The sequence below is a fragment of the Oceanobacillus manasiensis genome (assembly GCF_000724085.1).
Classification (GTDB): domain Bacteria; phylum Bacillota; class Bacilli; order Bacillales; family Amphibacillaceae; genus Oceanobacillus_B; species Oceanobacillus_B manasiensis.
Genome location: NZ_CCDL010000001.1, coordinates 113,978 through 171,648, shown reverse-complemented (window position 1 = coordinate 171,648; position 57,671 = coordinate 113,978). Strand labels below are relative to the sequence as shown.

56 protein-coding genes, 1 tRNA gene, 1 pseudogene and 2 other annotated features (2 of these 60 running past the window's edge) are annotated in these 57,671 nt (G+C 39.6%); of the genes and pseudogenes, 28 read left to right on the top strand and 30 right to left on the bottom strand.

Annotation, left to right across the window (positions count from 1 at the left end):
• Together BN985_RS00965 and BN985_RS00960 are read right to left on the bottom strand one after the other, a co-directional pair.
• Positions 1–351, bottom strand: partial view of a prolyl oligopeptidase family serine peptidase gene (locus tag BN985_RS00965; RefSeq protein WP_042220558.1) — the 5' portion only. Its footprint begins 1,671 nt before the window's first position; only the first 351 of its 2,022 coding nucleotides appear in the window; the start codon lies at positions 349–351; its stop codon lies off the left edge, out of view.
• A 169-nt stretch (positions 352–520) separates the two neighbouring features.
• Positions 521–593, bottom strand: a tRNA-Ala gene (locus BN985_RS00960).
• 235 nt (positions 594–828) lie between these two features.
• Here BN985_RS00960 and BN985_RS00955 point away from each other — a divergent pair.
• The 5 genes from BN985_RS00955 (at position 829) to BN985_RS00935 (ending at position 9,225) form a co-directional block, all read left to right on the top strand.
• Positions 829–4,509, top strand: a complete 3,681-nt coding sequence (locus BN985_RS00955) for a 5'-nucleotidase C-terminal domain-containing protein (protein ID WP_052360574.1) — start codon at positions 829–831, stop codon at positions 4,507–4,509.
• A 161-nt stretch (positions 4,510–4,670) separates the two neighbouring features.
• Positions 4,671–6,164 (top strand): peptide MFS transporter, encoded by a 1,494-nt coding sequence (locus tag BN985_RS00950; protein ID WP_042220556.1) that lies wholly within the window; start codon positions 4,671–4,673, stop codon positions 6,162–6,164.
• 206 nt (positions 6,165–6,370) lie between these two features.
• Positions 6,371–6,631, top strand: coding sequence for a YhdT family protein (locus BN985_RS00945; protein ID WP_042220555.1), 261 nt, complete (start codon positions 6,371–6,373; stop codon positions 6,629–6,631).
• Positions 6,628–8,055 carry a sodium/pantothenate symporter gene (gene panF / locus BN985_RS00940; protein WP_042220553.1) on the top strand — a complete coding sequence of 476 codons (1,428 nt, stop codon included), beginning with the start codon at positions 6,628–6,630 and terminating at the stop codon, positions 8,053–8,055. The genes BN985_RS00945 and panF overlap by 4 nt, the downstream gene beginning before the upstream one ends.
• Before the next feature lie 108 nt (positions 8,056–8,163).
• Positions 8,164–9,225, top strand: coding sequence for a M42 family metallopeptidase (locus tag BN985_RS00935; protein WP_042220551.1), 1,062 nt, complete (start codon positions 8,164–8,166; stop codon positions 9,223–9,225).
• Positions 9,226–9,598: 373 nt separating this feature from the next.
• Here the strand turns inward: BN985_RS00935 and BN985_RS00930 are convergent, their stop codons facing one another.
• The 7 genes from BN985_RS00930 to BN985_RS00900 all read right to left on the bottom strand — a co-directional run bounded on the left by BN985_RS00930 (position 9,599) and on the right by BN985_RS00900 (position 15,256).
• Positions 9,599–11,593 (bottom strand): acetoacetate--CoA ligase, encoded by a 1,995-nt coding sequence (locus tag BN985_RS00930; protein WP_042220549.1) that lies wholly within the window; start codon positions 11,591–11,593, stop codon positions 9,599–9,601.
• Between the two features lie 121 nt (positions 11,594–11,714).
• Positions 11,715–12,239 (bottom strand): type 1 glutamine amidotransferase domain-containing protein, encoded by a 525-nt coding sequence (locus BN985_RS00925; RefSeq protein WP_042220547.1) that lies wholly within the window; start codon positions 12,237–12,239, stop codon positions 11,715–11,717.
• A gap of 63 nt (positions 12,240–12,302) precedes the next feature.
• Positions 12,303–12,713, bottom strand: a complete 411-nt coding sequence (locus BN985_RS00920) for a DUF3021 domain-containing protein (protein ID WP_042220546.1) — start codon at positions 12,711–12,713, stop codon at positions 12,303–12,305.
• A gap of 2 nt (positions 12,714–12,715) precedes the next feature.
• Complete coding sequence (locus tag BN985_RS00915) at positions 12,716–13,165, bottom strand: LytTR family DNA-binding domain-containing protein (RefSeq protein WP_042220545.1); 450 nt, start codon at positions 13,163–13,165, stop codon at positions 12,716–12,718.
• An 18-nt stretch (positions 13,166–13,183) separates the two neighbouring features.
• Positions 13,184–13,930, bottom strand: coding sequence for an ABC transporter permease (locus BN985_RS00910; protein WP_042220543.1), 747 nt, complete (start codon positions 13,928–13,930; stop codon positions 13,184–13,186).
• Between the two features lie 29 nt (positions 13,931–13,959).
• Positions 13,960–14,862, bottom strand: coding sequence for an ABC transporter ATP-binding protein (locus tag BN985_RS00905; RefSeq protein ID WP_332257404.1), 903 nt, complete (start codon positions 14,860–14,862; stop codon positions 13,960–13,962).
• 145 nt (positions 14,863–15,007) lie between these two features.
• Positions 15,008–15,256: a hypothetical protein gene (locus BN985_RS00900; RefSeq protein WP_042220540.1), complete on the bottom strand. Its 249-nt coding sequence runs from the start codon at positions 15,254–15,256 to the stop codon at positions 15,008–15,010.
• A 162-nt stretch (positions 15,257–15,418) separates the two neighbouring features.
• Between BN985_RS00900 and BN985_RS00895 the strand changes: the two are divergent.
• Positions 15,419–16,906, top strand: a pseudogene (locus tag BN985_RS00895) (BCCT family transporter).
• A 180-nt stretch (positions 16,907–17,086) separates the two neighbouring features.
• Here the strand turns inward: BN985_RS00895 and BN985_RS00890 are convergent.
• Positions 17,087–17,890: a DUF6574 domain-containing protein gene (locus BN985_RS00890; protein ID WP_042220538.1), complete on the bottom strand. Its 804-nt coding sequence runs from the start codon at positions 17,888–17,890 to the stop codon at positions 17,087–17,089.
• Positions 17,891–18,334: 444 nt separating this feature from the next.
• Here BN985_RS00890 and BN985_RS00885 point away from each other — a divergent pair, with 444 nt between their 5' ends.
• Positions 18,335–20,149, top strand: a complete 1,815-nt coding sequence (locus BN985_RS00885; protein ID WP_042220536.1) for a TcaA NTF2-like domain-containing protein — start codon at positions 18,335–18,337, stop codon at positions 20,147–20,149.
• Positions 20,150–20,374: 225 nt separating this feature from the next.
• Here BN985_RS00885 and BN985_RS00880 read toward each other — a convergent pair whose 3' ends face one another.
• Both BN985_RS00880 and BN985_RS00875 read right to left on the bottom strand, forming a co-directional pair.
• Positions 20,375–20,821 carry a YueI family protein gene (locus BN985_RS00880; protein WP_042220534.1) on the bottom strand — a complete coding sequence of 149 codons (447 nt, stop codon included), beginning with the start codon at positions 20,819–20,821 and terminating at the stop codon, positions 20,375–20,377.
• A gap of 126 nt (positions 20,822–20,947) precedes the next feature.
• Positions 20,948–21,121 (bottom strand): YfhD family protein, encoded by a 174-nt coding sequence (locus BN985_RS00875; RefSeq protein WP_084157424.1) that lies wholly within the window; start codon positions 21,119–21,121, stop codon positions 20,948–20,950.
• Positions 21,122–21,311: 190 nt separating this feature from the next.
• On the opposite strand from BN985_RS00875, the gene BN985_RS00870 reads away from it, so the two are divergent.
• From BN985_RS00870 to BN985_RS00855, 4 genes are all read left to right on the top strand, one after another.
• Positions 21,312–21,569 (top strand): hypothetical protein, encoded by a 258-nt coding sequence (locus tag BN985_RS00870; protein ID WP_042220533.1) that lies wholly within the window; start codon positions 21,312–21,314, stop codon positions 21,567–21,569.
• Positions 21,570–21,572: 3 nt separating this feature from the next.
• The gene (locus tag BN985_RS00865; protein ID WP_042220532.1) at positions 21,573–22,934 is read left to right on the top strand and encodes a tripartite tricarboxylate transporter permease; all 1,362 of its coding nucleotides are present in this window, start codon (positions 21,573–21,575) and stop codon (positions 22,932–22,934) included.
• Positions 22,935–23,088: 154 nt separating this feature from the next.
• Positions 23,089–24,387, top strand: a complete 1,299-nt coding sequence (locus tag BN985_RS00860; protein ID WP_052360573.1) for an alpha/beta hydrolase family protein — start codon at positions 23,089–23,091, stop codon at positions 24,385–24,387.
• Positions 24,388–24,416: 29 nt separating this feature from the next.
• The gene (locus BN985_RS00855; protein WP_042220530.1) at positions 24,417–25,364 is read left to right on the top strand and encodes an MBL fold metallo-hydrolase; all 948 of its coding nucleotides are present in this window, start codon (positions 24,417–24,419) and stop codon (positions 25,362–25,364) included.
• Between the two features lie 59 nt (positions 25,365–25,423).
• Here BN985_RS00855 and BN985_RS00850 read toward each other — a convergent pair whose 3' ends face one another.
• Positions 25,424–26,191, bottom strand: coding sequence for an exodeoxyribonuclease III (locus BN985_RS00850; RefSeq protein WP_042220529.1), 768 nt, complete (start codon positions 26,189–26,191; stop codon positions 25,424–25,426).
• A 392-nt stretch (positions 26,192–26,583) separates the two neighbouring features.
• On the opposite strand from BN985_RS00850, the gene BN985_RS00845 reads away from it, so the two are divergent.
• From BN985_RS00845 to BN985_RS00830, 4 genes are read left to right on the top strand one after another with little or no spacing between them, the layout of a single operon-like run.
• Entirely contained in the window at positions 26,584–26,979 is a 396-nt protein-coding gene (locus tag BN985_RS00845; RefSeq protein ID WP_042220527.1) for a GntR family transcriptional regulator, read from the top strand.
• Positions 26,972–27,661, top strand: a complete 690-nt coding sequence (locus BN985_RS00840; protein WP_042220526.1) for an ATP-binding cassette domain-containing protein — start codon at positions 26,972–26,974, stop codon at positions 27,659–27,661. Before BN985_RS00845 ends, BN985_RS00840 begins: the two co-directional genes overlap by 8 nt.
• Entirely contained in the window at positions 27,658–28,491 is an 834-nt protein-coding gene (locus tag BN985_RS00835; protein ID WP_042220525.1) for a hypothetical protein, read from the top strand. The genes BN985_RS00840 and BN985_RS00835 overlap by 4 nt, the downstream gene beginning before the upstream one ends.
• Positions 28,492–28,509: 18 nt before the next feature.
• The gene (locus tag BN985_RS00830; RefSeq protein ID WP_042220523.1) at positions 28,510–29,703 is read left to right on the top strand and encodes a hypothetical protein; all 1,194 of its coding nucleotides are present in this window, start codon (positions 28,510–28,512) and stop codon (positions 29,701–29,703) included.
• A gap of 33 nt (positions 29,704–29,736) precedes the next feature.
• Here BN985_RS00830 and BN985_RS00825 read toward each other — a convergent pair whose 3' ends face one another.
• Entirely contained in the window at positions 29,737–30,063 is a 327-nt protein-coding gene (locus BN985_RS00825; RefSeq protein ID WP_042220522.1) for a thioredoxin family protein, read from the bottom strand.
• A gap of 108 nt (positions 30,064–30,171) precedes the next feature.
• Between BN985_RS00825 and BN985_RS00820 the strand changes: the two genes are divergently transcribed.
• Positions 30,172–30,372 (top strand): hypothetical protein, encoded by a 201-nt coding sequence (locus BN985_RS00820; protein WP_042220520.1) that lies wholly within the window; start codon positions 30,172–30,174, stop codon positions 30,370–30,372.
• Between the two features lie 97 nt (positions 30,373–30,469).
• On the opposite strand, the gene BN985_RS00815 is transcribed toward BN985_RS00820, so the two are convergent.
• A complete protein-coding gene (locus BN985_RS00815; RefSeq protein ID WP_042220519.1) occupies positions 30,470–31,054 on the bottom strand; it encodes a CotY/CotZ family spore coat protein in 585 nt (194 codons plus the stop codon).
• A gap of 426 nt (positions 31,055–31,480) precedes the next feature.
• Between BN985_RS00815 and BN985_RS00810 the strand changes: the two genes are divergently transcribed.
• The 3 genes from BN985_RS00810 (at position 31,481) to BN985_RS00800 (ending at position 33,593) form a co-directional block, all read left to right on the top strand.
• A complete protein-coding gene (locus BN985_RS00810; protein WP_042220518.1) occupies positions 31,481–32,272 on the top strand; it encodes a hypothetical protein in 792 nt (263 codons plus the stop codon).
• Between the two features lie 196 nt (positions 32,273–32,468).
• The gene (locus BN985_RS00805; RefSeq protein WP_042220517.1) at positions 32,469–33,329 is read left to right on the top strand and encodes an AraC family transcriptional regulator; all 861 of its coding nucleotides are present in this window, start codon (positions 32,469–32,471) and stop codon (positions 33,327–33,329) included.
• A 69-nt stretch (positions 33,330–33,398) separates the two neighbouring features.
• A complete protein-coding gene (locus BN985_RS00800) occupies positions 33,399–33,593 on the top strand; it encodes an SHOCT domain-containing protein (protein ID WP_042220516.1) in 195 nt (64 codons plus the stop codon).
• 394 nt (positions 33,594–33,987) lie between these two features.
• On the opposite strand, the gene trpA is transcribed toward BN985_RS00800, so the two are convergent.
• From trpA to trpE, 7 genes are read right to left on the bottom strand one after another with little or no spacing between them, the layout of a single operon-like run.
• Positions 33,988–34,782, bottom strand: coding sequence for a tryptophan synthase subunit alpha (trpA, locus tag BN985_RS00795; protein ID WP_042220515.1), 795 nt, complete (start codon positions 34,780–34,782; stop codon positions 33,988–33,990).
• Complete coding sequence (gene trpB / locus BN985_RS00790; protein ID WP_042220514.1) at positions 34,783–35,979, bottom strand: tryptophan synthase subunit beta; 1,197 nt, start codon at positions 35,977–35,979, stop codon at positions 34,783–34,785.
• Complete coding sequence (locus BN985_RS00785) at positions 35,976–36,590, bottom strand: phosphoribosylanthranilate isomerase (protein WP_042220513.1); 615 nt, start codon at positions 36,588–36,590, stop codon at positions 35,976–35,978. Before BN985_RS00785 ends, trpB begins: the two co-directional genes overlap by 4 nt.
• Positions 36,580–37,377 carry an indole-3-glycerol phosphate synthase TrpC gene (trpC, locus tag BN985_RS00780; protein WP_042220512.1) on the bottom strand — a complete coding sequence of 266 codons (798 nt, stop codon included), beginning with the start codon at positions 37,375–37,377 and terminating at the stop codon, positions 36,580–36,582. Before trpC ends, BN985_RS00785 begins: the two co-directional genes overlap by 11 nt.
• Positions 37,374–38,402 carry an anthranilate phosphoribosyltransferase gene (gene trpD, locus BN985_RS00775; RefSeq protein ID WP_042220511.1) on the bottom strand — a complete coding sequence of 343 codons (1,029 nt, stop codon included), beginning with the start codon at positions 38,400–38,402 and terminating at the stop codon, positions 37,374–37,376. Before trpD ends, trpC begins: the two co-directional genes overlap by 4 nt.
• Positions 38,374–38,985, bottom strand: a complete 612-nt coding sequence (locus BN985_RS00770) for an anthranilate synthase component II (protein WP_042220509.1) — start codon at positions 38,983–38,985, stop codon at positions 38,374–38,376. The genes trpD and BN985_RS00770 overlap by 29 nt, the downstream gene beginning before the upstream one ends.
• Positions 38,966–40,372 (bottom strand): anthranilate synthase component I, encoded by a 1,407-nt coding sequence (gene trpE, locus BN985_RS00765; protein ID WP_042220508.1) that lies wholly within the window; start codon positions 40,370–40,372, stop codon positions 38,966–38,968. Before trpE ends, BN985_RS00770 begins: the two co-directional genes overlap by 20 nt.
• A 78-nt stretch (positions 40,373–40,450) precedes the next feature.
• Positions 40,451–40,717 (bottom strand) — a binding site (T-box leader).
• Between the two features lie 32 nt (positions 40,718–40,749).
• Positions 40,750–40,994 (bottom strand) — a binding site (T-box leader).
• 147 nt (positions 40,995–41,141) lie between these two features.
• Here trpE and ddlA point away from each other — a divergent pair.
• Positions 41,142–42,242, top strand: coding sequence for a D-alanine--D-alanine ligase (ddlA, locus tag BN985_RS00760; protein ID WP_042220506.1), 1,101 nt, complete (start codon positions 41,142–41,144; stop codon positions 42,240–42,242).
• A 32-nt stretch (positions 42,243–42,274) separates the two neighbouring features.
• On the opposite strand, the gene BN985_RS19545 is transcribed toward ddlA, so the two are convergent.
• Together BN985_RS19545 and BN985_RS00750 are read right to left on the bottom strand one after the other, a co-directional pair.
• Positions 42,275–42,601 (bottom strand): UPF0715 family protein, encoded by a 327-nt coding sequence (locus BN985_RS19545; RefSeq protein ID WP_408634670.1) that lies wholly within the window; start codon positions 42,599–42,601, stop codon positions 42,275–42,277.
• Positions 42,602–42,747: 146 nt separating this feature from the next.
• On the bottom strand, positions 42,748–43,302 hold the full coding sequence (locus BN985_RS00750) for a nitroreductase family protein (RefSeq protein ID WP_042220503.1): 555 nt from the start codon (positions 43,300–43,302) through the stop codon (positions 42,748–42,750).
• 210 nt (positions 43,303–43,512) lie between these two features.
• Between BN985_RS00750 and BN985_RS00745 the strand changes: the two genes are divergently transcribed.
• Entirely contained in the window at positions 43,513–44,550 is a 1,038-nt protein-coding gene (locus BN985_RS00745; RefSeq protein WP_042220501.1) for a PTS transporter subunit IIC, read from the top strand.
• 80 nt (positions 44,551–44,630) lie between these two features.
• Here the strand turns inward: BN985_RS00745 and BN985_RS00740 are convergent, their stop codons facing one another.
• Genes BN985_RS00740 through BN985_RS00730 form a run of 3 tightly spaced genes read right to left on the bottom strand, consistent with a single transcriptional unit; the run spans position 44,631 to position 48,204 of the window.
• The gene (locus BN985_RS00740) at positions 44,631–46,529 is read right to left on the bottom strand and encodes a PTS fructose transporter subunit IIABC (protein ID WP_042220500.1); all 1,899 of its coding nucleotides are present in this window, start codon (positions 46,527–46,529) and stop codon (positions 44,631–44,633) included.
• A gap of 5 nt (positions 46,530–46,534) precedes the next feature.
• Positions 46,535–47,455: a 1-phosphofructokinase gene (gene pfkB, locus BN985_RS00735; RefSeq protein WP_042220499.1), complete on the bottom strand. Its 921-nt coding sequence runs from the start codon at positions 47,453–47,455 to the stop codon at positions 46,535–46,537.
• On the bottom strand, positions 47,452–48,204 hold the full coding sequence (locus BN985_RS00730) for a DeoR/GlpR family DNA-binding transcription regulator (protein ID WP_042220498.1): 753 nt from the start codon (positions 48,202–48,204) through the stop codon (positions 47,452–47,454). The genes pfkB and BN985_RS00730 overlap by 4 nt, the downstream gene beginning before the upstream one ends.
• Before the next feature lie 370 nt (positions 48,205–48,574).
• Between BN985_RS00730 and BN985_RS00725 the strand changes: the two genes are divergently transcribed.
• Positions 48,575–49,108: an HD domain-containing protein gene (locus tag BN985_RS00725; protein ID WP_042220497.1), complete on the top strand. Its 534-nt coding sequence runs from the start codon at positions 48,575–48,577 to the stop codon at positions 49,106–49,108.
• A 97-nt stretch (positions 49,109–49,205) separates the two neighbouring features.
• Here the strand turns inward: BN985_RS00725 and BN985_RS00720 are convergent, their stop codons facing one another.
• Positions 49,206–50,225 carry a D-alanyl-D-alanine carboxypeptidase family protein gene (locus tag BN985_RS00720; RefSeq protein WP_042220496.1) on the bottom strand — a complete coding sequence of 340 codons (1,020 nt, stop codon included), beginning with the start codon at positions 50,223–50,225 and terminating at the stop codon, positions 49,206–49,208.
• Positions 50,226–50,427: 202 nt separating this feature from the next.
• On the opposite strand from BN985_RS00720, the gene BN985_RS00715 reads away from it, so the two are divergent.
• Positions 50,428–51,612 (top strand): MFS transporter, encoded by a 1,185-nt coding sequence (locus tag BN985_RS00715; RefSeq protein ID WP_042220495.1) that lies wholly within the window; start codon positions 50,428–50,430, stop codon positions 51,610–51,612.
• A gap of 31 nt (positions 51,613–51,643) precedes the next feature.
• On the opposite strand, the gene pepT is transcribed toward BN985_RS00715, so the two are convergent.
• Positions 51,644–52,873 (bottom strand): peptidase T, encoded by a 1,230-nt coding sequence (gene pepT, locus BN985_RS00710; protein ID WP_042220494.1) that lies wholly within the window; start codon positions 52,871–52,873, stop codon positions 51,644–51,646.
• Positions 52,874–53,078: 205 nt separating this feature from the next.
• Here pepT and BN985_RS00705 point away from each other — a divergent pair, with 205 nt between their 5' ends.
• On the top strand, positions 53,079–53,927 hold the full coding sequence (locus tag BN985_RS00705) for a sulfurtransferase (RefSeq protein WP_042220493.1): 849 nt from the start codon (positions 53,079–53,081) through the stop codon (positions 53,925–53,927).
• A 1-nt stretch (position 53,928) separates the two neighbouring features.
• Complete coding sequence (locus BN985_RS00700; protein ID WP_042220492.1) at positions 53,929–54,495, top strand: DNA-3-methyladenine glycosylase I; 567 nt, start codon at positions 53,929–53,931, stop codon at positions 54,493–54,495.
• A gap of 174 nt (positions 54,496–54,669) precedes the next feature.
• On the opposite strand, the gene BN985_RS00695 is transcribed toward BN985_RS00700, so the two are convergent.
• A complete protein-coding gene (locus BN985_RS00695; RefSeq protein WP_052360571.1) occupies positions 54,670–56,454 on the bottom strand; it encodes a methyl-accepting chemotaxis protein in 1,785 nt (594 codons plus the stop codon).
• Between the two features lie 176 nt (positions 56,455–56,630).
• Here BN985_RS00695 and BN985_RS00690 point away from each other — a divergent pair, with 176 nt between their 5' ends.
• From BN985_RS00690 to abc-f, 3 genes are all read left to right on the top strand, one after another.
• Positions 56,631–57,143 (top strand): N-acetyltransferase, encoded by a 513-nt coding sequence (locus BN985_RS00690; protein ID WP_042220490.1) that lies wholly within the window; start codon positions 56,631–56,633, stop codon positions 57,141–57,143.
• Positions 57,144–57,230: 87 nt separating this feature from the next.
• Complete coding sequence (locus BN985_RS19535; protein ID WP_332257398.1) at positions 57,231–57,344, top strand: RAxF-45 family protein; 114 nt, start codon at positions 57,231–57,233, stop codon at positions 57,342–57,344.
• 194 nt (positions 57,345–57,538) lie between these two features.
• Positions 57,539–57,671, top strand: the start of a protein-coding gene (abc-f, locus tag BN985_RS00685; RefSeq protein WP_042220489.1) for a ribosomal protection-like ABC-F family protein. The gene runs 1,505 nt beyond the window's last position; the window shows 133 of its 1,638 coding nt (coding positions 1–133); its start codon is at positions 57,539–57,541; the stop codon falls past the right edge of the window.

Sequence of the window (57,671 nt, the reverse complement as noted above, 5' to 3'; positions counted from 1 at the left end):
CACTGTACCATCCTCGCTCAGGCTATTCGGATCAATAACGACGGATTCCTGTCCATTTTTCTCTTTATATAAAACAGCTTGGTTTTGTAATCCTTCATTACGTTGATAAAATAGGGTTCCTTTTACTTTTTTTGGCACGGAATGCTTTGTGTAGTGAAACAATGCCTCTAGTTTTTCTTTGTCAGTATGCTGACTAGTTGCTGTGGAGAAGTAATCTGCACACTCTTTTCCAAGTTGTTTGCTCCATTCAATTGAATCAGATGTATCAGGATCCTCTAACCAACGGTATGGATCATGAACCTTTGTTCCATGAAAATCTTCAATGATGTTATCTTTTTTCACCTGTTTCATTTGTAAATCCCCCTCTTGTTCTTATCTAGCTACATTCGACAAAAAAATTGGGAATCCTTCCTACCCATAGTTATCTCTAGTCAACTTTTAGAATACAAACTGTTATTTTTCTAGCAAGCATAGAAAAAAGGTCAGCAGATATTCTGCTGACCTTTGTCATTTCCTATTATGGAGCATAGCGGGCTCGAACCGCTGACCTCTTCGCTGCCAGCGAAGCGCTCTCCCAGCTGAGCTAATGCCCCGGACAAAAAATATTATACTTTGTTCTATATTTTTTTTCAAGTATGAAGACTAAGTAATAGCACAGGTAATATGTATTTTTGATTGGTTATATAGAACTGTTTTTCGGTTTTTGTAGTTCAATAGTTCTGAATTTACACAAAGTTAAATAAAATGCGATAGATTATTATAAAGGGTTATGCCATATTAGAAATGTGTCAGCTTATGACATAATACTAAATTTAATGGAGGGTCTTCATGCAAAAGCTGTTTAGGAAAAAGTCTTTCTCGGTTTTGCTCATCTTCACGTTAATTTTTACAAATTTTGTTCCAGTTATTAACGTCACGGCAGCAGAGACAACCACAGATGATTTACTTATTTCAGAGTACATTGAAGGAAGTTCTTTTAATAAAGCGATTGAACTTTATAACGGTACTGGAGAGGACGTTAATCTAGCAAACTATCAACTTCAAACGTATTTCAATGGTAGCAATAGTGCTGGTAATCCTCTAATCTTAAACGGAACTCTAGAAAATGGCGAGGTTTATGTGATAGCACATAGTAGTGCTGACGATGTTATTCAGGTTGAAACAGATCTCACCAATTCATCCGTAATTAATTTCAATGGTAATGATGCAGTTGCTCTGTTGAAGGATGAAGAAATAATTGACGTTGTTGGAGAAATTGGAAATGGTGCGGATTTCGGTAAAGACCAGACACTAGTACGTCATCAATCGATCGCCTCACCATCTGCAACCTATAATGTTGAGGAGTGGGAAGTGTACGAAAAAGATACCTTTTCTTCATTAGGAAATCACGTTAGAGGCGGAGAAAGTCCAGAAGACCCGCCAACAGACCCTGAAGTTCCACAAGCAGTTTCCGTTGCAGATGCTAGAGGATTAAGTGATGGAACGAGTGTGGAAGTACAAGGAGTTGTTACAGTTAATTCTAATTCCGTTAGTAATGGCAACCAGTTTACTACATACATACAAGATGAAACAGGCGGAATTAACATATATAAATACGAGCAAGGCGATCTTCCGGAATTGGAAAAGGGAACAGAAGTCAGAGTTACTGGAGAGTTAGAGACGTATAATGGATTGAAAGAAGTAGTTCCGGGAACAATTGACGTTCTTGCAGACGACCAACCTTTACCAGAAGCTCACGAAATTACGATTTCAATACTTCAAGATACTTCTACTGCAGAAATGTATGAAGGAGAGCTTGTACAAGTGAATGGTTATATCTCATCCATTCCGGATTCTCCTGCAGGTGGTGGTTACAATATTTCGTTTATGGACGAAGAATTGAATTCAACTACATTGCGCGTTATGGAGAATGCTCTAGATGTATCGCAAATAGAAGAAGGCAATTGGTATGACGTTACAGCGATTGTGAGTCAATACAACAGCTACCAGCTAATCCCAACAGAACAAGATGATTTCATATTAGCGGAGAACCAGCCTGGTCCGCCTTCTGCAGCTGGAGAATATGAGGCAACAGTAGATTATGTTACAGATGGGGATACAATTCGCATTAAGGAGTCAATCTTCGGTGGGGACAGAGTACGTTTTTTAAACATGGATACACCAGAGACATATGCTGCGAAGAATAATGATCCAGATCGTGAAGAAATTAATAAAAATCAAAAGGAACATGGGGATGCAGCAACAGCATATATTAAGACGTTAATTAAGCAGGGTGATACGGTTACAATTAAAGTGGGTGAAGAAGCGACAGATGATTACGGACGTTTGCTTGCAGAGGTTATTACAGAAGATGGTACAAATGTTAACCTTAAAATGGTAGAAGAAGGGTATGCTTCTACTTACTTCATCCCACCATTTAATGAAGAAGCATACCCAATATACCAGGATGCGGTAAAAGAAGCGAAGGATGCAGGATTAGGTATTTGGAATCCAGAAGATCCATTACTTGAGCTTCCGTTTGCTTTCCGTGCTAACGATGACAAAAAGGGTTTTCTAAGATATGTAGGGAACTCAGATACTGATAAATACGTCGTGCCAGAAAAGTGGGCTGATGTCCCTGTTGAATACCGTGTATTCTTCTCAAGTGAAGAAGAAGCGGAGTCCTATGGCTACACGCCTGCTGGAGAAGAAGAGCCGAATGAAGGTAATCTGCAAGTGCAATTATTAAGCATGAATGACCTTCACGGAAAAATAGACCAGCAGTATGAGCTAGATCTAGATGGGGATGGCACATTTAATATGTATGGAAGAATGGACTACACTGCAGCAGCAATGAAAGATCGTGCGCAAGAAAATCCAAATACGCTGTTAGTACATGCAGGAGATATGATTGGTGGAAGTTCACCTGTTTCTGGCTTGCTACAGGATGAACCGACCGTGGAAATTATGGAAGAAATGGGATTTGATGTAGGGTCTGTTGGAAATCATGAATTTGACGAAGGAACAGAAGAGCTACTTCGAATGGTAAATGGCGGAGAACATCCTGAACGGCTTGGCACTGAGGGATATGATGGTATGAACTTCCCGAACCTCTGTGCAAATTGCGTGTACAAGGACAGTGGGGATACAATCTTGCCTCCATACTATATTGAAGAAGTAGAAGGCGAGAAGATCGGCTTTATCGGTGTAAATACACAAGCATCGGCTGATATGGTTATGCCAGGTGGAATTCAGGATATTGAATTTACCGATGAAGCTACTGCAGTAGATAATGCAGTAGAAAAACTGCAGGCACAAGGTGTAGAAGCAATCGTCGTATTAGCGCATATTCCTGCAGATCAGGATGGAGATGGTGCCTCAGGTGAAGCAGCAGATCTGGCAAGGGAAGTAGATGACGCAGTTGATGTTATCTTTGCAGCACATAACCATCAAGTAGTAAATGGTGTTGTGGATGATAAGCTAATTGTTCAAGCTTCCGAGTATGGAAAGGCATTTGCAGATGTTGATTTGGAGATTGATCGCGACACAGGGGACATTGTAAAGAAAGAAGCAGAAATCGTCTTTGTAAACCAGGATAACTATACACCCGATCCAGCTGTATCGGCTATTCTAGACAAATACAGTGAGCAAATTGCACCGATCATGGGAGAAGTGATTGGCTATAATGCAACAGACCTTACAGGTGATTATACAAATGATGGGGACCATGGTTTAGGGAATTTAATCGCGGATGGAATGAATGCTGAAATGGAGAGTGACTTTGCCATGATGAATGGTGGAGGAATCCGAGATGATTTACTAGCAGGTGAAGTGACTTGGGGAGACCTATACAACATTCAACCTTTTGGTAATACACTAATGACGTTGGAAATAAAAGGCGCAGATTTAGCCCCAATTATCCAAGCACAGCTTTCCCCAGAATATGGGCCAGATTATAGCATTAGCGGCTTCCATTACACATGGGATTCAGAAACCAATACAGTAGTAGATGTAACATACCCAGATGGTTCAGCAATTGACCCGGAAGAGACATTTACGCTTACAGTAAATAATTATATGGGTACATCATTGAGTGATAAGCACCGTCCAATTAGCGAACTGGGACAAAACCCGGTTATGGGGCCTACAGACCTTGATGCAACAGTTAATTTTGTTCGTAGTTTAGAGAGCTCTGAAGGAAATCCATTTGAATATAAGGCAGAGGGTAGAATTTCTCTTGCTACAGAACAGCCTGGTGAAGAAGATCCAAACGAGAACCCACAACCAGGAGAAGATCCAAATAAGGATCCAAAACCAGGTGATGATCTGGACGATGATCTAGTAACACCTCCAGGAAATGATACAGGCAAAACGCCATTAGGAGACAATGGCAAGGGTGGAAGCCTTCTTCCAAAAACTGCAACAGACATGTACAACTATCTAATTGCCGGCCTAGTGTTTATCGTAATTGGGGCGGGAGGATGTTTGGTAGTTTATATGAGACAGCGAAATATGCTGAAAGAAAGCTAACATAATAGGTTGAGGGTTACAGATGATAGAGGCTCTTTTTCAAAGAGTCTTTATTTTTTGGTATTTTTTGACGTTTGACGTATGACTTGTTGAGGAGTATGATAGTTTTTGTCTTAAACGTGAATTATCAGTTTATTCTAAAATAGAGGGGCCATTACAACATGAAAAAACTTAGTAAGGAACAGATCGTCCAAAGTGTTCCTCAACGGGGATTTTTTGGACAACCTAAAGGGTTATTTACCCTTTTCTTCACAGAATTCTGGGAACGTTTCTCATATTATGGGATGCGCGCACTACTACTATTTTATATGTACACGGAAATTGCCGATGGAGGGCTGGGCATAGATGATGGCACAGCAAAATCTATTATGGCAATTTACGGTTCTCTCGTATACATGTCAGGTATCATTGGTGGATGGATTGCCGATCGATTGCTTGGTACACAGCGTACCGTATTTTATGGTGGAGTGCTGATTATGGCCGGACATATCGTGCTTGCTCTCCCATCAGGAACAACGGCATTATTTATCTCCATGTTCTTGATCATCGTTGGTACAGGATTACTAAAGCCAAATGTGTCGAATATTGTGGGAGATATGTACAGCCCGAAAGATGTCCGTCGAGACTCTGGATTTAGTATCTTCTACATGGGGATTAACATGGGTGGACTACTTGCACCACTTATTGTCGGAACAATTGGACAAGAGTATAACTACCACCTTGGTTTCGGTATAGCGGCAGTCGGCATGTTATTAGGATTGATCGTTTATATGGCTACACGTAAGAAATATCTTGGACTTGCTGGAACTTATGTACCCAATCCATTAGGATCAGGTGAAAAGAAAAAGGTATTTACCCGAATTGGTATAGGTGCCGTGATTATTGCGGTTTTAGCGGCCATTACAATCCCAGCAGGTATTTTAACAATTAATCGTTTTACGTACCTTGTTAGTATTTTGGGTATCCTGATACCGACAGCTTACTTTATTGTCATGTACCGTAGTCCAAAAACAAATGCGGATGAAAAATCAAGAATCCTTGCTTACATCCCATTATTTATTGCAGCGATCATGTTTTGGGCTATTCAAGAACAAGGTTCCATTATCCTTGCAGAATATGCAGATAAACGAACAGAACTAAATCTGTTTGGGTTTGAGTTGCAATCTTCTTGGTTCCAGTCACTGAATCCGCTATTCATTGTTATGCTTGCCCCGATTTTTGCAAATATATGGGTGAAAATGGGTGAGAGGCAGCCGACAACTACTAAGAAATTTTCCTTCGGTTTATTGTTTGCGGGTCTATCATTCCTTGTGATGATTGTGCCAGCAGCTATGAACGGAACAGAAACATTAGTAAATCCTATTTGGTTAGTACTCAGCTTCTTACTTGTTGTAATAGGGGAGCTATGTCTATCACCTGTTGGCCTGTCAGCTACGACAAAGCTAGCGCCTGAAGCCTTCTCAGCACAAACGATGAGCCTTTGGTTCCTATCGAACGCCTCAGCTCAGGCCATCAATGCACAGATTGTGAAATTATATAAACCAGAGACAGAAATTATATATTTTGGCGTAATTGGTGGGGTTGCTATTCTTCTTGGACTGTTGTTATTTATGGCTTCTCCGAAGATCCAGCAATTTATGAAAGGCGTTCGCTAAATGAATTAAAAGGTCCAGCAGAGATTTCTCTGCTGGATTTTTATGTGGGATAAAAATATTAAGCATTACTCACTCTTTGTAATCGCTTCCTTCATTTCCTGTTTACAATGGGGAAGGGAAACGATATAGTTTTCTTAGACTATAGAAATAAGTAAAGGGAGGGCGTCTCATTATCCTTTCATTAACTAAAAGGAGTGAGTCTTACGATGAAAAAAGAACATGTTAAGATCGCGAATCGCGAAGCGTTGATTGGTGTAGGGTTAGTTATTTTTAATTTTGTCTGGTGGTTTGCGTTTGCTTACGGATTGGGAAGTAAAGACCCACAAGAATATACATACGTGTTTGGCTTACCGGCTTGGTTTTTTTATAGCTGTGTCGTTGGATTTATAATCATGGCAGTATTGGTGACGATAGTTGTGAAAAAGTTTTTTGTCGCTATTCCATTTGATGAGGAGGTGGAAGAATGAATTGGGAGTCTCTTATACCACTAATCCTCTTTATAATTATTATTTTTTGTGTAGGAATATGGTCGGGTGGTTATCTAAAAAAGTCTACTAGTTTTGCCCAAGATTATTTTCTCGGAGGCAGAAGCCTTGGTGGGTTTGTGCTAGCTATGACGATGACTGCTACTTATGGTAGTGCAAGTAGCTTCATTGGTGGACCTGGTACAGCATATAACCAAGGGCTCGGTTGGGTATTGCTTGCTATGTCACAGGTGGCTACAGGATATTTTGTACTGATGATTCTCGGTAAAAAATTTGCTGTTGTAACACGCCGCTACAATGCTTTAACAATGGTTGACTTCTTGAAACAGAGATACCAGTCAAAGTGGGTTGTAATCCTATCAGCAGTTAGTATTATTATTTTTCTATTTTCTGCAATGGCTGCACAGTGGATCGGTGGCGCTAGATTAATAGAGTCACTAATTGGTATTGAATATACCACGGCATTATTTATATTTGCAGTATCTGTCCTAATCTACGTTACGGTAGGGGGCTTTCGTGCTGTTGCTTTAACAGATGCCATTCAAGGTAGCGTCATGTTTGTTGGGACGTTAATTTTGCTTATTGCCGTTATCATAGCAGGAGGCGGTATTCCGAATATCATTGCTGATTTAACAGCAGAGAACCCCAATCTGATTACGCCATTTGGTGCAGATGGGTCGCTTACACCGACTTATGTGTCCTCCTTCTGGATTCTGGTCGGGGTTGGAGTAGTTGCCTTGCCGCAAATTGCAATCAGAGCAATGTCGTATAAAAGCTCGCAATCTATGCACAGAGCAATTATTATAGGAACGATTGTTGTCGGTGTTATTATGTTAAATATGCATTTAATTGGTGTGTTTGCTCGTCCCATTTTACCAGGAATTGAAGTGGGTGACCGCGTAATGCCACTTATTGCTCTAGAGGTTATGCCAAACTGGTTGGCGGGTATTGTGTTGGCTGCGCCAATGGCTGCTATAATGTCGACGGTAGATTCCTTGCTATTATTAGTTAGTTCTACGATAGTAAAGGACGTTTATTTAAATTATGTTAAACCAACAGCTTCGGATCAACGAGTCAAACGATTAAGTATTACCATAACGGCTATTCTTGGTGTTATTGTCTTTATTATGGCATTAAATCCGCCTGATCTAATCATCTGGTTAAACTTATTTGCTTTCGGGGGATTAGAGGCAGCATTTATATGGCCGATCGTGCTTGGATTGTACTGGAGTAAAGGAAACAAGTATGGAGCATTGGGCTCAATGGTGGCCGGTGTTGGACTATATATTTTATCCGACTCCTTCTTCCCGCAGCCATTCGGTCTGCACTCTGTTGTTATGCCGATTGTTGTATCCTTCTTTGTATATATAGCTGCAAGTCTAGCAACACAAAAGAAAACAGTATGATACATGGGTCTGTCACATTAGGTGACAGGCCTTTTTATTTCCAAAACATTATCAGGCAGCTATAATAGAAATAATTCGATTGTTTAGAAAAATGGGGAGTGTGCAAAATTGAAAGAACTGCTAAGTAAATTAACAGAATTAAACGGCCCATGTGGACACGAACAAAATGTAGCTTATTTTATAAAGGATTATGTAAAAGGTAAAGCTGATCACGTCGATATAGATGGGTTAGGAAATGTTATCGTTCGAAAAACTGGTACAAAGACTGGTCCTAATGTGTTACTTACTGCACATATGGATGAGGTTGGTTTTATTGTTAAAAAGATTGAAGAGAATGGGTTTCTTCGCTTTGAGAAACTGGGTGGCCATGATGATCGTATCTTACTTGCCCAGGAAGTAAAGGTGTTGGGAAGAGATAAAGAAATAGATGGCGTCATTGGCACCATATCCGCTCATTTTGTAAAATTTGAGGATCCGACTAAAGTGAGACGGCATGCTCAGCTTTACATAGACATTGGTGCACGTTCAAAACAAGAAGCAATTGATATGGGAATAGAAGTAGGGACCCCAGTTACGTATGCTCCTAATTTGAAGTGGGTGGGTCCAGACGAAAATAAGTTGGTTCGTGGTAAATCATTGGATGATAGGTCTGGCTGTGCCGTCCTGTTAAAGCTATTGAATGAATTGCAGGATGAAGACTTTGCTGGGGAAGTTATATTTCTGTTTACTGTACAAGAAGAGGTCGGACTGCGCGGAGCCCAGGCAGCAATTAATAAGCTGGAGGTAGATGCTGCCATTGCGGTAGACACCACAGCGGTTAGTGACACACCTGAAGATGGAATGGATCAAAGCTTAAAGTTGGGTGCAGGTACTGGAATTAAGGTAATGGACTTCAGTCTTATTGTGCAGCGGACCATGAAAGAACAGTTGCTTCTTCTAGCTAAAGAAAACAAGATTCCGTACCAATTAGAGGTTTTCCCTGGTATTGGAACAGATGGTGGAGCGGTAGCTTTAGCAGATAAAGGAATCCCAACAGGGGTGCTCTCCATTCCGTCCAGATATACTCATTCTCCTGTGGAAGTAGTTAGTCTGCATGATTTAGAAGCTACAAAAGATTTGGCAAAATCCTTTTTGCTTCACCTAGATGAAAAAACAGACTTCACATTCTAGAAGTTAGTTCAATTAAAATAAACTCATATTTGAAAGGGGGCTGGGACATAACGTCCCAGCCTTTTTAAAAAACGAACAATAATAAACTAAGTGCTTAATTACCGCTCAGGAAAATACTCCGCTTTCCGTGGGCACGGCCTTAGTCTCCTCAGAAGCAAAAATCGCTTCTTGCGGGGCCTTCGGACTCGTGCTGTTCCCACTGGAGTCTCCGCATTTATCCTTCGCTAAAGTGTGATTCAGATATCCAAAAATTAGGGGGGATCCGGATGTGTTCGAACTTTTTCTGCATTGCTCCGTTTGAATGTACGGTTTTTTCTTATTTGATTTTCTTATGTCCCAGCCTCTTTTCATCTAAGGTTTTATGTGCGAGAGATTAATTAAACGTTTTAGTCTCTTTTTCTGCAAACTGCGTAAAGTAGTCTAATGCATGCTTATTACTTAAGGACCCTTTGTTTACTACTTCGTCTACAGGCTTACCCATCAAAATCTTTTTAACTGGTATTTCTAGTTTCTTTCCATTTAATGTCTTTGGTAAATCTGGAACTTGATGGATAACTGTCGGTGTATGCCTTGGCGAGCAATGTTCTCGAATTTGCTTTTTGATTTTCTGCTGAGTCGCCTCAGTAAGCTCGATCCCTTCTTTCATTACTACGAATAAAGGAGTTGAAGAATCTCCATTGTCTAACGGAATATCAACTATTAAACTATCAGATACTTCTTCAATTTGGTCGACGGCTCGGTATATTTCACTGGTACCAATACGGATACCCCCACGGTTAATCGTGGCATCAGATCTTCCATAAATAACACAGGTGTGCCGTTCTGTAATTTTTAAATAATCTCCATGGCACCAAATGCCAGGAAAGACATCAAAGTAACTATCCTTTAGTCGGCTGCCAGTACTATCATTCCAGAAATAAACAGGCATGGATGGAAAAGGTGCTGTTAAAACTAATTCTCCAACCTTATCAATAACTGCCTCACCCTGTTCATTAAAACTTTCAATGCGGGCACCAAGCCCCCGACACTGTAATTCTCCCGCATAGACTGGGAGAGTAGGTACGCCTAAGATGAAGGCCGTACATACATCTGTTCCGCCACTTACAGAGGAAATCCATACATCTTTTTTTACATTATCATAGCACCATTGAAAGCCTTCAGGCGGTAATGGAGAACCTGTAGAACTGATGTTTTTGAGGTGTTGCAGATTAAATTCTTTCCCAGGTTGCATGCCATCCTTCATGCAGGAAGTAATGAAGCTTGCGCTTGTGCCAAACACGGTAGTCTTCGTTTCTTCTGCAAACTTCCATAAACTTTCCTTGTCCGGGTATACCGTACTGCCGTCATAAAGCACAATGGGAGAACCGACGAGTAATCCGCCTACAAGGAAATTCCACATCATCCAGCCTGTGGTTGTGTACCAAAAAAAGCGATCTTGTTCATTTAAGTCCATATGAAATGTCATCGCTTTTAAATGCTCGAGCAAAATGCCTCCCTGGCTTTGAACAATAGGCTTAGGTTTTCCGGTAGTGCCGGAAGAAAACAGGATCCATAGTGGCTCATTAAATTCAACTTGCTCAAAGGAAAATGAGAAATCTTCCTGTAAAGTAATTGCCTCCGACCAGGTAATACTATTTTTGAAGTTGGACATGTCACTTGCTTGGTTAAAATAAGGGATAGTAACGGTTGCTTCAAGAGTCGGCAGTTTGGCTTGTATGTTTTCCACAACCTCCATCCGGTTGAATGCTTTCCCGTTATACTGATAGCCATCTACCGTAATCATTACTTTAGGCTCTATTTGTTGAAAGCGGTCCATAACACTTTCTGTTCCAAAGTCGGGGGAAGCACTTGACCAGATAGCTCCAAGGCTTGCAGTTGCTAGAAATGCTACAACAGATTCATAGATATTGGGTACATAAGCAACGATGCGGTCTCCTTTTTCAACCCCTAATCTTTTTAAAGTTTGTTGGAATGCTTTCGTATCTGCTTCAAGTTCACCCCAAGTGGCAGATGAATTTGGTCGAGTTTCCGAAGCATGCATAATGGCAACAGCATCTTTATTACGATTGGAAAATATATGTTCTGTGTAATTAAGGGAAGCTCCTGAAAACCATTTAGCGCCAGGCATCTTATGAGAAGTTAAAACTGAATCATAAGGGTTTGAAGACTTTATCTTAAAATAACTCCAAAGACTTTCCCAAAAATCCTCTACCTGATCAACTGACCAATTCCATAGAGAATCATAGTTCTTAAAATCCAAATCTTTATGTTCACGGAGCCAATTCATATAGGTTGTAATGGCTGCCTTTTCTTTTTGATCATCACGTGGCTCCCATAATAGTGTGCCTTCTTTTATTGTGCTGCTCATTCTACCCCTCCCCAAAAATATGCAGTACTGCCTTTATTATATGAAAACGCTTTCTATGTGTAAAGAAACAAAAGCTCACGGTTTAAGGCGTGAGCTTTTTTCTTGGAGAACCAATTTTGTCCTATTCACCTGCTAATTTGTCTGCGAAGGCTTTCACATATGGTGGAAGATCAGGTGGGCGACGACTAGAAATGATATGTCCATCTGTTACAACAGCTTCGTCACTCCATGTTGCCCCAGCATTCGTCATATCATCCTTAATTCCTGGTGTGCTGGTTACGTTTTTACCTGAGAGAATGTTGGCAGAAATAAGGACCCAGCCTGCATGGCAAATTTGCCCGATTGGTTTTTTTGTTTTATCCATTTCGACCACCATGTCTAGAACTTCTGGATAACGGCGTAATTTATCAGGTGCCCATCCACCAGGTACTAGAATAGCATCATAATTCGCTGCATTTATATCCTCGAAGGCATATGCAGACTCAGCGGGAACACCATACTTTCCAATATAGGTTTTGCCAGCTTCTTTACCAACCAAATCCACTTGTGCCCCTTCTTCCTGTAGACGAAGAATGGGATACCAAAGCTCTAAGTCTTCAAAATCTTGTTCAACGAGTGCAATGACTTTTTTATTTTGTAGTCTCATCTGTTTTCCCTCCATTCTACTTAAGTGTAACAAAGACACGTCTGCTTTTCGATTTAAGCACACTTAGTCATTTTTATTTAACTGTTCATTCATGGAACTTTCTACTTTTTTATAATACGAGTAGTAACCAAACCAAACAATAGAATAGATGATGACAAAGATAACAAAGCTGAGCAAAGCTGCTACCCAATTGAATGGCACCCAACCTACAGTGAAGGCAATAATGAAGTAGACGGTTAGGGATAAACAAAAATGAATGGTTGTTTGCTTTAAATAACTTCCTTCATCATCACTAAAAATATAGGTTGACAGACCATAATATATTCCGATTAACATACTTGCACCCATATGCATCCAAATCTCGGAGACTGTAGATTCAAATTCGTTAAATTTCATGATGGTTAAGGCAATAAAGGTAAAGATTCCACCGAAAGCAATACCAATCAGGGAACGTTTTGCGATTTCTAGTATCATCTTTATTGCCCTCCCTTCATTAACTGGTCTTTTATTGGCTTTACATATTTTCTTGTTATATATTCTTTATTTCCTGATTGAAAATAGACACAGAGATTTCCGTTAAAAGATAATTCAAATCGTTCAATTCTTCCAAGATTGCCGATAACGGATTTAGAAAATCGCATAAAGTGGTAGGGGAGAAGGATATCTTCTATTTCGTAAAGCTTCATTCGAAGCTCTAATTCTCGACTTTTCGTGACAGCAAAGACTCTTCTTTTCTGTGCATAAATATAGTCAATATCTTGTGGATCAAGAAGGATGGTCTGCTCCTCATCCACACCGAACAAACGCCGCTGTTTACGTCTTTTTATTACGGCAGCTATCTCCTCAAGCTCCTCTGTCCATTCCTTTGCTTGAATGGTGACAGAAGTTTCATCATGTTTTTCATCTATCTCTATATTCAATCTCATCGTTATCCCCCGATTTCATTACCCCCGTGCCATCTTAAGAAAGGCCGGGTAGCGTAAAATGGCGATCGTAAACGCAGTAGCTCCATATAATAACAAGACGGAAGCAGGTAACAGAATATCGCTCGTTTGCATAGTCCCCTCCATTCCTTGCTGAAAAGCTTGATGCGCCCAATACTGTGGTAAAAACTTACTGAAAGATTGTATGAAGGACGGCATCATGTCTATTGGCATCCATAGCCCGCTGAGAACAGCACCTCCGAGAGCTATAACTTGCGTAATGGCTATACCCATATTGTTCGTTTTCACTAATAGCGAAAGCGCCAATCCAATTCCCGTAACGGTAAAGGTGAGAAGTAGGGAAACAATTAGCAAGGAAAGCGGTTGCTCCAGTGGAATATCATAGACAAGCTTTCCGAACAATAGCAAAACAAGAATCTGAACAAACACAATATACATGTAGGGAATCCACTTCCCAAGTAAATATTTATAAGCTGGAAGGGGAGTGCTTGCTATACGTGCTGTCATGCCAAGTTCCCGATCCTTAATAAAGTTAGCAATCATGGTAATGAGAATAAAAAAGACAAACATTACGGTATAGCCGGGAACGATAGACAGGATAACCTGCTCTCTCGCAACACCTTCTGTACCGGAAGTGAAAACAGAAATAAATAACACAGTGAACAGAATAGGCAACAATAGCATCCAGAATAATAAACCTCTGTCCTGAAGGTTCTTCAACAATTCCAATGATATAATCGAACGCATCGTATAATCCTCCTCTTAGTTTAGCATATTTAATCACGCAGTTGGCTTCCTGTAAGGGAAAAGAAGACATCCTCGAGTCTCGCTTGGCTTAGTTCTAGTTGCTCTGGTTGAGTGGCATGATTTTTGCAATGAATAATCACGCGTTGCATGACTTCTATGGGATTGTCCGTTAGTAAAAGGTACCCATCTTTTCTAGGGGAAAGGCTGAAATCCCCCTTTTCCTCAGGGATACAATTTTCACCCTTGAGATAAATAGAGGGAGTGACATATTTTTGTAATAGCACGTCGACACGGTCGTTCTCCACAACCATTCCTTTATCAATAAATATTGCTTCATCACATAATTGCTCAATCTCCTCCATATAATGACTGGCATAAATAATCGTACAGCCTTCGTCTTTTAACTTTTCAATCATACTAAAAATATAACGTCTTGATTGTGGGTCAATGCCAACAGTTGGTTCGTCCATAATAATAAGGTCCGGTGTATGCATTAAGGCGCAGCCAATGTTTAACCGGCGTTTCATTCCACCCGAGAACGTGTTCACCCTGTGCTTTGCTTTTTCGGTTAGGCCAATGTCGTTTAAAACGTGGTTAATCCTAGTTCTAAGCATTTGCCCTTTTAAGCCATAGACCTTTCCGAAAAAGGACAAGTTGTCTCGGGCCGTTACGGTTTCCTCTAAACAAATTTCCTGGGGGATATAGCCGATCAGTTCTTTGGAGTAAGCCTGCGGGGAATTGGTGAATTCTACGCTCCCATGAAAATCCTGTATGATTGAAGCGATGATTTTCAATAATGTTGTTTTGCCAGCTCCATTTGGTCCGACTAATCCATAACATTTCCCACTGGATAGGTTTAGCGAGACATCACGTAATGCCACGTTCTTTCCATACTGCTTTTTAACTTGATTTAGTTTTAACAAAGTTCTCACCTTCCTTTATATACAGTATGGCAAAAGGAAGTAGTAATTGGTGACTTCAAAGGATAACATGATGTTTACAATGCATAAGTTGGCAAAAAAATTGAACAGCATGCAAAAAAACACACCTGCTTTTAACAGGTGTGGCTTCATAAATTTACTTTTTGTTGTAGGAAGCGAATTTAATGTAATTTCTCTCATCCTCAATCAGTCCACATGCCCCACACTGAATCTTATACTGCGGTCCGCTATAGTCCATGTGGAAAATTTCTGTTTGTTCATTTGCATAATCCTGTACGATATCTCCTGTCGCGGGATCAAGCTTTACTGGCTTAGCATGTTGTTCAATAATATTAAATCTAGTTCGGTTCGTTTTACAATTCGGGCATTGATATGGCTGGCTCATCTTTAACCACCTCCATCCTTACTTTTAACATGTTAAATAAATCCAAAATTATTCTATTAATTAAAGGGAGAAGTTTCAGATGGTTTAAAAAAGGGTAAAAAGTTTGCTAGTGTATAAAGTAAGATTTTCCTTAACAAATAAATACATATATGGGGTGAAAGGATGAAAAGTGTTACGAAAGTGTTTTGGTATTCACTAGCAGTGTGTACCGCTGTTGTTATCTGGGGAGCTATCTCACCAGGAGCTCTAGAGTCTATAACTAATACGATAACAACCTTTATCTCTGTAAATTTCGGGTGGTATTATTTATTAATTGTCATGCTCATGTTGATATTTAGTGTATACTTAATTTTTTCAAAATACGGTAAAATCAAGCTTGGTAAGGAACATGATAAACCTGAATTCAGTCTTCCTTCCTGGTTTGCCATGCTTTTTAGTGCTGGAATGGGAATGGGTTTAGTGTTTTGGACTACGGCAGAGCCTGTTTCTCATGCCTTTCTCACTACTCCAGGAGCTGAGACTGGCTCTGAGCAAGCGATAAAGGACGGTTTAAAATTTTCTTTTTTCCATTGGGGTGTACATGCCTGGGCAGTATACGGGATCGTAGCACTAGTCCTTGCATATTTTAAATTTTACCGTGATACACCGGGTCTTATTAGTGCTACGCTTGTACCGCTATTTGGTAAAGATGCTATGGAAGGAATTGCAGGAAAACTCATTGATGTGCTAGCAGTTGTTGCAACGATCTTCGGAGTAGCAGCAACACTTGGATTTGGCTCTGGTCAAATTACGGGAGGTTTATCCTTTTTGTTTGGCACTCCCGATTCATTTAGTGTTCAAATAATAGTGCTTGTTGTCGCGACATTACTATTTATTGTTTCTGCATGGTCGGGAATTGGCAGAGGGATAAAATACTTAAGTAATATAAACATGGGGCTTGCTTTTGTGCTATTGCTACTATTGTTTATTGTTGGTCCTACGCTCTACATTTTAAATATGTTTACAAATACTTTAGGGAACTATATTTCTGACTTTTTTGATATGAGTTTGCGTCTGGCCCCACTAGATAATGACAATCGAGGATGGATTAATTCTTGAACTATTTTTTATTGGGCATGGTGGATCTCATGGGCACCGTTCGTTGGGATATTTATTGCAAGGATCTCGAAAGGTAGAACGGTTAAGGAGTTTATGCTTGGGGTCTTAATTGTGCCACCAATCGTTTGTTTTATTTTCTTTGCGGTGTTTGGTGTGTCCGCATTAAATCTTGAACAAAACGGCATTGCGGAGATATCGGCTTTCTCACTTGAAACATCTACCTTTGGTGTATTGGCTGAATATCCGCTTGGCACCCTCATGTCGATTATTACGCTGTTTGTTGTAGCAATCTTCTTTATCACCTCAGCAGACTCTGCAACCTTCGTATTGGGAATGTTAAGTACAAACGGACTGTTAAATCCTACTAATTCAGTTAAAATTCTATGGGGATTGACTCAATCAGCAGTCGCCGCCATTGTCGTATATTTCGGAGGGACGCAAGGGCTGCAGAATATGCTCATTATCGCCGCTTTGCCGTTTTCCATTGTTATATTATTGATGGGGGCTTCTTTTTTCAAAATAGCAAACGCGGATCATAAGCATAGAAAGTAAAGCTTGATTCAATATTGAAGAAAAACCCCTTATATCCAGTAGGAAACGTTTATTGGATATAAGGGGTTTCATGTGCTCTATTAATCAGCAAACACTCGGCATTCAGCATCCTTTTACTGAATAACAAGTCAACAAATTTTAAGAAAAACGAGGAAGAGTGAAGGCTCCTTTTATAGTATTTTAGAAAACAGGATAAAGATTTTCTTCTAAATCATTAATAATATTTGAGAATACTACATCACCTAAAATATAAAGAATGAGTGAAATTAAAACGATTGTTGCCAGACTAAGATAGACTTTTTGCCCCTTTATATTTATATTTGATGCCTTTTCATAGACAAACAATACAGGGATAAATATAAATACCAATATGAAGGATAAAGCTAAAGGAAATAATGTCAATTCAATCGATCCCATCAGACCTCCAAGCATTGCGACGAGATTCAATCCAGTAAAAGGCACAAGGATACTACCATACTGAGCGATTACTGTTTGGAATGATTCTTGGTTCTTTGCTATTTTTATCATTACAAACGAACTTCCAAAGGTGATAGCTAGCATTATAATGACACCAAATATCAACCTGGTTGTTAACTCGAAAAATGGAACGGATTGAACGAAATAACCACCAAATGAACGTACAAGTGAATTAGCAAGAAAATAAATACTTAAAGAATAAATAAGTGCAAATAAAGCAAGTGTGATTAAGCTGTTTGTAAAATGCTTTTCTGTCAAAGCAAAGGCTTGTGTCGGGTTTTTAAGTAAATTTAAGAAATAAGACCAGTAATGACTTACACCCTCTTTAAATTTAGATGAAGTTATTTCGCTGGCTGTTGTCACTGCAGCTTGTTCAGATGCAGTTCTTACTTCCTGCTGCTGTGTACTATGGTCTTGCCCGTCAGCTATTGTAATTACTTGTTCCCCGCAAACACCACAAAACTTACCGGAATCCTGCTGTTGGTTACATTTTGGACATATTAACATTATAAAACTCCCCTATTAATTAAAATTATCTTACTGATGAGAAACAGATTCTATCTATGTATTTAGTATTACCAAAGATTAGAATGATAGTGAAAACCAATTTATGTAATCAAACAAATTTGTTTGTATAACATTTAACTCTCTGCTTTCCTCCTTTAAATATAAAATTAGTCATAATTTCCTATGTATATCAGACTACAGTTATACATTATAGCAAATGTTTTTATGTTTTAAAGGGTGTTTTACAAGGATATTTGTTAATTTTCTATTTTTATAAGCTGAAATCTAGTGAAAAAGTCACCAAACAGAGATTTGTATTGCAAAAAAATAGGTAATTGGTATTATGTAAGTATTCTATTTATCTTAGTAGAGCAAGATTACGAGGGGGAAAATTATAAGATAGTAGATATTATAATTAAATATGAGAAGGAGGGTGTTATACATATGAATAAATTTTGTAAAGAGTGCGGGAGCCCCATAACTACCTCGTTAAATTTTTGTCAGCATTGTGGACATCAATTGGAAAAAAAGAACGAAACTCGTCGTAGTCAAACTAAATCATCTATAAAAAAGAGGCAACATACGAATTATACAAAGAAGCAAAAAGTCATTATAAGTATTGTAGCAGTTATTTTAATTATGTTTGCTGGTTTTTATATGTGGGGGAAATCGTATGTATCAGCCGAAAAAACAGTAGAGAGGTTTGTACAAGCATTAAAAGACGAAGATGAGAAAATGATTCAAAATACAGCTGTTTTAAGCTATGATTCGGAGCTTTCTGATACGGAAGCTAGAGCTTTGGCTGCATTAGCAAAAGCGGATAATGAACCTATTGATTTAGCTGTTTCGCAACCTGATGAATTTTTAAGGAAAAACGAACTTTTTACACTGGTTCAAAATGGAAAGTGGCTTGGAATTTTTGATCGTTTCAGCATTGCAGTAAAGCCTCAATATATTGAGGTTTATAATCCTTTCAAAGATGTAACGAATACATTTGATGGTGTCGAATTCTCTATTCATAAGAATGACGATAACCGTATTGTGTATGGACCGATGTCTCCAGGAATTTATAATTTAAATAGTAATTTTACTGGTGAATATACTGAGGTTGAGGCCAATGACAAAGTTACTCTTGCAGATGCGGATAGTGATTCAATTATGCATGAGGTTCACTTAGATGCTGATTATGTAACGTTAGACCTATATAATGAAAATGGGATTCCTATTGAAAAAGCTTACCTTGAAATGAATGATCAAAAGGTGAATTTTGGTGACAGTTTAATTATTGATGAACTAGGACCATTAAATTTAGACGGATCAGTTACAGTAACCCCAGTTATTGAAACAAAATGGGGAAATGTAAAATTAGATAAGCTTAAATTAGAAAAAACGTATTATGAGCTGACTGTAGATAAAGTAAGTGGGGATTTAACCGACATGATATCAGCAGAAATCCTCACATATGGGGAAGGATATGTTAAGGCACATGCTGGATATGATGCTAAAGTGTTCACCAATATTACAGGTAATATGAAAGAATCATTTGTGTCAAATTTTGAATACTACAGTAACGATAACAGCTATTTCACAGGGCAATTAGATAAAATAGAAGTTGATTTCAACAATCTTTCTTTTTACGAGGAAGACTCACACATGTCAATTCCAACAGCTTTTTATTTTACTTCTGCATTTCATAGTAATGGTGAAGAAGCTGAGTTGGATGAAAGAATTGATTATTGTAATCTAGAATTGGTCTATCAGGAAGGTAAGGAACACTGGTTGATAGATAATTGCCAAACCAATAGCTGGTATAGTGGCTGGGATGATGGTAATGATTTGGAAGTATTGGAAGGATCAAAACAATTGCAGAAGGCAAATGTCTCTAAAAGTGTTTCAGCGGATGAAAAGACAAGTGACGACTATATTGAAGAAGTAACATTAAACTATATTTATAAGTTGGTAGAGGCAATTAATACAAATAACTATGAACAAGTAAGACCTTTCATTAAAGATGGAAGTGATTTAGATGCTATGCAATCAGATCTTGTAGACCGGTTAAATGAGAATGGCATAGAGCAAGAGGTAATTAGTGCCACCGTATCCAACATCAATGAACAAGATGGAAAATGGGTTGTGTCTACGAATGAGAAAATTAAGATCATATATGAGAGTGGCGAAGAGGAGACAAATGATTATGTCTGGAAATATACTGTTGAAGCAGATGGTGACAATATTTTACTAGTAAATATTGAGGAATAGAGAGAGCTGTACCGAGAAATCGGTATGGTTCTTTTGGTCAAACAATGCAAATATACCGCATCTACTGAACGGTACGTTGGGCGGTAAGAGAGATAGGTAGGGTAGGCCCCCTACTCGATTATAAAAATTAAGTTTTAAAACACTTTTCGGCAAGATAATACAAATAACTTCGCTTTTTATAACTAATAAGCAAATTATAAAAGGGCTTCCAGATCTGGAAGCCCTTTAATCTAAAAAGATTTTTTTGATTTTTGAAAGGAAACTCGTATTTTCTTGCTCTTTGCTCTGTTTCGTTTCTTCAGGTTCTTCCTCCATAAAAATGTTTTCCTTATCAATTGCATGATCATAGGTCAAAACTGCACCAATTTCGGTGTCGCTCTCTTCGTTTGTGATAGTTGTATACGTAATATTATACTTTTTAGCCAATTCCTTTTCTTCTTTCAAAAAACGATAAGAAACATGCCCATTTATCAGTAATGTGGTGTTCGGATTTTCCTTCATTGCTTCTTCTAACTTTTTCACACCTTTATCCGTCATAACCTGACCAATTGTCAGGGCAAGGACAATTCTTTCTCTTAAAGTCCCTAGAAATTGCTTTCGTTCTGCATCCTTTGGTAGGCGAGTGCCATACATTCCTTCTGTCAAATAGTCGTCTACGTTTTTGTTTGCCACCTGAGATACCCCGCTTTCTATACTATATTTTACACCTCCGAGTGCCAGTGGTAAAGCCTAGCCAAGCGCCTCTTGTCTGCATATGAATAAAGGATGCAGGGCTTTTCTCTCCCTGCATCCCTTTATCTACTTCTTTTTTGCTCTACGATCAGCAGCTTTGCTTCTTTCTTGTGCTTCTAAATCATCCTGATCGGCTAGTTCTTTCGAAAATTCGATGTCCACCCCATCTGAATCCTTCAGATTTTTAGGTGTTTGTGCAAGAAAATTATTCTTTGAATTTCGATGTTCATCCCTGCCCATGATTGTCACCTCACTTCTGAGATTTACATGGTTAGTATGTGCAAAGACGAATAACTTCTACATGGGAATATTTATCTGTTTTTGTCATAGCGAAGAATATTAAAAAGACCTTCGTACCCTTGTACTTCATTTCAAGCAGGCAACCATGTATAATGATAAATCATACACTTTTTGAAGGAGTAGTAAGTAAATGAATAAGACGCAGAACCGCCCAGAGGGTGGAGAAAATAATATCGAAGTATGGGAAGATCTTGTCCGAATTAAGGACCTGGTACTAAGTATTGCCATATGTACGGTAATAACACTTGGTGCTTATTTGCTTGCGCCAAATGAACCACCGAAACCATTAATATATGGGTTAATTGGTGCTGTAGTAGGCTTCATAATAAGTAGTATTGTAGTTAAACCAAAGCGCACACTCCGTTTCGATGAGGGAGGGGAGGAGTAACATATGGAAATTACACTTATCTTAGAAATGGTTACTGCCTCCGTTATTGGCGCAATACTATATACGATAATTGGTATTGCACCAGGAACAGATGAGACCGCAGTTCTGGCACCTGTCACGCTGGCTCTTGTATTATCTGGGTTCGAACCAATCGTTATTTTAGCGTTTTTTATTTCTGCTATCATTGCAAAAAAATTAACCGATTCCATACCTGTGGCCATCGCGGGGATTCCAGGCGGGGTGATGTCAGCACCAATGGTAGAACACGCCATGGTACTCAAAAAGCATGGCATGCCTGAGGTAAGCATTCGCAAAATGGCTTCTGGTTCCGTTATTGGAACGTTCATTGCTGTGCCAATGAGTTTGCTTTTAGCTAATTTAATCATCCCATTGTCAGATGTCATTACCCAGTACTCCAATCAAATATTTCTTGGAGGAGCTATTTTTCTTGCGCTAATGTCAAAAAAACGATGGGTGTCCTTGCTTTCCATTATCCCGTTTGCTTTTTTAATTCAGGGGTTAAGGATTGCTTATTGGGAGACAGGCATTGTGCCGGAGGATGTCACGGTATTTACTTCTTTCTTCCTCGGTATTACCATTGGACCAGTTATTTTAAAACTAACTGAACTACTGAGTGGTAGGGTTAGAAGGCAATTGCCACGCTTTGGATTAAAGGAAATTGTGCTTAAAAAAGCAAAAACGGAAAAAGGATTCCCAAATCCGTTTAAGATTTTAGATAGAAAAGAAATTGGAACAACATCTTTTTCTTCTGTTTTAGGTGTCTTAACATTTTTTATGAGTCCTGTAGGAATGACAATTTTCCTTGGGGAAACACTAACAAGTAGGATTAAGGATCCTGTTAAAAAAGCAACACGCGCCATATCCAGTATGGATGGTTTAACAAATGCAGCGTATTTATCTGGTACACTCATTCCGCTTATTGCGATAGGTTTACCTCTATCTCCTACTGCAATTGGACCAGCAGGGGCATTATTTAATGCACCACCAGTTTTTACCCCGGAAAATAACATTCATCACATGTTATCAACAAGTGACTTTATTATTGCTACAGTAATCGGGGCAATTGTCGCAATAACCATTACTTTTTATGTAACGATTAAATATGCACCACAAATTTGTGCCTTTGTGTTTCGTTTTATTCCTCATGAAGCGATGCTAGGTCTGTTTTTTGGTCTAGTTATTATGCTTGCCTTTATGGACGCAGGTATAGTGAATGTTGCAGGGGTACTTTTAATTGCACTTGTTGCAGGTTTTCTTCATCGAAAGGGAGTCAACTATGGAGTGCAATTTATGACCTTATATGCTGCCCCATGGCTAATATCTTTGTTTTTACCAGGTATGTAATGGGCAATATTTAGTTTGAAAATTAGAGTAAACAACATCCTTCAGGTAAATAAAGGGTGTTGTTTTTTATTTCTTTAATCAGATACCCCGTTTTGGAAACCTTTGCATTCGATAACCGTATTACAAAATAAAGAATGAAGAGGGAGGGTGTGTTTTGTCGTACCGAACTGGTGGTTTTTTGCTAGCTTGTCTTGTTTTCTTACTTGTAGCATGTGCATCGAATGGCGAAGATGGGGCTGAAACAATGACACATATAGGGAATTGGAATGGGGAGATCATCATTCCGGGACAGCCACTTGAAATTGAAATGACGTTGGATGATGAGAAAGGCGGTACAATCAGTATACCAGCACAGGGTCTTGAGGATTACCCGCTATCTACAGTTGAGATAAAAGAAGATCAACAGATTGTTATTACCATGACTATACAAGGACAGGTCCTTTCCTTTGATGGTACGCTAAATGGACAAGAAATGACAGGAACGTTCACGCAAAACGGGCAGGCGTTCCCTTTTGAACTTGTTAAAGGAAACAAGGAGAAAGAGGCAGAGGAAGATGGGGAGTTTTTGAGCATAGAGACAGAAGAAGGTACATTATATGGGGAAATAGAGACACCGAACTCTGAGGGCCCACATCCTGTCATGCTCATTATTCCTGGGTCGGGTCCTACAGATAGGAATGGAAATTCGCCAGCAATTCCGGGAAAGAATGATAGCTTAAAGCTGCTTGCAGAGGAGCTTGCAGAGAACGGAATTGCCAGTCTTCGTTATGATAAGCGTGGTGCTGGAAAAAACCAGCAGGCAGTTGTTGCGGAGTCTTCTTTAAAGTTTGAGCAATTTATTGAGGATGCCCAAGGGTGGTTAGACCTATTGGCTAATGACCCATCTTATACTAAAATTGGGGTTATTGGGCATAGCCAGGGCTCCTTAACTGGGATAATGGCAGCGCAAGCAACTCCGGTGGATGCGTTTATTTCATTGGCTGGCGCGGGTCGTCCGATGAATGAGGTGCTCTATGAGCAGTTAGAAGAGCAACTTTCCAACAAACTACTTGAAGAAAGTAAGGCAATCCTTGATAAATTGAAAAACGGTGAAGTGACTGAAAACGTGGCAGATGAGCTTCATTCTGTTTTCAGACCAGCTGTTCAGCCCTTTCTGGTATCATGGATGCAATATGATCCTGCAAATGAACTTGCTAAATTATCTAGTCCAGTGCTGATCGTCCAAGGTGAGCATGATATTCAAGTAAATCAGCAGGAGGGAATAGCTCTACAAGAAGCAAGTCCAGAAGCTGAAATGGTTACAATTAACGGGATGAATCATGTACTAAAAGAAGCTCCGAAAGAACGAGAAGCGAATTTGCAAACATATAGTGACCCATCATTGCCTGTCGCTTCTGAATTAATGGATGAGGTAATACGTTTTCTGAATCAACATCATTTCATAAGTGAATAAGCAGTATTTAGGAAAAGGAGGAGAAGGAGTTGGAAGAAAAAAGACCGTTACAGCTAGATAATCGTATTTATTTAATTGACGGGTTTGATTTAGGTGTAGCTGACCGAACGGGTTCCTATATTATTACGGAAGAAAAGCTAACAATCGTTGAAACAGGGCCAAGCCCATCTATAAAGCATGTAAAAAAAGGCCTGGAAGCACTTGGTTATCAATTGACAGATGTAGCATACATTGTACTCACACACATTCATCTTGACCATGCAGGTGGAGCGGGCCTGCTAATCAGGGATTGCCCAAACGCAAAGGTTGTCGTACATCCGAAAGGAAAGAGGCATTTAATAAATCCAAAGAAACTGGCAGCAGGGGCAAGAGCTGTATATGGGGAAAGCTTTTCTGATCTATTTGACCCGATTGTACCGATAGAGGAAGAACGTCTACTAGTTAAGTCAGAAGGGGACGTGCTAGAAATCGGACAAAATTGTGTTCTGGAATTTTGGGACACTCCAGGGCATGCGAAACATCATTTGGCCATTTTTGATCCAGTAAGCAACGGACTTTTTGTAGGGGATACGGCCGGTATTCGTTATCAGCAGCTAGCCAATCGAGAGGTAGATTTTTTCTTGCCTTCAACATCTCCAAACCAGTTTGAACCTAACAAAATGGAAGAGTCAATTCAGCGGATGCAGGCTAAAAAGCTCGATCGCCTTTATTTTGGGCACTATAGTATGACAGAGAAGGCAGAGTTTGCCTTACAGCAAGTGCTAGAATGGCTGGAAGTTTTCATGGAAGAAGGCGAGCAGGTGATAGCTGAAGGAAAAGGATATGATGAGCTTGCAGAGCGCCTCCTTGAGAGGGTGCAAAGGACATTACGCTTAAAAGGGGTGCCAGATGATCATGAAGTATATATTTTAATCAATCTGGACCTTCAGGTTAGTGCATTAGGAATCATGGACTATTTTAAGAAGCTGAAACAATAGTTATAGAGACAACAAAGGGACCCGGATAATGATGTTCGGGTCCCTTTAGTCTGTCTATTTTATCGAACTTTAGGTGCTTCCATCTCTAGCATGATTGGGCAGTGATCACTACCTAGTCTGTCTGGATGAGCTTCTGAACGAAGTAGATTCTCCTTGAGTCGGTCGGACACAATAAAATAGTCTATCCGCCAGCCGACATTTCTTTCCCGAATGGTTTTCATATAGGACCACCATGTATAAATACCTTCCGTTTCTGGGTGGAAATACCGTAAACTGTCGGTAAAACCACTATCGAGCAACCGACTCATTTTTCCACGTTCTTCTTTTGTAAAGCCTGAATTTCCGTGATTTGTTTTGTGGTTGCGTAAGTCGACCTCCTGATGTGCAACATTTAGGTCACCACAATACACTACAGGTTTGTCAGCATCTAGAACTTTTAAATACGTATAAAGCTCGTCCTCCCACTCTAATCGACCATCTAGTCGTGTAAGATCTCGTTTAGAGTTAGGTGTATATACATTTACTAAATAAAATGCCTCATATTCTAGTGTAATGATTCTTCCTTCTTCCTCTGTATCAGAATCACCTACTCCATATTTTACATTTAATGGTTTTTCTTTGGTGAACACGGCCGTGCCAGAGTAGCCTTTACGTTCTGCATAGTTCCAGTATTGGTAATAGCCTTCAAGATCTAATTCAAGCTGACCTTCTTGAAGCTTAATCTCCTGTAAACAAAATATATCAGCATCTACCTCTTTAAAATAGTCCATAAAGCCTTTGCGAACACAGGCACGGATGCCGTTCACATTCCAAGATACGAGTTTCATAGAATTTATTTAACCCCTTTTTATCCCGGAGCAACCGTCCGTAAGACTCCCACTTCAAAACATGAAGTGAAACAGTGATGTATAAGTGGGAGTAAACGGACGCTAACACCCCGATTCGTTCAACTAACAATCAGTGGGGGATATTGAAAACCCCCACTGATTGAAGTTTCACTTTATTGTATTTCATTATTTTATCATACTATTAGTGGAACCGTTAAAGCTCGCGTTCGCGAGAAGTTAAAAAATCCCCTTGACTCCCAAGTGTACTAACCATATAATACAGGAGAAGAGCGTATTAACAGGTTAATACAGATATTTTTTTGTCATCAGTGTATTAAGTGTGTAATACACATGAAAAAAGCGCAATGGAAAGCTGAATAGGAGCTGCTGCTATGAAAGTAAAGTTTAACAACAGAGATCCTGTTTACGTACAGGTTGTTCGCCATTTTAAGGAACAAATCGCAACAGGAATGCTTGAGCAAGGGCAAGAGGTTTCTTCAAGAAGAGAGTTGGCAAGCCAGTTGAAAATAAATCCAAATACCGTCCAACGGGCATTTAAGGAAATGGAGGAACAGGGATTGATCTACACGGAGAAAAATTCGCCAAGCAAAATTACGAAAGATGAGCAGGTGCTTCATCGTGTTAGAGAAGAACTTATCCTAGAAGCGGTGGATACATTTGTCACATCAGTACGTTCAATTAATGTGCCCGTGGATGAACTAGTGGAGCTAGTAAAGGAGAAGTATGCTGCTGATAGCAAGAAACAGGGAGGAAACATAGATGATTGAAGTAAAGGATATTAAAAAGAAATTTGGTAGAAGGCAAGTTTTGAAAGGCGTTTCCTTTACCGCAAATGAAGGGGAAATAACGTGTCTTATTGGGATCAATGGTGTGGGAAAAACCACTATATTGAATGCAATTATGGCTTTAACACCTGTTAACAGTGGAGAAATTCTCCTGGATGGTAAAAAGGTTACCAAAGAAAGCTTTGAAAAAATTACGTTCATTCCCGATGCTATCACAATGATTCCTCAAATGACGATCGCCGAATCTATGGAGTTTATGGATGATTATTATAACGCTTGGAATCAGAAACGTGCAGATGAATTATTAAAGTTTTTTAAACTAAAGAAAGAAGAAAAAATATCCAGCCTTTCGAAAGGGAATACAGCGAAAGTCAATCTACTGCTCGGTTTAGCGTTGGATGTTGATTATGTATTAATGGATGAGCCTTTCTCCGGAATAGATATTTTCAGCAGAGAGCAAATTGCGGATGTATTTACAAGTCACTTAATTGAAGGGCGTGGCGTTATTATTACCACACATGAAATTAGTGATATTGAACATCTAATTGATAAAGTAGTGCTCCTTGATGAAGGAGTAGTATTAAAAGAGTTTAACAGCGAGGAAGTTCGCGAGTCTGAAGGAAAGTCCGTTGTGGATGTGATGAGAGAGGTGTATAAAGCATGAGTAGCTTTCTAAAACTAACAAATTTTGAAATTGGTCGCTTTTTTAAATTATATGTTGTTTTAATTGGTATAACCATTCTATCCCAGCTGATTGGGCTTGTTGTCGTCTCTAATGGGTATATGGATGAAGCGAATAATGCCATATTCCAAGAAAATTTAACTGCCCAAGAGTATGTAAATACTTATGGTGAAATGAGTTTACTGAACCTTACGAGAACGCTCTGGTTTTTTGCACCAATTGCACTTGGAGTGATTGCCTTGCTCTTCAATATCTTCTTCGTCTGGTATAGAGATTGGTTTGGAAAGAATACCTTTATTTATCGGTTGCTAATGCTCCCGACAGCAAGAATAAATGTGTATTTATCGAAAGCTACTTCAATCGTTTTAATGGTGCTTGGTCTAGTTGCAATACAGGTTGCGTTGCTTCCTATACAAGGCATTCTTTTAAAATGGATGGTTGCAAAGGATTTTCGACTTGATTTAACACCTGCAGAGGTTGTTTTAGGGTTGCGTGAACTAATGATTATTTTGCCAAACGGCTTCATTGATTTTCTCCTCGCTTATGGAACGGGGATCATGGCAATTTTCATCGTTTTTACTGCCATACTTTTTGAGCGGAGCTTTCGTTTAAAGGGCATCCTTTTTGGTGGAATTTATATCGCGTTATCAGTTGGTATTTTTCTTTCACCGGTTATCGTGCAAAGTATCTTAAATGTAAGTTATCTATATCCAGCGGAATTACTAATATTGGAAATCATTTTAGGTGTGTGTGTATCAATCGCATCTATTTGGGTAGCAAATTACTTGCTGACAAAAAGCATTACGGTGTAGGGAAGGGTGAGGTATATAATGAAAAAATATTGGAAACTGTTATCCATTACAATTGTTATTGTGCTATCAATAAGCACTTTTTATATCCAGAAAGCAATAGCAAACGAGAAAACCTTGCAACTTGAGTTAGATACGATTAGTGGAGATGAGTCGGAAATCGAAGGTGTCGCACTCACTGGTTGGTATTATGGAAATTTCCTTCATGAAGGTTTTGCTATTACAGGAAAGAAGAACATTAAGTATGAGAGTGATAACTCTTTTGTAGAAAGCCTTCAGGGAGCTTCTAATCCAAAGTTCGACCAGTTAATTGAGGATCACCGAAGCTTTATGCGAGGGAAATACTCCGATTTGAGTTTGTTTTATGAGGATGAGGAGCTCCTTGCGTACGTAGATGTCGATTCAACATGGGGGCGGCAGAGTAGCTATGAAGATCATAGCTTTAAGATAGATGTTCTGGAAAAGGAAAGTGACGAACGTATAACCTTTGAACAAAAGGTACCAAATCATCAAGATTATCATTACATGCATGTTATTAACGTACAGGTTCAAGGTGGCCAATTAAGCGTCTTTACTAGAAATGATGTTAATTATGATGGGTCAGCAGATTTGAGAGTATATAACTTTGATATAGCCAGTGAGAAGCTTATAAATGAGAAAAGTATTGTATTAGTAGATGGACGGGATGAAAGTAAATGGGTTGATGGCTATCTAGTTTCTGCAGGAGAAGAAATACAGCAAACGGAAACTTTGGTGTATTCAAAAACTGAAATGCAAGAAACGCAGTCACAGAATGGGGAATACTATACTGAAGAAACATCTAGAGAGTATATTGCCTATAACCTTTCTACTATGAAAAAAAACGAACTAAGTATACCGAAAGAAATGTGGGAGGGTGCCTTAACTGAAACTGCATATGACAATATCATTTACTTTTTATATCAAACAGAAGAAGGATTCACGGTGAAAAGCTATAATATAGAAAACCAGCAAGAGGGTGAATTTAACGTTGAAATGCCTGGTTCCGAAATAGGTGTTGAATACACAATGCAGGCGAAGGATGACCGCTTGTATTTTGTAAAGGGAGGAGAAAACCTTACTATTATGGTAACGGACGCTTCTACAGGTGATACCCTTTATCATGGGAAGTATATAAATACGGAATCTGGTAAGGAAAACCACGAAATCTCACTAGGTTATCTTTTTATAAAATAATTGTAAGCAATATGGTTGAAAAGCGAGGAATCGCTATTCAACCATATTTTTATAAAGTTTATTCAGCCTCTCTTCGAATAAATCCATATGCACAATTCGGGCTTCGCGTAAATATTCTTTTCCTTTCACGAATACTAAAATAACAGGGACGGCGAATATACTGAAACGACCGGCAACTTCGGGTACTTCTGTGGATTCTATATGTGCTGTGTGAATACCAGGATAATTTTCTAGTAACGCTTCTATCTGTGGTAGTAAGCTATGGCAAACACTACAACCTTCTTTTGAGATGTATAGAAGTGTTAACTCTTGTGTATCTATAAATGCATCTATTTCTTCTAGTGATCGCAAGTTCTGCATCTTTTACCACCTCTTTATTATGGTTTTTAAATCGTATACCCTTTTATGAATGTTTACAAGTTTCTAATCTGAGGAACAGAATAGAAAAAGGAAATAGGGGTGAGTAAGATGGATAATAAAGAAAAGCGTTCACCTGAAAATGAAGTAAAGAATCGTAAATCAGAAAAACGAACAGAGCTTGATTCTTTTGAAGAGCAAAAGTTTGTTGATGATATACCAATGGATGATTTAAACAAAGAGATGAAGGAAGAAAAGGAAAAAACGAAATCAAAGAATTCCTCGCAAAGTGAGAAAAGAAATGTTAATTAAGCCTATTAAATAGGCCTAATTGGTATAAAGATGTCTTAATAGTCAAGCGGGTATGAATCCAAATAATGGAATTCGTAACCGCTTGGCTATTTTTGTTTTAGTATTCCATATGATGATGGTTTTGCGGTTGCTCTTCTGCAAAGAACTCCTCATGAGGTATTGGTGTAATGGCATCTAAACACGTTATGCCTAGAAATTTTTTTAAATCAAGTGTGAGACAAAGACCTGTTGCCAGGAAGTCTGTTACTGGATCATCCTCTGGGAAGTATGCACTCACCCGATGTTTATCTTTTGAATAGGGCTGGATCTCGCAACCATTCGCTATCGGAAGTAGTAATTCTACCTTTACACAGCAATTACTCCCATTTGTGAAGTTCTTAGCGCGTAATATAGGAGATTCAATGCAGCCGAAAAAGGTATCCCTTCTATGATGAGGTGCTTGGAAAATCCCACTCCCTACAAAAGGACTGCCATCATCTTTTGTATATAAAATAAAGGGAATGGTCGAGTATTGTGGGTCTATACCGTCGCCCTTCTTAAGCTGGCGAATAGAATAATTCCAACCTTCCTCTTGAACCTCCTTCTGAGCCTTAACAATGTTCTGTATGGTATCACAAACACAATCCTTAGAATCATTATGATCTTTAAATTGAAACATATCACTGTTTCTATAAAAGCCCATTTAATCACTCCTTCTGCTATTAAGGTCAGTAATTAATGTATGTTTTTACCCCGTTTTAGCCTGTTTACTCGTCCATTTTCTAGCAAAATTGAGTACATAGTCTATAAGAATATTATTTTGTGTGGATAACCTGGGGGATTCGCAGAGCCACGTTATGTTTACTGGCATAAACATAATATAAATCGATACAGGCCTGTAGAAGATTTGCCCATGAAAATTACCCCTAGATAGGAACCTAGAAGGCTGGCTGATCACCAGCTTTTTATTTCTTTTTATGCTTATATTCTATTAAAAATACGCATATGTACAGGTACATCTATCTATTCAAAAATTAATAACGGACATATATATATAAGCGTAAGGAAGTTTTCCACAGAAATTAGTAGGCAGAAAGCTTCTATAAAATATACAAAGGGAGGATTATTAATGTATAAAAGAAACAACTTTTATAATGCATATAATGACAATCAACATGATCATCACAGGCATGATGATCGAGACCTAGCACCAAGCAGCAGCTGTGACAGATGCCATAGCGATCATTGTAGCTGTCATGAAAGACCACGTTCGCAAGGTGCTTTAGTGGAGAAAGTTATTTGTTCGAAGGATGCTCATAAGTCAGTGGAATTTGCATTGCCAGTAGCTGTAGGACCGTTTGGTTTTGGAGATGGATTACTAGGTCTAATCTTAGCAATTTTAGGAAGTATTCTGCAAGATGGAACAAACATTACCGTAACTCCAGACTATAACAATATTAAGCAGGAAACAACAGTCTTAAAGGATACGGTTATTAACTTTGGGTATGTACCAGCAGAACTTAATATCTCCATAGCACCGTTAATAGATTTAGGGGTTCTGAGTATCCCAATCCGTATATTCTTCCAAGAGCACACACACTGTCCAGGTGCCCGACCTGGTGATCTTGTTTTTGAAACGGATCCTGTTGTGGAAGCGCAACTTTTACAACCATTAATCGGTTCTGATGATGGTTCAGTAGTCTTTAACTTACTTCTTTTCAAAGCAATCTTCCGTACACACATTACGGTTGTTCGTCAAGGTATTGAAAGAGATGGTAAATTCTGTGATTTGGATAACCGCGACAAGCATAGAAACGGACCAATCCCAATTAATTCTCCACAAAGCACTAGGGGTGCTGGTTTGCCAACCCCGAATGGAGCAGGAGGCGGCGGTGGAGTTGTCCCACCACCAGCCCCATAGGGAACCAAACCAATAGCAACACAACCTTATAGCAATTTCCACATCAGCTCCGAAGCAATAAGCTTCGGAGTTTTTGCGCTTTTAAAATGGAGTAAATGCTATAATGATTAATAGAAATCTGTCCGGAATGAGCAATGAATAACCAGATAACACTTGATACACATGCTAATTTGATATTAGAAAGGGGAGGTAGGGAATGGAAGCTTTAAATCGTATGGCCGAAAGTCTAATGTACATGGAAGATAGGCTAGGTACTGACCTAAACGTGGAAGATGTTGCTAAAATTGCCTGTATGTCCAAGTTTCATTATCAACGAATGTTTACAATGTTAACGGGATTTACAGTAGCGGAATACATCCGAAAGAGACGGTTAACGTTAGCGGCTCAAGAGCTGCTTCATTCTAATACAAAAGTAATTGATGTAGCATTAAAGTATGGGTATGAAACTCCAGAGTCATTCTCTAAAGCATTTCGCAAGGTACACGGCCTAAGTCCTTCATCTGTTCGTAAGCATGATCGGCAATTAAAAGCCTTTCCTAAACTCTCCTTTCAAATTCAATTAAAGGGTGATGAAGAAATGGATTACAGAATTGTGGAGAAAGAGGCTTTTTCAGTAATAGGAAAGAGTATCAAGACATCTCTAGTCGATGGTCAAAATAAAATAGACGTTCCGGCATTCTGGGAGGAGTCTCTAAATAATGGTTTGGATGACAAATTAGCAGTATACGCTGGAGAAATGGGGGTTATGGGTATTTGTATGGAATTTGATAAGGAACAGGAGCAGGTCCGTTATTTTATCGGTGCCGAGAAACCAAACAAGGGAGTGCCGGAGACATGGGAAGAAGGTTTAATTCCGGCAGCTACGTGGGCAGTGTTCCCTGTGAATGGGCCAATGCCAGGAGCGATCCAACGTGTGTGGGAGAGAATTTTCTCGGAGTGGTTTCCATCAACTGGATACGAACATGCTGGAGGACCGGAAATAGAGGCATATACAAATGGGGACCCATATCATGAGAATTATTATAGCGAAATTTGGATCCCGATTGTAAAAAACTAATTTGCATCTTTGAAAATGCGTAATATATGCCAAAACAGGGCAATGTAGTAAGTGAGAAGGAGTGATTTTATGCTCGGTTATTTTACAGAACCTTATGTTCGCATAACCCTTACTATTATTGTCCTTGTAGTTATTTTTGTAATTCTTAGCCGTAACAAGAAAAGGAAAGCTACGGATTCGCTTGATATGATGAAGAGGCGCTATGAAGATGGAGAGCTTACCAAGCAAGAATATGAAGAAGCATTAAGGAGACGCGGTAAATAAGTTTATGTTATGAAGTGCAAAAGAATAAAGAGATCCAGTAAAAATGCACGTCATGCGGATATGACGTGCAAAAAGAGCAAGAGATCCAGCAAAAATGCACGTCATGCAGACTATGACGTGCAAAAGAATAAAGAGATCCAGTAAAAATGCACGTCATGCGGGCTATGACGTGCAAAAAGAGCAAGAGATCCAGCAAAAATGCACGTCATGCAGACTATGACGTGCAAAAGAATAAAGAGATCCAGTAAAAATGCACGTCATATAAGGTTCAAACAAGCTTTTGGCATCTTAATATCTTTAAAGTTTGTGAACACATAATCATCACAATTTTTCCGTAGTACCATTAGCTTTCACCTAACATAAAGGCCCGCATTAACAGCGTTTTGTAACCATTTTAATTTCTAATCGTTACTGGGTGTATACTGTCTACAATCAGTTGTTGTATACCTTCGATGTCCCCTCGATGAAAGAGGTCAACAATCGTACTACCAACAATAACGCCATCACAATAGCTGCTTAATGTTTGTGCCTGCTCAGCAGTGGAAACGCCAAACCCAGCTAGGACAGGTACTGAACTGTAGGATTTAAGCATCTCCAAATAAGCTCTCACTTCTTCGACATATGCTTCACGGGCTCCAGTTGTGCCAGTGACCGATACAGCATACAGGAAGCCCTCTGATCTCTTTGCAATTTCTTTTAGTCTATCTTCTTTACTTGTGAGGGCTGCCAGTCTAATAAAGGCCAAGGAGGATTCGTAGAAAGCATCTGCAATGAACTTCTCTTCCTCTATTGGAATATCTGGTACAATTACACCATCAACCCCAGCCTCGGCACAATCTTGGGCAAAGGATGCTATACCATAACGGTAAATGGGGTTTATATATGTCATTAAGATGATGGGGACATTTCGTTCTTCTTTACTAATCTGTAATACTTGCAGAACATTAGCAATGGTAGTACCGTTTTCCAATGCTCGTAATCCTGCAGCTTGAATAGTCGGTCCGTCGGCCACGGGATCGGAAAAAGGAATTCCTATTTCAATTGCCGCTGCTCCGCAATTTTGTAGAAAAAGAATCCGCTCATTTAATACGTCCAGACCACCATCTCCAGCCATGATATATGGTACGAAAAGGTTCTCCCCATTAGATTGCTTTTGGTTAAAATAGCTCTCCAGCTTTGCTTTTCCCATTTAGTTTACCTCCAATGTGTTTTTTACCTGCTCCACATCTTTATCGCCACGTCCGGAAAGGCAGATGACCAGCTTTTCCTGTGGACTCATTTCTGCAGCGAGCTTTAGGGCGTAAGCTACAGCATGCGCGCTTTCGAGTGCTGGAATAATTCCTTCAGTTTTTGATAAAATCTGAAACGCTTCTAGTGCCTCTTCATCAGTGATCGAAGTATAGTTCACTCGTTTTGTTTCATTTAAATGGCTATGCTCTGGCCCCACCCCGGGATAATCAAGACCAGCAGATATGGAAAATGCTTCTTCAATTTGCCCATGGTCATCCTGAAGCAAATGTGTCATCGTACCATGAAGAATACCGACACTTCCGCTTGATAGGGTGGCAGCGTGTTGTTTTGTTTCAAGCCCAGCACCCCCAGCCTCAACGCCATAAAGCTTCACGTCATCCTCCTCGACAAATGGGTAAAACATACCCATCGCATTGCTTCCACCGCCTACACAGGCAATCACTGCATCAGGTAGGGAGCCTGTTTGTTCTACTATTTGTTGTTTGGTTTCATTGCCAATAACAGACTGTAAATCACGTACGATTTGTGGAAAAGGGTGTGGTCCCACAACGGAACCGAGGATATAGTGAGTATCTTCCACATTATTTACCCAGTAGCGCAATGCTTCGTTTACAGCATCCTTTAAGGTACCGCTTCCCTGTGAGACACTGCGAACTTCAGCGCCAAGCAATTCCATTCGAAACACGTTTAGTTTTTGTCTGCGAATATCTTCTTCTCCCATAAACACAATGCAATCAAGGTCTAGGAGGGCGCAAACCGTAGCGGTAGCAACCCCGTGCTGACCGGCACCTGTTTCGGCTACAACCTTTCGTTTCCCCATTCGTTTTGTCAGTAGCGCCTGACCGATAGTATTATTAATCTTATGGGCACCAGTATGATTCAGGTCCTCACGTTTTAAATAAATCTGTGGACCTGCCAGCTTCCGAGTTAAATGTTCAGCAAAATATAGAGGGGTTTCCCTGCCAATGTATTGCTTTAAGTAATAATCTAAGCTTTCTCGGAATGCTGGATCCTGTTTTGCCTCCTCATAGACAGCTTCTAATTCAAGTAGTGCAGGCATGAGTAGTTCTGGTACAAACCTTCCACCAAAGTTCCCGTATCTTCCCTTTTCATCTGGCATCGTATAGGTTGTCATTTGATCGCTTCCTTTCGCTTTGCATTTATAATAAATTCCTGTATCTTTTTACTGTTTTTTTCGCCTAACGTTTCTACACCACTTGATACATCAACGCCAAGTGGGTTAGCCACTTGTATTGCCTGGCCCACATTCTCTGGTGTCAGTCCACCTGCAAGAATAAATTTAGAAGGCTTAAACGTTAATTCCTCTATTATCCTCCAGTCGAACGTTTTGCCATTTCCACCATGGTATTTACCAACAGGACTGTCTAGTAAATAATAATCACAAGGATAATCTTTCATCTCCTCCGCGTTGCTACCTCCTACAGAAAAAGCTTTAATCACCGGGGAAGATAGTTCTCTAGCAAGAGAAGCTGGTTCATCTCCATGAAGTTGAATATAGTCAAGGTTTACCTCTTCAGCTATCTGCTCCATCACCTCTTTTGTTTCATTTACAAACACACCAACCTTTTTAACAGAAGGGGGGAGGTGGCTCCCAATCAAGGCAGCGTCTTTGGGGCTAATTTTCCTTTTGCTATCGGCGAACACAAAACCAATAAAGTCTGCTCCAGCTTCTACTGCAACCTTTGCAGCATGTACTGTCTGAATTCCACAAACTTTAACGAGCATTTTCTTTACTCTCTTCTATTGGTTTAGGGACTCGTAAGGATTGGAATGTCGCTACCAGATCTTCGGAACGCATTAATGTCTCCCCGACAAGAATGGCTTGAGCTCCAGCTTTTGCGGCCACCTTCGCATCTGAAGTCGACTTCATCCCACTTTCGCTTACTAAAAAGGAACCTGGCTTGGCAAGTTTGGCTAAATGTTCTGTTGTGTGAAGATCTACTTCAAAGGTTTTCAAATTTCGATTGTTAATTCCGATTAAATCAGGTTTCAGTTTGTTTGCTATTTCCATTTCCTTTTCATCATGTACCTCACAGAGCACTTCAAGATCCCGCTCTTTTGCGTAGTTAAAAAGGGCATTTAGTTTTTTCTCATTTAGTGCTGCTACGATAAGCAAAATGATTGTCGCCCCGGCTGCTTTTGCCTGGTCTATTTGGACAGGATCAATAATGAAATCCTTACACAGAATAGGGAGGTTCACAGCATTGCTTACTGCCTGAAGATCTTCTATAGAGCCATTGAAAAATGTCTTGTCAGTCAGAACGGATATAGCCGAGGCACCATTTGCTTCATATTGTTTTGCCTGTACAACAGGATCGACTGTTGCGGAAATTTCCCCTTTCGATGGGGAGGAACGTTTTATTTCTGCAATAATCCCAAGGCGGTCAGAAGTAAGGAGTGCTTTGCTTAGTGGTGTCACCTGCCTTGTGGAAGGTACTTGATCAAACGTTTGATTTAACAATATAGCTACTTCTTTTTCTTTTTGCGCTATGATTTTTTCTAAAATTGTCATGAGACCACCCCGCTTGTAAGTTTTTTGCTGTAGTAAACCAAATTTTCCAGACAGTATAGTGCTGCCCCTGATTGAACACTTTCTCTTGCTAGCTCAACAGATTCGTGAATCGTGTTAGCAGCTCCATTTGCATAAATTCCTAAACCGGCATTTAATATAACCGTATCCAGATAAGGGCCAGGCTCTCCATTTAAAACACGTTTGGTTATTTCTGCATTATCAGCAGCACTACCACCTTGGATTCTTTCGTTTGGAACAACCGGAAGCCCAACCTCCTCTGGGTGAAGGGTGAAAGGGGTAATGCTCCCGTTTTCCAAGAGGACTAGATGGTTTTCACCAGCAAGAGATGCTTCATCCATAAAGCCGGCACCGTTTATAACAAGCGCTCTGCGACGCCCGAGTTGGTTCAAAGCTTCTGCCAACATGGGAAGCATATCCCTTCGATAGACACCGAGTAACTGTGAGTCAAGCTGAACAGGGTTTGTTAGTGGGCCAATCACATTAAATACAGTCGGAAGGCCAAGATCTTTACGAACTTTCATAAAAGGCTTTAATCCCGCGTGTACATGTGGTGCAAAGAGGAAAGCAATATTGTTTTGGGCAAGCATTTCTTCTACATGCTCTTTGGAAAAGGAGAGTGAAACTCCTAAATGTTCCAATACATCAGCACTACCTGTCTTGCTTGAAATGCTTCGGTTCCCATGCTTGGCGACAGGGATGCCGGCACCAGCAATAACAAATGCTGCCGTTGTACTAATGTTAAAACTGTTGGATTGGTCACCGCCTGTGCCACAATTATCCATAACATTCGCTATACGGGTTCCGTGAAATGTTGAGTGGCTACGAATCACTTCAGCCATGCCAGCTATTTCTTCCGGCGTTTCACCTTTAACTCGTAACGCTGTAAGAAAGGAAGCAATCTCAGCATCCGTTACATTTCCGTTTATACATGAATTCATAAGAATCTGAATCTCATCTGTCGCTAAATTTTCTTGGTTAATTAGTTTCTCTAGAAATTTCTTCATAATAAGACTCCTTTCTTATTTCCTCTAAAAAATTGCGGATGATTTTTCTTCCTTCTGTAGTGCCAATCGATTCTGGGTGGAATTGCACACCATATAAGGGGAGGGTGTTATGTTGGATTGCCATAACTTCTCCATCCTCCAAGGATTCTGCCGTGACTTGCAATGAATGAGGTAATGTCTCCTTCTCCACCACATAAGAGTGATAGCGCATGACTTCAAGTGGCTGACTTAGATAACGAAACAGCCCGGATGATCTGTGTGTGATAAGCGACGTTTTGCCATGCTTTAGTTGTTTGGCCTGTCTTAAAGTGCCACCAAGTGCTTCTACAATTACCTGGTGGCCTAAGCAAATACCTAGAATCGGAATCGTTCGGTGAAAATGGGAAACAAGTTCAAGGCAGATGCCCGATTCTGCCGGGAGGCCAGGCCCAGGGGAAATAATAATCGCCTCAGGTTCCAAACGCTCTACTTCTCGAATCGTTATTTCATCATTACGAACCACTACCACTTCTTTGGCCTCTTGGGAAACATATTGATAAACGTTGTACGTAAAAGAATCATAGTTATCCAGTAACAAGATCAATGTTGGCCACCTCCATGAGTGATTTTGCTTTATTTAATGTTTCTGCAAACTCGTTTTCTGGTATGGAATCATGCACAATCCCTGCACCTGTTTGCAAAGAAGCTATCCCATCCTTTACCACAAGGGACCTGATGGCAAGTGCAATGTTGATGTCCTTGTTAAAGCCGATATAGCCAACCCCACCTGCATAAACCCCGCGTTTCGTTTCCTCTAATTGGTTTATAATCTGCATGGCACGGATTTTAGGTGCTCCAGAAACGGTGCCTGCTGGTAAACAAGAGATAAGGGCGTCGATACTGGATAATCCCTGCTTTAATGTGCCTTTAACTTCTGAAACAATATGCATGACATGCTGGTATTTTTCGACCTTCATAAAGGTAGGGAGTGTGATACTGCCTATTTCGCAAACACGTCCTAAGTCGTTTCGTCCGAGATCAAGAAGCATCCGATGTTCTGCAATTTCCTTTTCGTCATCCAGCAGGTCCTCCATCAACTCCTGATCTTTTTCTTCTGTTGTTCCTCTTGGTCTTGTACCTGCTATCGGGTTTGTCAGGATGTCATTTCCTCTTGTTTGAATTAAACTTTCTGGTGAAGCGCCTAGCAGAACGTAATTGGTAAAGTCGATATAAAACATATAGGGTGATGGATTTGCTTTACGCAACTTACGGTAAAAGGAAAAGGGTTCGCCATCCATCGTTGCGTTCATGCGCTGGGACAAAACTACTTGGAAGATGTCACCTCGCTCAATATGCTGTTTGGCGACTCTAACCTTTTCTTCAAAATTAGCCTGTGAGATTTCTGGTTGAAAGTTGATAGTCTGTTGATCTATCTCCGGGTCTTGAAAAGGCAAACTTAAACGTTCCCTTAAGTCTTCAAGCCTTGCATTCAACACGTACTCGGATTCCTGGTCTGGATTCATGGCGATCAAATAGATCTCTTCATTTCGATGGTCGAATGCGATGATCGTTTTATAGAGCATGAGATGAATGTCCGGCATCTCTAGTTCATCCATTGGCGCTTCTCCTATCGATTCAAACTGGCGGATCGCATCATACGCGATGTAACCAATCGCTCCACCTTGAAAGGGGACAGGCAGGCTTGCTTCCAGGTGAGGAAGGTTTTCCTTCAAATATGTGAGTGCTTCCTGAACAACTTCCTCATCAGGGTGTCCTTCTTCTTTTACCACTGTGACATTGTTATGACCGAGGACCTCTTTATAAGGACTGCAGGCAATGTAGGAATACCGTCCCTTCGTTTCATGTTTGAAGGAGCTTTCCAAAAGCATCTTCTTTGTCCCATGTAGTCGTTGAAAAATAGAAATAGGTGTATGAGTATCAGCATTTATTTTTAAAAACGTATAGTTGGCATGCTTTCCGTTCTTTCTCATTGTCATCATCTCCTTAGATTGGCATTTTTTATGTGAATTCATAAAAAAATCCCCTATAAACGCAGAAATACTGCGTTTATAGAGGACGATTGTGACCGCGGTGCCACCTCTGTTGAAAAGAAAAGACTTTCTCTCTTTTCATCTTGTTCAGATACGGAAACCCAAATGAAGGGATCGATATCCTATCCGTGTAACGGCGGAACTCCGTGTTTTCCTACTAATGAAATCAAGTTCAGAAAACCTCTTGTAAGTCCATTCAGTATACTTATTCGTGCTGGATCCCACCTATCCCAGCTCTCTGAAACGACTTCAGTATAACTACTTCTCTTACATAAACGATTTATATATTCTATTCCAAACAAAAAGGCCCCGCATCCGAAAAGGACGAGGGACCGTGGTACCACCTTTATTAGCTGAAAAACAGCTCACTTTAGCAACATCGGGCACATGCCCAATATTCGTCTCGTGTAACGATGAGACCTGTTCGCCAAAGCCTACTGCATACTGGTTCGGTTTGGAAGCTCAGAAGCCCATTCACCTAAATGTCCACACTGATTCTCACCGACCATCAGCTCTCTGCAAGTGTTCAAACTAGGTTACTATTCTTCTTCAACGCTCATTAGATTAAGTTGATTGAAAATAATGATAAAAGAAACGGGATTAAAAGTCAAGGTGTTTTTTGTGAAAGTTTTTCGGATATAGTTTCTAGTTCTCCCAAGCCTTCTTGTGGTATGGTAAAAATATATCGGAATGGAAGGATGTTAGATTGATGGAAAAGAAGAAGATTGGAATTGTTTTCGGAGGGAAATCAGCAGAGCATGAAGTATCCTTGCAATCTGCTAAAAATATAGTAGATGCCATTAATAAAGAACTATTTGAAGTCGTTCTTATTGGTATAGATAAAGAAGGACAATGGCATTTAAATGATGCGTCATCATACTTATTGAATGAAGAAAATCCTAAATTAATAGAGTTAAATAAATCAAACGCCTCTGTTGCGGTAGTTCCTGGGAAAGGGAGTGACCAGCTGGTAAAAGCAGGTGATGCCACTCCGCTAGAACAGCTTGATGTAATTTTCCCGATTGTACATGGTACGTTAGGTGAGGATGGTAGTTTGCAAGGAATGCTAAGAATGGCCAATCTTCCTTATGTTGGACCAAATGTATTGTCATCAGCAATTTGTATGGATAAGGCTATTGCGAAGGTAGTACTGAAGGATGCTGGGATAGAGGTTGCCAAAGGATTTTCTTACACACGGGCTAACAAGGATAGCATCTCCTTTGAAAAGATAAAAGAAGCGTTAGGTACTCCACTTTTTATTAAACCGGCAAACCAGGGGTCTTCTGTTGGGGTTACAAAGGCTACTACGAAAGAGGAATTTATATCTGGAGTAGAAGCGGCTTTTCAATACGACCACAAAATTGTCATTGAAGAAATGATTCTCGGCCGTGAAATTGAATGTGCCGTGTTAGGAAATGCAGCACCGAAGGCTTCAGAGCTTGGTGAAATACTACCACAAAGTGATTTTTATTCGTATGAATCGAAGTATATTGATGAAAAGGGGGCGGAACTCTCTATTCCGGCAAAGCTTGATGAAGAAATTGCTTCAGATATAAAATATACAGCAATTCAAGCATTTCAAGCATTACAGTGTGAAGGGTTGGCTAGAGTAGACTTCTTCTTAACCGCCGAAGGTAGAATTGTCGTAAATGAAGTGAACACCTTACCAGGATTTACGAAGATTAGTATGTATCCTAAACTATGGGAAATAAGTGGTCTTGCATATACTGACCTTATTACAGAGCTAATTGAACTAGCTATCGAACGCTATGAAGAAGACCAGCAGTTAAAAAGTACGGTTTGGGAATAGACAAAATAGAGGTAAAATAGAATGCTTCTTTCTCAAAGCTTCTTATACTGTAAAATGAGAGAGTCTAACAACCAAAAAACAAAAGCATGAAAAGAAGATAACAAAAACGCTGAAGCAAAATCAGGATTATCATGTATTAAGAATAATATTGCTGTTACGAGGAAAGCGGCTGAAAAGTAAATAAGAAGATGGTTAATAGAAAAACGTTTAGGTCTTTTTCTTAACCATACCTGGACAGGGACAGCAAAAACTAGAAAGCAAAAGAAGTAAATAATAGAAACAGTTATAAATCCAATAAAACTAAAATAAGGATACAAAACTATAAAATAAAATAAACTTGCTAATATGGAAGTTCCCATTAAGCAAATAAACACAAGAACAATCAATTTGCACACCACCAGTAAGACCAGAAATAAATAAACGGCACCAATGAGGAAGGGTTGTCCCCCTTAACGTTGGTGCCATTTTATTATGAATGTCTTTAATACGCATATGAAGTTATCGCTTAAAAACGAGTGAATTTTTGTGTAACTGGCTGACGTTCTTTTAATGCAGGATGTTCATCAAAATACCCTAAATGAATAAATCCAACAATCTTTTCTTCGTCGCCTACGTTTAGAATTTCTTTAACTTTCGGATCATAAATATGTGGGTTGGTTTTCCACACGGCACCAAGTTGTCTCTCCCATGCAAGCAACCAGAAGTTTTGAATCATGGAAGCTACTGCACCGTAATTTTCCTCCCATTGCTTTGGGATTTCAGGTTCATCCATTACCACAACAAGGATAGCATTTGGCTCGTTAAGGTAATCTTCACGATTTTGCTGGCGTTCCTCTGGGTAGGTAGAAGCGACTTTTTTTGCGAAGGATCCTAGTCGTTCAGGACCGACAAAGATAAAACGCCATGGTTGACGCATGCCGTGAGTTGGTGCCCACACAGCATCCTCAAGCAAATCCAAAATAACTTCTTCTGTTACTGCCTTATCATTATAGCCTTTTTTTACTGACCGACGCTCCCGGATAGCTTTTGCCAGGGCAGACTTTTTATCTGTTGAGTTCATTTTATGCCTCCTGATTTTGTATGTCCGTAATTGATAATAGTTTTCATTTAATTGTATCGGAATAAATAAGGAAAAGCAACACTCCTCCTTTTTTTATGAGAGCTAAAAAAAGTCTTGATAAATAGTTGACTCCCCGTAATAATAAAAGAAGAGAAAGGGCTTTCTATTTATGTAAATGTGATATTATTCACAAGGAAGGGGAGTGAAATAATGAAAGCTTTTTTAACTAGAAAAGGGGTCACACTATCCGTTAAAGAATATCTTCTTACTGCTTTAAGTTACATGGCATTAGGATTGTTCTCCTCTTTAATTATTGGCCTCATTATAAAAACGGTTGGTGAGGAACTTATAAGTGGGTTATTGCCAGGGGTAGGAGCCTCCATGGCAGAAATGGGCACCTTTGCAATGGATACCAAGATAATGGGTGGTGCAATAGGGGTCGCAATTGCTTATGGACTAAAAGCTCCACCGCTTGTATTGTTTTCTGTACTGTTTGCCGGGGCTTATGGAGCAGAATTAGGTGGTCCAGCTGGGAGTTATGTAACGGCATTACTGGCAACTGAATTTGGTAAGATCGTTTATAAGGAAATGAAGGTTGATATCATCGTGACGCCATTCGTAACCATTGTTGCTGGCTTTCTGGTTGGCTCCTTTATCGGACCACCAATACATACATTTATGGTCGGATTTGGTGATATCATCAATTGGTCAACCACACAACAGCCGTTTATCATGGGAATATTAGTAGCGGTTCTGATGGGGTTTGCACTAACAGCTCCCATATCTTCTGCAGCAATTGCCATTATGCTATCCTTGGACGGACTGGCAGCAGGTGCTGCAACAATTGGTTGTGCTGCACATATGATTGGCTTTGCAACTGCGAGCTATAGAGAAAATGGTTTTGGTGGGTTTATCGCACAAGGAGTTGGTACTTCAATGCTACAGGTGGCTAACATTATTAAAAAGCCCATCATTTTACTTCCACCTACCATTACAGCAGTGATTCTAGCACCTATTGCTACAGTGTGGCTGCAATTAACTAATAATGCTTCGGGGGCTGGCATGGGTACAAGCGGTTTGGTCGGGCAAATTATGACCTTTGAGTCGATGGGTTTTTCTACAGAGATTTTTTGGAGTGTTCTTCTGTTACATTTCATTGCACCGGCGCTTATTAGTCTAATTATTTCAGAAACGCTTCGCCGGAAAGGCTGGATAAAGACTGGGGATATGAAAATTACTTACGAATAGTCGTAACTAAAAAATATCTTAAAACGTAAAAAGGGTGCCCCTACATCTCTTGAGACACAGGGGGCACCCTTTCTGGATTATTAAACGATTCTCTTTTTGAGAACGCCTGCCAATATTGCGGCTGCGACAGCACCAAGTATAATAGCAAGTAGATAAAGTAAGGCTTGTGTAAATCCACCTTCGACAAGGCCGATTACGAAAACTCCACCATGTGGGGCTTGAAGCCCGATATTGAATAACATGGTCAAACCTCCTGTTACTGCTCCGCCGAACATAACAGATGGAATAACGCGAGCCGGATCGGCTGCTGCAAACGGAATAACACCTTCTGTAATGAAGCAGGCACCTAACACGTAAGCTGTTTTTCCTGCTTCACGTTCTGTTTTATTAAACTTGTTCTTAAACAAGGTTGTGGCGATGGCCATACCTAGTGGAGGAACCATTCCAGCTGCCATTACGGTTGCGATAAATGAATAGTTACCAGCATCAAGCATAGCGATACCAAATGTATAAGCTGCTTTGTTAATTGGACCACCAAGGTCAAAGCCCATCATCGCGCCTAAAATAATACCGACAAGCACTTGGTTTGTTCCACCCATTCCCTCTAGGAAGGAAGATATACCAGTATAAACCTGAGTAAGTGGTGGATTAATCAGCATCATAATAAGCCCGGTTATTGCGATACTAAATAACGGGAAGAATAAAACAGGTTTTAAGCCTTCCAAAGCATTAGGCAATCTAGAGAATGCCTTTTTAACAAATAGCGTTACATAACCGGCAAGGAAACCGGCAATCAGACCACCGAGGAAACCAGAACCTCCGTCAGCACCGTCTGCTCCTGACACCGTGATTGCAATCAGACCACCGACCATACCTGGAGCAAATCCTGGACGCTCGGCAATACTTGAGGCGATAAACCCGGCAAGAACTGGTACCATTAAGAAGAACGCTTTATCACCACCAATGGTCTTCAACATTGCTGCGAATGCATTGTAGCTATCACTGTCTGGGTCGGTTGCTTCAATTCCCCAGAAGAAGGACAGGGCGATTAAGATACCACCACCAACTACGAATGGTAACATATTGGATACACCATTCATTAAATGCTTGTAAAAGCCATTTTTACCTTCTTTTTCGGAGGACTCATCTTTTCCGCCCTCATGTTTGTACACAGGAGCATCTTGTTCAGCAGCTCGTGTTAGCAAGCTGTTAGATTCATGAAGTGCTTTCCCAACAGGTGTTTGAATCACATGCTTCCCATCAAAACGAGCCATTTCTACTTTTGTATCAGCTGCGACAATGATTGCGTCAGCTTCTGCTATTTCTTCCTCTGTTAGACGGTTTTTAACACCACTTGAACCGTTTGTTTCTACTTTGATGTTAATTCCCATTTCTTTTGCTGTCTCGTTAAGCTTTTCAGCAGCCATATACGTATGCGCAATCCCTGTAGGACAGGCTGTTACAGCAAGAATTTTTTTAGAATCTGCAGGAGCTTCTGTCATAGGTTCTTCAGGCTCTTCAAGCTCTGCTTCTTTTTGGTTTACTGCCTCTAGTATTTGTTCAACTGAGGTAGCGTCGTATATTTTACTACGGAACTTCTCATCCATCAAAAAGGTAGATAAGCGAGAAAGTGCCTCTAAATGTGCGTTATTTGCGCCATCGCTTGCTGCAATCATGAAGAAAAGGTGAGCAGGCTGCCCGTCAAGTGAATCATAATCAATTCCTTCGGCAGAACGACCAAAAGCAATTGCCGGATCTTTAACTGCAGCTGATTTAGCATGAGGGATGGCGATACCTTCACCAATTCCCGTTGTGCTCTGTTCCTCTCTCCCGAAAATTCCTTCTTTAAATTTCTCTTTATCATGTAATTTTCCAGCACGATCAAGCTGTCCAATTAGCTCGGTTAAGACATTTTCTTTCGTATTTGCCTGTAAATCAAGAATAATGGTCTCTTGTTTAAGCAATTCTGTGATTTTCATGTTCGTCACATCCATTCTACTGTTTCAATTTTAACTTCGTTCAATAACCGTTCCACATCTTCTTTTGTACATAAATCTGTCGTAAAGGCAGTTGCACTTCCTGTTGCAACACCGTATTTAAAAGCAGCCATCGTGTCGTTGTTTGTTACATAAGAGGCTAGAAAGCCGGAAACTAGAGAGTCTCCTGCACCAACTGTATTAATTGCTTTTCCTTTCGGGGCTGATGCAGTTAATACATGGTTAGCACTAACCAAAATCGCACCTTCTCCGCCCATGGAAACAATTACATTTTGAATACCGCTTTCAACGAGCTTTTTAGCATAAATGATGGCATCCTGCTTGGAGTTTATTGTCACATTGAAAAGTTCGCCCAGCTCATGTTCATTTGGTTTAATGAGAAAAGGCTTTTCCTTAATAAGCTCTTTTAATGCTGGCCCTGAGGTATCAAGTACAAAAGGAACGTTGTTTTCGCGACATGTTGCCAAGATACGTCGGTAGTCTTCTATTTTTATGGAATTGGGCAGGCTACCAGCCAGAACGAGCCAATCCTTTTTCGTAAGGGATTGTAGTTTAGCTGTTAATTGTGCCAACTGGTCTTCGGTAATATTGGGTCCTGGACCGTTTAACTCAGTCTCTGTATCAGCTTTGATTTTCACATTAATCCTTGTAATGTCTTTGGTCGCAATGAAATCTGCGTGTACGCCTTCCTGTTTCAGGAAGTCCATTACATAATCTCCTGTAAAACCACCAGCAAAGCCGGTCGCCGTGGTTTCGATGCCTAGTCGCTGAAGAACTCTAGAAACATTAATTCCTTTTCCACCTGGATAGTAATAGACCTCGCTTGTCCTATTCAACGTCCCGCTTTGAAAGGCGGGGAGGTAGGTAGTGTAGTCGATGGATGGTGTCATGGTGCATGTGTATATCATATGTGTATCACCTCTACTGTTTTCATTGCGGTAAGTTCGCTTTTTATATTTTCGGGTAAATTCCCTGTAATTAAGGTAGCCTCTTCCAAGTCACCAATTTTTGCAAAGTTAACTTTGTTTAGCTTGGAATGATCTGCCAGTACATATGCACGTTTGGCAAAGTTTCCTGCAATCTGTTTAATACTTGCTTCCTCAGGATCTGGTGTTGTATAGCCAAATTTTAAATCAAAGCCATTTACACCAAGAAAGCATTTATCAAAACGATAGCTTTTAATCGACTCTATTGCCTTTTGACCTATAAGCGCACTCGTTTTTGTTTTTATTTTGCCACCTGTTAAATAGGTAGATATCTCATGTTCCATTAAACGCTCAACCAAATTTAAACCATTTGTAACAACCACTATATCTTTGTGCTGTAAAAAAGGAATCATCTGAAAAGTTGTCGTGCCAGCATCAAGAAAAATGCAATCTCCATCTTCTACTAAAGAAGCGGCATGCTGTGCAATTCTTTTTTTATCTTGAAGGTTTTTGGTGGATTTCTCCAAAATGCTCATTTCACGAATCTTTTGCTCCGTCCTTGTAGCACCACCATGAATTCTTGTTAACATTTTTTTCTTCTCTAACTCTGTTAAGTCACGGCGTATTGTGGATTCCGAAGCTTTTGTTACGTCAATCATTTCTTGTATAGTAACAGTCTGCTTTTCCTTGAGGAGATCCACAATTATGGATTGTCTTTCCATTGTTAGCATATTGGATCACTCCAGTACGATTGATTCATCCAAATTATAAGGTAAACGATTGCAAAAATCAACCAGAATCAATCAAAAACAATCAAAAATAATCACGTAGAGGAGGGGATTGTTTAAAACAGTAGAAATTAGGTAATTAATCTATTGCAAAAGCCTTTTATAAATGCTATAGTCATAAAAATTTATCCCGGAGTAACCGTCCGTAAAACTCCCATTTAAAACATGAAGTGAAACAGTTTTTAGTGGGAGGAGACGGACGCTACCACCCCGATTCGTTCACCAAACAATCAGTTGGGGAAGAGCGAAAACCCTCTTTGATTGAAGTTTTACTTTATATACATTACCGACGTGTAAGAAAGGAGTGAAAGATATGAGGAAAGTCACCTTGGAAGAGGTATTTAGCCATCCAATTACGCAAAAGTATTTAAAGCGTTCTGGTGTTGCACATGCCATATCAGTCGCGGAATATGCCTTTAGGTTTGCCAAAAAATATAATGTCAATACAGACCATGCCACTAAGGCAGCACTGTTGCACGATGTTGGACATTACACATGGTATAGAGACGGAGAATGGGATTATGATTTGTATAAGGAAAATGATATACATGCGATTAAGGGGGCGAGCCGTGCCCACAAGTTGCTAATCAGAATTGGGGAGGATCGAATGGCAGCTAAAGAAATAGCTGTCGCAATTTTACTCCATACGGACTCCTATTTACCGGAAGGAGAGTTGCAGTTAAAGCCACTGCAACAAGTAGTGAATATGGCTGATGAAGCCGATGAAGAGGCTGGTGGCAACCATCATTATAAGAAAATAGATGAACAGGTTGCATTGGAGCGCATCCGAAAATTAGATAGCCAAATTGACCAAGTGGAAAGAGAAAGGGCAGAGGGAATTAGCTAGTGGCCTCTTAATGACCCCCTGACCTTTGCTTATAAAGACTTTTATTAGGTGATGTAGTCAATAAAAAAACCTGTTCCATTAGAACAGGCTGTCATACTTATTCTTCAAAATATTCTTCTAGGGTTATGCCCTGTTCCATGATTTCTTTTGCTGTTTTTTCTCCAACATATCGGATATGCCACGGCTCATACTGGTATTGTGTAATCTCTTCTTTCCCCTCAGGAAAACGTATGATAAACCCAAATTGAGCTGCATTTTCTTTTACCCATATACCCTCATCTGTTTTACCGAATTCCGTGTTTAATTGAAAATTCATCTCAGGACTCGTTACATCCATTGCTAGGCCAGTTTGATGTTCACTTTCACCCGGTCTAGCACTGAAATTGTTGGCAGCCTCTTCTCCATGCTCTGCTGCGTTACTAGCAAATATGGCATGTTGTCTATCATAAGAGCGAAATCCTGATTGTGCATATAAATCCATACCCGCTTCATCTGCGGCTTTAAATAATTTTTCTAATTTTATTGCAGCTATTTGACGCATCTGCTTTTTAGGTAGGTCTTCTGTGAATGGGAAGCGGACGTTAGGTGTCACTAAGTCTTCTGGCAAGTAATCACCAGGTAGCGCATATTCTTTATTTACCAATGCAAGCTGATCATATGGATTGCTTATAATCGGAGTCCCATATGTTGTGGTCGTTGATTCAGCTTTTTTAGGAAGTGCTTTTCCTGGTTGGAATTTTGCTTCGGCATCTTCTAACACTATGCTTAGAATTTTTTGAGTAGCTTCATTATAAACCCCGGATACTGGTGTTTCTTCAAATTGTAACTGCAAGTCTGTGACAGCCCAAGTAGTAGCTTCATCGTAAACTCCATTATCAGAGATGGTGTAGCCTATTTCTCTTAGCGCTTTTTGCAAAGAGGTAACCTCTTCTCCCTGGTCTTTCTTTTGTAGCGTCCCATTGGGTGCAGTAATTTCTTCTTCTAACTCTTGGGTAGTGGTTGACTCTACCTTGTCTAAAGAGTTATCATGCTGCTGTTCTTGCGGCTCTTTATTATTAGAAGAACAACCGGAAATAACCATAAGTATTGCTAGAGCTATACATAGTCTTTTTAACATCATAAACTCTCCCTAGCTTGGTTTTATATATTAATTAAATATATGAACCTAGTGCAGAGCATATGTGATAAATAAATCTATTAATTCCATTTTTTATATAGAATAATAAAGTAAATTTTAAATGGTGTTGAAAAGAGTAGTAGTAACACATGACATACTTAGGCATAGGCTGAATTAGTACAAAAACGGGTGGGGGAAGCCTATGGACATTTCACGAAAGTGGCAAGCTGCTATGATTGCTATTCTCTTCTTTTGTGCTTTAGCCGTAGTGTCAAGTGTTTATACTATGACACCATTGACGCAAGCATTGATGGCGAGTTTTCAGATTAATAGTACGCAAGCAGCAGGGGCAGCGAGCATTTTTTCTCTATTTTATGCTGTGGGCTTTTTAGTGTTTGGTCCTATTGGGGGGCGCTATGGATCTAAACGTACCATGATGACAGGCTTAATAATCCTTGGTGTAATTACTGGGTTAAGTGGGCTTGCTGAAGATTATCAGACCTTGCTTTTATTTAGAGCATTGCAAGGATTTTTTGCAGCCTCTTTTGCTCCTAACGCACTAATTTACGTTTTCCAGGTTTTTGAGGAGCGTCAACGCATTACCGCCATCAGTTTTATTAGTTTTGGATATGTGACTGCAGGGGTCTTCGGTCAAATCTTTGCAACGGTTGTAGAGCAATATTATTCATGGCATGCAATTTTCTTCGCATTTGGAGCAATGTATTTTGGTATCTTTCTTATTATGTTATTGGTCTTTCCTAAAGAGCAGAGGGTAATCAACCCCTTCCGTTTAAGGCAATATCCACAATCGATAGGACGGCTTTTCAAAAAAAGAATTCTCCTCTACTGCTATGTCGTCACAAGCGTCTTGCTTCTTTCATTTATAGGAATGTATACGATTTTAGGAGGATACTTACAAAACGCGCCATACTTCCTGACAGATCAACACCTTTTAGTCATACGATCAGCTGGGTTTATAGGAATGGTTATTACCTTCAGTTCAGGATATTTTGTGAGAAAATTTGGTGCTACGGTAACACTACGAGGTAGTCTTTCTATGAGTGTAATAGGATTAATTGGGGTGGGGTTGTTTTCAGATCCCTTTCTAATTACTATCATGAGTATTCTTTTTGTTGCTGGGATCTCGCTCACGTTCCCGGTTATTATGCTGTTAATTGGAAAATGGGGAGGAGAAGAGAGAGCGACTGCTTCTTCTATGTATGCTTTCATTCTTTTTATCGGAGCAACTCTTGGCCCAATGCTTGCTGTATCTTTTTTTGAAGCGTTTGGCTTTATGGTTAGTTGCTTCATGCTTGCAGGTATCCTTTGTATTGGCTCTATCTTTTCCTTGTTTATTCGGGAAAAGATGGAAGAGGCTAGGGCGTAGCGTACCTAACCCCAGCCTCTATTCCAAAACACTATTGTGCTTCGTATAATTTGCAAATTTCCACAATAACATTAGAAGCTTTTTCCATATTTTCTACAGAAATATATTCGAATTTCCCATGGAAGTTTTCACCACCAGTGAAGATGTTTGGTGTTGGTAAACCCATGTATGAAAGCTGGGATCCATCTGTGCCACCACGGACAGGCTGGATGATCGGTTTAATCCCTAGGTTAGTCATAGCGTCCTGTGCGATGTCTACAATTTTCATCACGGGTTCAATTTTCTCACGCATGTTGTAATATTGGTCTTTTAATTCTAATTTGATACTTTCATCACCGAATTTTTCTTTGATTTCCTCTGTGAATTTTACGAATGTCTTTTTCTTAGCCTCGAATTTTTCCCTATCGAAGTCACGAATAATGTAGGTTACTTCAGCCTTTTCTACATCACCAGAAACGGAAATTAAATGATAGAAGCCGTCATATTTATCGGTATACTCCGGTGCTTCTTGTTCGGGAAACTTTGAGATGAAAGAAGCAGCCATCTTTCCGGCATTCACCATTTTGCCCTTGGCTGTTCCTGGATGAACACTATTCCCGTAGAAAGTAACGCGGGCGCCGGCTGCATTAAAACTTTCATACTGTAATTCCCCAAGCGGACCGCCATCGACCGTATACGCATAATCTGCATCAAAACGTTCTACATCAAATTTATGAGGCCCTCTTCCAATCTCTTCATCAGGTGTAAAAGCCACTCTGATTTTTCCGTGTTTTATTTCCGGGTGTTCAATTAAGTAATGCATTGCTGTCATAATTTCTGCAATTCCAGCTTTATTGTCAGCTCCAAGTAAGGTCGTTCCATCTGTTGTGATTAATGTATGGCCCTTATAGGATGGTAGCTCTGGAAAATCCTCAGGAGTAAGCACAACATTCAATGCTTCGTTAAGCGTTAAGCTATTGCCATCAAAATTTTCGACAAGCTGTGGATTTACGTTTTTACCCGTAAAGTCTGTGGCGGTGTCAAGATGGGCTAGAAATCCAATGGTTGGAATATCTTTATCCGTATTAGCAGGCAATGTAGCCATCACATAGGCATTATCATCAACTGTTACATCCACTAGACCAATTTCTCTTAATTCCTTTACCAAAAGGTTGGCTAACTCAAATTGCCCTTGGGTAGAGGGGGTTTCCTCATTTTGTTCATTCGATTGTGTATCCATTTTCGCATAGGTAATAAAGCGATCTATCAATTCTTGTTTCAATGTATTCATCCCCCTGTTTTAAAATTTAGATATATTGCTAGTATACCGTATCATGGATTATCTGAACATTGAAAGAACGATGGTCTATACTTTCTTATTTCAGGAAAATTAACAGCAGGAGTTGGTTTAGGTTCCGCATTACGTTAAAATAAACGAATAAGATAAATTATTTTTGATGAAAATATAACCCACTGGAGGGGTAGTAATGTCCTATATTATTAGTGTAGAACGATTGAAAAAACGCTTGGAGAATGAGAATAATAAAGACAATACGGTAATCGTGGATGTACGCTTTCAATTAACAGATTCAGAGGCGGGGAGAAAGCAATATATAAAGGATCATCTACCTGGTGCTGTCTATCTGGACTTGGAAAAAGATCTTTCAAGCAAGCCAGAAAAGCATGGTGGTAAGCACCCCCTTCCTGATATGACTGCCTTTTCTAGGAAACTAGGGAAAATTGGAATTGATCATGAAACGACCGTAGTCATCTATGACCAGGAAAATGAAATGTTCGCTTCTAGACTATGGTGGCTTCTCCACAGTCTAGGACATCAAAGATCTTATGTTTTAGACGGTGGTTATAACGAATGGGTTAGACAAGGAAACGATATTACGGATCAGATGCCTGAGCTAGACTCTAAATTGTTTCGGCCTATTATCCTTGAGGGACAGACTGCTAACATAGAAGAAGTAAGGGAGAAACTGGAGAATGATACGGCGATATTAATTGATTCTCGAGAAAGAGAAAGATACTTAGGGAATAAAGAGCCACTATACCATAAAGCTGGACACATTCCAGGCGCTAAAAACTACTTTTGGAAAAATGTGCTTAATTCCAAAGGAGCTTGGAAAAAAGACATAGAATTAAAAGATCAATTTTCAAACTTATCAAAGGACACACAAATTATTGTCTCGTGTGGTTCTGGTATTTCAGCCTGTCCGAATGTACTTGCTTTGAAAATGGCAGGCTATGAAAATGTAAAACTATATCCAGGTAGTTTTAGTGATTGGATATCTTATGACGAAAATGAAATTGAAACGAAGGAAGAGTAGAATGGAAAAAGAACGTTGTGGATGGGTGACTGAAGATCCCCTTTATATTGCTTATCATGATGTAGAATGGGGCGTCCCAGTAAAAGATGATAGGAAATTATTTGAAATGCTTTGCTTAGAGGGTGCTCAGGCTGGATTAAGCTGGATTACTATTTTAAAAAGAAGAGAGAAGTATAGAGAAGCATTTGATCAATTTCAACCAGAAATAGTAAGCAAGTATGACGAAACAAAGGTGGAGCAATTGCTTACAGATGAAGGGATCATCCGTAACAAATTAAAAGTGCGTTCTGTTGTGACGAATGCCCAAGCCTTTTTACGGGTGAAAGAGGAATTTGGTAGCTTTCAGTCTTATATTTGGAAGTTTGTTGGTGGAAAGCCTATCGTAAATCATTGGAAATCACTCGAAGAGGTTCCAGCTGTGACCGAGGAATCTGAACGGATGAGTAAAGATTTAAAGCGCCGTGGGTTTAAATTTGTTGGTCCAACTATTTGCTATGCCTTTATGCAAGCAACAGGCATGGTATGGGATCATACCGAAACATGCTTTTTAGCTCAGAGTAAAAATTGATAAAACTAAAAAACTACGTTTACTGCATACACAGCACACGTAGTTTTTTATTAATCATATTAGGGTTCTGTAAAGGGAGTCGTTTGATCATAGAGGAGCTTTGCGATCATTCTAAGCTATAGACACGTCCACTATACTTGCAACCTTATACTTTTTTTACTGTGTCTCTTAAAATTATTTTAACTTAAAGACTTTTAGTTCCTGGTTTAATTGCTCCGCTAACTTGGCTAACTCATCTGCACTGTAGGATACTTCTTCCATCGAGCTCGATGTTTGCTGTGCAGAAGCGGCAGCTTGTTCTACTCCCGCAGCTGACTCCTCTGAAACGGATGCTATTTCCTCAATTAAATTATTCATCTCTTTACTATTCTGGGAAATCTCCCGTAGGTTAGATGAGATAAACGTAATCTTATTGGCCATCTCAGAAACAGAGGCGTTAATAGAATTAAAATTTCTACCTGTTTCTTCTATTTGTTTGGTACCTTCTTGGACTTCCTTATACCCATCACTTAACGAACCGACTACCTCTGTTGTTTCAGATTGGATGCGTTGAACAATGTTTGTTATTTCTCCAACGGAGGAGGCAACCTGTTCAGAAAGCTTTCCGACTTCATCTGCTACTACCGCAAATCCCCTGCCATGCTCCCCAGCTCTCGCAGCTTCTATGGCAGCATTTAATGAAAGTAAGTTCGTCTGATCTGCAATATCTTTTATAACAAGAACGAGCTTAGATATTTCATTGGATTGTTTATCAAGACCTTGTACTTTATCGACGGAGGTAGACACAATCGTATCAATCTGTTTCATTTGCGCGACTGATTTATTCATTAAGGCTGTTCCTTCATTCGTTAAGTCCAGCACTTTCGTAGAATTTTGTGCAGCCTCTTGCCCGTTTTGTTCTGAGAGTTCTACTTTTTGTACAAAATCATTCATATTTTCAGATAGGTCGGAAGCACTGTTTGCCTGTGTTTCAGCACCTGTTGACAGCTCTTCCATCGTCGTAGCTATTTGTGTATTTCCTTCACTTACTTCCTTGGAAGATTGTGTCAGCACCTCACTTCTCGAGGAAACAGAGTTGGAAGCATCTGCTACTTTCATTAGTATACTGTGAATGTTTCCCTTCATTTTATTGACCGCTGCAGCTAGCTGACCAATCTCATCTGTACCTTCGTAATCCATATCGGAAGTCCTAAGATTTCCATTTGCGACTTCGGATGTTACTCCAACAATCTTCTTAAGATGCTTCGTTATAATTCTACTTATAATGATCATTAATGGGATACCGATTATTGCTGCAAGAATGGTGGCGATCGCTAATGTTATAGCACTTCCTTGAATACTAGATTTTGCATTCTGAACCGATTTATTTTGGTCATCGTTAATAAGTGTTATCAATTCATTAACGTGTTCAATAGTTTCGGTTCTTAACCGGGAAGTATAATCACGAAGTGAATTTGCCATAATAGATTGTCCTTCCTCTACGGCTGGGACAATTTGTTCAGTGAACGCTCTATCAGTTGATTCATTGTTGCTAACAATGGCATTGAAATTAGTCCGTTGCTCATCAGTTTCCATAGATGGTTTAAGTTTTTCTGCAAGGGCTAAGAACTCTTCCTGGTACTGGATGAATTGCTCTTGGTATTTTTCGCTCTCCGTAAGTAGGTAATCAGCAATTTGAACATCCTTTGCTTGAATCAAGTAGGCCATATCAGCCATATCATTTACCCTCGAACTACTTTTCTCAATTTCTTTAATATCTTCCTGCCCCTTGGTTAATAGAAAAAACACTACACAAGCTGACGCAACAAATAAAAGCAATGTAAAAAAGAAAACAGTTATATATTTACGGCCTATACTAACATTACGCCAAGCAAACTTTTTGAGAAGCTTGGGTCGAGAGGAGTTCCGCCCATTATTCTCTTTTATTTTCTTTGGTTTTTTTGATCTTTTAAACTTCACAGTTCTGCCCCCATTAAAAAAACGTTTACTTTTAGTATCGGCTAACTTTTCTAAGTCTTAAGTACTATTGTAAATTTTATGAAAAATTATTTTCAGACACTTGCATTAAAGGGTCATTATCCTGTAGAATAGCAAATTGTGTGTCTGAGACTTATTAATAAATAAAGGTGATATAGATGGTTTATTCAGCATTTTTAGATAAAGAAAAAGGAAGAGACGAATTAAAGGAAGAATTAGATTCCTTGGAAATACAGTTACATCGGATGCAGAACAATATGAAAGAAATTGCAAAAAAATCCGAGATTATTAGCATAGATCAGGCAAATGAAGAACAATGGGTCATTATATATGCGGACAAAGGTAAGAAAAATTGCCAGGTCATGCTTCATGAATGCACAAAGCCTTACCGTGGCGACTGGGATTCTGCCATTCAGGCTGAGTTCCGGAGCGATTCAACGCTTCATATTGCAGACATAAAGGGCGTACAGAATAAAGGTTTTGGTTCTGTGCTTATGAAGCATTTAAAAGAAATAGCTAGAGAAGAAAATATGCAATTCATTACAGGTGATATTGTCGAAAGAGATTTTGATCATGTAAATAGACTGAAGCACTTTTATAGGAAGCACCACTTCAATATTAAAATTGATCATGAACATCTTTCCGGTGAGATCGTTTGGAATGATAGATAGTCACAAAATAGCTGTCTGAAAATTAACTTGACGCTATAGGGTCTAATCGATTAAGCTTTAAGAAGTATATTAAAGGAGGTGGGTTAGATGAATCGTACTGGAAGTATGGCTAAATTCAGGGAGTACCTTTGGATTTGTTATGCACTTTTTTCCATCCATTTTATTCAAGGGACACGTATGTCCTTTTCAGGAGTAAAATAATGGAAAAACCAGTAAGAGGCATCTACCTGCTACGGATTTAGGACGACAGGGAGCGGTTGCTCTTTGTCGTCTTTTTTATGGTTTATACTTTTTTGAAAATTGTTGTATGTTTAGCTATGCAAATATAAATGCAGTGAAAACAATAACAATACCAACCATTTGTAGGGATGTCTCTTCTATAGGAGGCAAAACAAATGATTTTATGCAGTTTACGAAATGTGACGCAAATAATTGGTGCAAATACTATTTTTCAAGATATAAATTTCGAAATCAAACAAGGTGAAAGAATTGGGCTAATTGGAAGAAATGGGGAAGGAAAAACGAGCC

Coding starts and splice junctions, on each gene's coding strand:
- BN985_RS00955 (WP_052360574.1), top strand. CDS start 829: ATGCAAAAGCTGTTTAGGAAAAAGTCTTTCTCGGTTTTGCTCATCTTC.
- BN985_RS00950 (WP_042220556.1), top strand. CDS start 4,671: ATGAAAAAACTTAGTAAGGAACAGATCGTCCAAAGTGTTCCTCAACGG.
- BN985_RS00945 (WP_042220555.1), top strand. CDS start 6,371: ATGAAAAAAGAACATGTTAAGATCGCGAATCGCGAAGCGTTGATTGGT.
- panF (WP_042220553.1), top strand. CDS start 6,628: ATGAATTGGGAGTCTCTTATACCACTAATCCTCTTTATAATTATTATT.
- BN985_RS00930 (WP_042220549.1), bottom strand. CDS start 11,593: ATGAGCAGCACAATAAAAGAAGGCACACTATTATGGGAGCCACGTGAT.
- BN985_RS00925 (WP_042220547.1), bottom strand. CDS start 12,239: ATGAGACTACAAAATAAAAAAGTCATTGCACTCGTTGAACAAGATTTT.
- BN985_RS00920 (WP_042220546.1), bottom strand. CDS start 12,713: ATGATACTAGAAATCGCAAAACGTTCCCTGATTGGTATTGCTTTCGGT.
- BN985_RS00915 (WP_042220545.1), bottom strand. CDS start 13,165: ATGAGATTGAATATAGAGATAGATGAAAAACATGATGAAACTTCTGTC.
- BN985_RS00910 (WP_042220543.1), bottom strand. CDS start 13,930: ATGCGTTCGATTATATCATTGGAATTGTTGAAGAACCTTCAGGACAGA.
- BN985_RS00900 (WP_042220540.1), bottom strand. CDS start 15,256: ATGAGCCAGCCATATCAATGCCCGAATTGTAAAACGAACCGAACTAGA.
- BN985_RS00890 (WP_042220538.1), bottom strand. CDS start 17,890: ATGTTAATATGTCCAAAATGTAACCAACAGCAGGATTCCGGTAAGTTT.
- BN985_RS00885 (WP_042220536.1), top strand. CDS start 18,335: ATGAATAAATTTTGTAAAGAGTGCGGGAGCCCCATAACTACCTCGTTA.
- BN985_RS00875 (WP_084157424.1), bottom strand. CDS start 21,121: ATGGGCAGGGATGAACATCGAAATTCAAAGAATAATTTTCTTGCACAA.
- BN985_RS00870 (WP_042220533.1), top strand. CDS start 21,312: ATGAATAAGACGCAGAACCGCCCAGAGGGTGGAGAAAATAATATCGAA.
- BN985_RS00865 (WP_042220532.1), top strand. CDS start 21,573: ATGGAAATTACACTTATCTTAGAAATGGTTACTGCCTCCGTTATTGGC.
- BN985_RS00850 (WP_042220529.1), bottom strand. CDS start 26,191: ATGAAACTCGTATCTTGGAATGTGAACGGCATCCGTGCCTGTGTTCGC.
- BN985_RS00845 (WP_042220527.1), top strand. CDS start 26,584: ATGAAAGTAAAGTTTAACAACAGAGATCCTGTTTACGTACAGGTTGTT.
- BN985_RS00840 (WP_042220526.1), top strand. CDS start 26,972: ATGATTGAAGTAAAGGATATTAAAAAGAAATTTGGTAGAAGGCAAGTT.
- BN985_RS00835 (WP_042220525.1), top strand. CDS start 27,658: ATGAGTAGCTTTCTAAAACTAACAAATTTTGAAATTGGTCGCTTTTTT.
- BN985_RS00830 (WP_042220523.1), top strand. CDS start 28,510: ATGAAAAAATATTGGAAACTGTTATCCATTACAATTGTTATTGTGCTA.
- BN985_RS00825 (WP_042220522.1), bottom strand. CDS start 30,063: ATGCAGAACTTGCGATCACTAGAAGAAATAGATGCATTTATAGATACA.
- BN985_RS00820 (WP_042220520.1), top strand. CDS start 30,172: ATGGATAATAAAGAAAAGCGTTCACCTGAAAATGAAGTAAAGAATCGT.
- BN985_RS00815 (WP_042220519.1), bottom strand. CDS start 31,054: ATGGGCTTTTATAGAAACAGTGATATGTTTCAATTTAAAGATCATAAT.
- BN985_RS00810 (WP_042220518.1), top strand. CDS start 31,481: ATGTATAAAAGAAACAACTTTTATAATGCATATAATGACAATCAACAT.
- BN985_RS00805 (WP_042220517.1), top strand. CDS start 32,469: ATGGAAGCTTTAAATCGTATGGCCGAAAGTCTAATGTACATGGAAGAT.
- BN985_RS00800 (WP_042220516.1), top strand. CDS start 33,399: ATGCTCGGTTATTTTACAGAACCTTATGTTCGCATAACCCTTACTATT.
- trpA (WP_042220515.1), bottom strand. CDS start 34,782: ATGGGAAAAGCAAAGCTGGAGAGCTATTTTAACCAAAAGCAATCTAAT.
- trpB (WP_042220514.1), bottom strand. CDS start 35,979: ATGACAACCTATACGATGCCAGATGAAAAGGGAAGATACGGGAACTTT.
- BN985_RS00785 (WP_042220513.1), bottom strand. CDS start 36,590: ATGCTCGTTAAAGTTTGTGGAATTCAGACAGTACATGCTGCAAAGGTT.
- trpC (WP_042220512.1), bottom strand. CDS start 37,377: ATGACAATTTTAGAAAAAATCATAGCGCAAAAAGAAAAAGAAGTAGCT.
- trpD (WP_042220511.1), bottom strand. CDS start 38,402: ATGAAGAAATTTCTAGAGAAACTAATTAACCAAGAAAATTTAGCGACA.
- trpE (WP_042220508.1), bottom strand. CDS start 40,372: ATGAGAAAGAACGGAAAGCATGCCAACTATACGTTTTTAAAAATAAAT.
- ddlA (WP_042220506.1), top strand. CDS start 41,142: ATGGAAAAGAAGAAGATTGGAATTGTTTTCGGAGGGAAATCAGCAGAG.
- BN985_RS19545 (WP_408634670.1), bottom strand. CDS start 42,601: ATGGGAACTTCCATATTAGCAAGTTTATTTTATTTTATAGTTTTGTAT.
- BN985_RS00750 (WP_042220503.1), bottom strand. CDS start 43,302: ATGAACTCAACAGATAAAAAGTCTGCCCTGGCAAAAGCTATCCGGGAG.
- BN985_RS00745 (WP_042220501.1), top strand. CDS start 43,513: ATGAAAGCTTTTTTAACTAGAAAAGGGGTCACACTATCCGTTAAAGAA.
- BN985_RS00740 (WP_042220500.1), bottom strand. CDS start 46,529: ATGAAAATCACAGAATTGCTTAAACAAGAGACCATTATTCTTGATTTA.
- pfkB (WP_042220499.1), bottom strand. CDS start 47,455: ATGATATACACATGCACCATGACACCATCCATCGACTACACTACCTAC.
- BN985_RS00730 (WP_042220498.1), bottom strand. CDS start 48,204: ATGCTAACAATGGAAAGACAATCCATAATTGTGGATCTCCTCAAGGAA.
- BN985_RS00725 (WP_042220497.1), top strand. CDS start 48,575: ATGAGGAAAGTCACCTTGGAAGAGGTATTTAGCCATCCAATTACGCAA.
- BN985_RS00720 (WP_042220496.1), bottom strand. CDS start 50,225: ATGTTAAAAAGACTATGTATAGCTCTAGCAATACTTATGGTTATTTCC.
- BN985_RS00715 (WP_042220495.1), top strand. CDS start 50,428: ATGGACATTTCACGAAAGTGGCAAGCTGCTATGATTGCTATTCTCTTC.
- BN985_RS00705 (WP_042220493.1), top strand. CDS start 53,079: ATGTCCTATATTATTAGTGTAGAACGATTGAAAAAACGCTTGGAGAAT.
- BN985_RS00700 (WP_042220492.1), top strand. CDS start 53,929: ATGGAAAAAGAACGTTGTGGATGGGTGACTGAAGATCCCCTTTATATT.
- BN985_RS00690 (WP_042220490.1), top strand. CDS start 56,631: ATGGTTTATTCAGCATTTTTAGATAAAGAAAAAGGAAGAGACGAATTA.
- BN985_RS19535 (WP_332257398.1), top strand. CDS start 57,231: ATGAATCGTACTGGAAGTATGGCTAAATTCAGGGAGTACCTTTGGATT.